Origin of the sequence: Citrobacter sp. Cf136 (genome assembly GCF_030333815.1) — a bacterium.
GTDB classification, from domain to species: domain Bacteria; phylum Pseudomonadota; class Gammaproteobacteria; order Enterobacterales; family Enterobacteriaceae; genus Citrobacter; species Citrobacter freundii.
The window spans coordinates 343,766-401,436 of sequence record NZ_JAOWFE010000032.1 but is presented as its reverse complement, the minus strand read 5'-3'; the positions used below and the strand labels follow the sequence as shown (position 1 = coordinate 401,436).

Annotated in this window: 47 protein-coding genes (2 of these 47 running past the window's edge); 30 read left to right on the top strand and 17 right to left on the bottom strand. The window is 53.0% G+C overall.

Annotated elements, in window-relative coordinates; translation table 11 throughout:
* The 3 genes in view from wzc to OGV98_RS06130 are tightly spaced (at most 5 nt apart) and all read right to left on the bottom strand, a layout consistent with a single transcriptional unit that may run on beyond the window.
* Positions 1–233, bottom strand: the beginning of a protein-coding gene (wzc, locus tag OGV98_RS06140; RefSeq protein ID WP_286551095.1) for a tyrosine-protein kinase Wzc. 1,930 nt of this gene lie to the left of the window's left edge; 233 of the gene's 2,163 nt are visible here — the first part of the coding sequence; its start codon is at positions 231–233; its stop codon lies beyond the left edge, outside the window.
* Positions 230–679: a low molecular weight protein-tyrosine-phosphatase Wzb gene (gene wzb, locus OGV98_RS06135; RefSeq protein ID WP_003036763.1), complete on the bottom strand. Its 450-nt coding sequence runs from the start codon at positions 677–679 to the stop codon at positions 230–232. Before wzb ends, wzc begins: the two co-directional genes overlap by 4 nt.
* A gap of 5 nt (positions 680–684) precedes the next feature.
* Positions 685–1,824 carry a polysaccharide export protein gene (locus OGV98_RS06130; RefSeq protein WP_003036765.1) on the bottom strand — a complete coding sequence of 380 codons (1,140 nt, stop codon included), beginning with the start codon at positions 1,822–1,824 and terminating at the stop codon, positions 685–687.
* A gap of 656 nt (positions 1,825–2,480) precedes the next feature.
* Between OGV98_RS06130 and OGV98_RS06125 the strand changes: the two genes are divergently transcribed.
* Complete coding sequence (locus OGV98_RS06125) at positions 2,481–4,064, top strand: TerC family protein (protein ID WP_003841782.1); 1,584 nt, start codon at positions 2,481–2,483, stop codon at positions 4,062–4,064.
* Between the two features lie 44 nt (positions 4,065–4,108).
* Here the strand turns inward: OGV98_RS06125 and asmA are convergent, their stop codons facing one another.
* The 3 genes from asmA to udk form a co-directional block, all read right to left on the bottom strand.
* The gene (gene asmA / locus OGV98_RS06120; RefSeq protein ID WP_130714521.1) at positions 4,109–5,962 is read right to left on the bottom strand and encodes an outer membrane assembly protein AsmA; all 1,854 of its coding nucleotides are present in this window, start codon (positions 5,960–5,962) and stop codon (positions 4,109–4,111) included.
* Between the two features lie 26 nt (positions 5,963–5,988).
* The gene (dcd, locus tag OGV98_RS06115; protein ID WP_003036774.1) at positions 5,989–6,570 is read right to left on the bottom strand and encodes a dCTP deaminase; all 582 of its coding nucleotides are present in this window, start codon (positions 6,568–6,570) and stop codon (positions 5,989–5,991) included.
* Positions 6,571–6,661: 91 nt separating this feature from the next.
* Entirely contained in the window at positions 6,662–7,303 is a 642-nt protein-coding gene (gene udk / locus OGV98_RS06110; protein ID WP_003036776.1) for a uridine kinase, read from the bottom strand.
* A gap of 315 nt (positions 7,304–7,618) precedes the next feature.
* Here udk and OGV98_RS06105 point away from each other — a divergent pair, with 315 nt between their 5' ends.
* Positions 7,619–10,948 carry a diguanylate cyclase gene (locus OGV98_RS06105; protein ID WP_088903406.1) on the top strand — a complete coding sequence of 1,110 codons (3,330 nt, stop codon included), beginning with the start codon at positions 7,619–7,621 and terminating at the stop codon, positions 10,946–10,948.
* On the opposite strand, the gene alkA is transcribed toward OGV98_RS06105, so the two are convergent.
* Positions 10,916–11,785 (bottom strand): DNA-3-methyladenine glycosylase 2, encoded by an 870-nt coding sequence (alkA, locus tag OGV98_RS06100; RefSeq protein ID WP_003841772.1) that lies wholly within the window; start codon positions 11,783–11,785, stop codon positions 10,916–10,918. The two genes, OGV98_RS06105 and alkA, sit on opposite strands and share 33 nt — an antisense overlap.
* 136 nt (positions 11,786–11,921) lie before the next feature.
* Here alkA and yegD point away from each other — a divergent pair, with 136 nt between their 5' ends.
* Positions 11,922–13,274: a molecular chaperone gene (yegD, locus tag OGV98_RS06095; protein WP_088903292.1), complete on the top strand. Its 1,353-nt coding sequence runs from the start codon at positions 11,922–11,924 to the stop codon at positions 13,272–13,274.
* A gap of 99 nt (positions 13,275–13,373) precedes the next feature.
* On the opposite strand, the gene OGV98_RS06090 is transcribed toward yegD, so the two are convergent.
* Complete coding sequence (locus OGV98_RS06090; protein WP_106672390.1) at positions 13,374–13,433, bottom strand: type I toxin-antitoxin system Ibs family toxin; 60 nt, start codon at positions 13,431–13,433, stop codon at positions 13,374–13,376.
* A 278-nt stretch (positions 13,434–13,711) separates the two neighbouring features.
* Here OGV98_RS06090 and OGV98_RS06085 point away from each other — a divergent pair, with 278 nt between their 5' ends.
* From OGV98_RS06085 to trhP, 8 genes are all read left to right on the top strand, one after another.
* Positions 13,712–14,959 (top strand): MdtA/MuxA family multidrug efflux RND transporter periplasmic adaptor subunit, encoded by a 1,248-nt coding sequence (locus OGV98_RS06085; protein ID WP_003844338.1) that lies wholly within the window; start codon positions 13,712–13,714, stop codon positions 14,957–14,959.
* On the top strand, positions 14,959–18,081 hold the full coding sequence (locus OGV98_RS06080; protein ID WP_202581168.1) for an MdtB/MuxB family multidrug efflux RND transporter permease subunit: 3,123 nt from the start codon (positions 14,959–14,961) through the stop codon (positions 18,079–18,081). Before OGV98_RS06085 ends, OGV98_RS06080 begins: the two co-directional genes overlap by 1 nt.
* The gene (mdtC, locus tag OGV98_RS06075; RefSeq protein ID WP_202581167.1) at positions 18,082–21,162 is read left to right on the top strand and encodes a multidrug efflux RND transporter permease subunit MdtC; all 3,081 of its coding nucleotides are present in this window, start codon (positions 18,082–18,084) and stop codon (positions 21,160–21,162) included.
* Positions 21,159–22,571, top strand: a complete 1,413-nt coding sequence (locus OGV98_RS06070; RefSeq protein ID WP_044711356.1) for an MFS transporter — start codon at positions 21,159–21,161, stop codon at positions 22,569–22,571. Before mdtC ends, OGV98_RS06070 begins: the two co-directional genes overlap by 4 nt.
* Positions 22,571–23,974 (top strand): envelope stress sensor histidine kinase BaeS, encoded by a 1,404-nt coding sequence (baeS, locus tag OGV98_RS06065; protein ID WP_003841761.1) that lies wholly within the window; start codon positions 22,571–22,573, stop codon positions 23,972–23,974. Before OGV98_RS06070 ends, baeS begins: the two co-directional genes overlap by 1 nt.
* Positions 23,971–24,693, top strand: coding sequence for an envelope stress response regulator BaeR (gene baeR, locus OGV98_RS06060; protein ID WP_003036797.1), 723 nt, complete (start codon positions 23,971–23,973; stop codon positions 24,691–24,693). Before baeS ends, baeR begins: the two co-directional genes overlap by 4 nt.
* Positions 24,694–24,828: 135 nt before the next feature.
* Complete coding sequence (locus OGV98_RS06055) at positions 24,829–25,161, top strand: YegP family protein (RefSeq protein WP_003841759.1); 333 nt, start codon at positions 24,829–24,831, stop codon at positions 25,159–25,161.
* 159 nt (positions 25,162–25,320) lie between these two features.
* The gene (gene trhP, locus OGV98_RS06050) at positions 25,321–26,682 is read left to right on the top strand and encodes a prephenate-dependent tRNA uridine(34) hydroxylase TrhP (protein ID WP_003844346.1); all 1,362 of its coding nucleotides are present in this window, start codon (positions 25,321–25,323) and stop codon (positions 26,680–26,682) included.
* A 269-nt stretch (positions 26,683–26,951) separates the two neighbouring features.
* Here the strand turns inward: trhP and clpA are convergent, their stop codons facing one another.
* Positions 26,952–29,228, bottom strand: coding sequence for an ATP-dependent Clp protease ATP-binding subunit ClpA (gene clpA / locus OGV98_RS06045; protein ID WP_003036804.1), 2,277 nt, complete (start codon positions 29,226–29,228; stop codon positions 26,952–26,954).
* 30 nt (positions 29,229–29,258) lie between these two features.
* A complete protein-coding gene (gene clpS / locus OGV98_RS06040; protein WP_003036810.1) occupies positions 29,259–29,579 on the bottom strand; it encodes an ATP-dependent Clp protease adapter ClpS in 321 nt (106 codons plus the stop codon).
* A gap of 323 nt (positions 29,580–29,902) precedes the next feature.
* Here clpS and cspD point away from each other — a divergent pair, with 323 nt between their 5' ends.
* Complete coding sequence (cspD, locus tag OGV98_RS06035; RefSeq protein WP_003036813.1) at positions 29,903–30,127, top strand: cold shock-like protein CspD; 225 nt, start codon at positions 29,903–29,905, stop codon at positions 30,125–30,127.
* Between the two features lie 74 nt (positions 30,128–30,201).
* Here the strand turns inward: cspD and macB are convergent, their stop codons facing one another.
* Positions 30,202–32,148, bottom strand: a complete 1,947-nt coding sequence (gene macB, locus OGV98_RS06030; RefSeq protein WP_003840216.1) for a macrolide ABC transporter ATP-binding protein/permease MacB — start codon at positions 32,146–32,148, stop codon at positions 30,202–30,204.
* Complete coding sequence (macA, locus tag OGV98_RS06025) at positions 32,145–33,260, bottom strand: macrolide transporter subunit MacA (RefSeq protein ID WP_003036818.1); 1,116 nt, start codon at positions 33,258–33,260, stop codon at positions 32,145–32,147. The genes macB and macA overlap by 4 nt, the downstream gene beginning before the upstream one ends.
* A gap of 159 nt (positions 33,261–33,419) precedes the next feature.
* Here macA and OGV98_RS06020 point away from each other — a divergent pair, with 159 nt between their 5' ends.
* Positions 33,420–34,367 carry a VirK/YbjX family protein gene (locus OGV98_RS06020; RefSeq protein ID WP_016150622.1) on the top strand — a complete coding sequence of 316 codons (948 nt, stop codon included), beginning with the start codon at positions 33,420–33,422 and terminating at the stop codon, positions 34,365–34,367.
* Here OGV98_RS06020 and OGV98_RS06015 read toward each other — a convergent pair.
* On the bottom strand, positions 34,364–36,022 hold the full coding sequence (locus tag OGV98_RS06015; RefSeq protein WP_003844351.1) for an ATP-dependent endonuclease: 1,659 nt from the start codon (positions 36,020–36,022) through the stop codon (positions 34,364–34,366). The genes OGV98_RS06020 and OGV98_RS06015 overlap by 4 nt on opposite strands.
* A 371-nt stretch (positions 36,023–36,393) precedes the next feature.
* Here OGV98_RS06015 and aqpZ point away from each other — a divergent pair, with 371 nt between their 5' ends.
* From aqpZ to OGV98_RS05990, 5 genes are all read left to right on the top strand, one after another.
* Entirely contained in the window at positions 36,394–37,089 is a 696-nt protein-coding gene (aqpZ, locus tag OGV98_RS06010; RefSeq protein ID WP_049002083.1) for an aquaporin Z, read from the top strand.
* A gap of 144 nt (positions 37,090–37,233) precedes the next feature.
* Positions 37,234–38,133, top strand: coding sequence for a LysO family transporter (locus OGV98_RS06005; RefSeq protein ID WP_016150624.1), 900 nt, complete (start codon positions 37,234–37,236; stop codon positions 38,131–38,133).
* Between the two features lie 155 nt (positions 38,134–38,288).
* Positions 38,289–39,941 (top strand): hydroxylamine reductase, encoded by a 1,653-nt coding sequence (gene hcp / locus OGV98_RS06000; protein WP_044701892.1) that lies wholly within the window; start codon positions 38,289–38,291, stop codon positions 39,939–39,941.
* A gap of 10 nt (positions 39,942–39,951) precedes the next feature.
* Positions 39,952–40,920, top strand: a complete 969-nt coding sequence (gene hcr / locus OGV98_RS05995) for an NADH oxidoreductase (protein WP_003027256.1) — start codon at positions 39,952–39,954, stop codon at positions 40,918–40,920.
* Positions 40,921–41,121: 201 nt separating this feature from the next.
* The gene (locus OGV98_RS05990; RefSeq protein ID WP_202581166.1) at positions 41,122–42,735 is read left to right on the top strand and encodes an FAD-NAD(P)-binding protein; all 1,614 of its coding nucleotides are present in this window, start codon (positions 41,122–41,124) and stop codon (positions 42,733–42,735) included.
* 76 nt (positions 42,736–42,811) lie between these two features.
* Here the strand turns inward: OGV98_RS05990 and OGV98_RS05985 are convergent, their stop codons facing one another.
* A complete protein-coding gene (locus tag OGV98_RS05985) occupies positions 42,812–43,246 on the bottom strand; it encodes a DoxX family protein (RefSeq protein WP_003840198.1) in 435 nt (144 codons plus the stop codon).
* A gap of 153 nt (positions 43,247–43,399) precedes the next feature.
* Between OGV98_RS05985 and poxB the strand changes: the two genes are divergently transcribed.
* The 4 genes from poxB (at position 43,400) to OGV98_RS05965 (ending at position 48,708) form a co-directional block, all read left to right on the top strand.
* Positions 43,400–45,118 carry a ubiquinone-dependent pyruvate dehydrogenase gene (gene poxB / locus OGV98_RS05980; protein WP_003027264.1) on the top strand — a complete coding sequence of 573 codons (1,719 nt, stop codon included), beginning with the start codon at positions 43,400–43,402 and terminating at the stop codon, positions 45,116–45,118.
* Between the two features lie 36 nt (positions 45,119–45,154).
* On the top strand, positions 45,155–46,156 hold the full coding sequence (ltaE, locus tag OGV98_RS05975; protein WP_210943428.1) for a low-specificity L-threonine aldolase: 1,002 nt from the start codon (positions 45,155–45,157) through the stop codon (positions 46,154–46,156).
* A 10-nt stretch (positions 46,157–46,166) separates the two neighbouring features.
* Positions 46,167–47,597 carry an SDR family oxidoreductase gene (locus OGV98_RS05970; protein ID WP_121540778.1) on the top strand — a complete coding sequence of 477 codons (1,431 nt, stop codon included), beginning with the start codon at positions 46,167–46,169 and terminating at the stop codon, positions 47,595–47,597.
* Between the two features lie 97 nt (positions 47,598–47,694).
* Positions 47,695–48,708 carry a 3-beta-hydroxysteroid dehydrogenase gene (locus tag OGV98_RS05965; protein WP_003840192.1) on the top strand — a complete coding sequence of 338 codons (1,014 nt, stop codon included), beginning with the start codon at positions 47,695–47,697 and terminating at the stop codon, positions 48,706–48,708.
* A gap of 105 nt (positions 48,709–48,813) precedes the next feature.
* On the opposite strand, the gene OGV98_RS05960 is transcribed toward OGV98_RS05965, so the two are convergent.
* The gene (locus OGV98_RS05960) at positions 48,814–49,644 is read right to left on the bottom strand and encodes an N-acetylmuramoyl-L-alanine amidase (RefSeq protein WP_003027275.1); all 831 of its coding nucleotides are present in this window, start codon (positions 49,642–49,644) and stop codon (positions 48,814–48,816) included.
* Positions 49,641–49,964 carry a heavy metal-binding domain-containing protein gene (locus OGV98_RS05955; RefSeq protein ID WP_001160725.1) on the bottom strand — a complete coding sequence of 108 codons (324 nt, stop codon included), beginning with the start codon at positions 49,962–49,964 and terminating at the stop codon, positions 49,641–49,643. The genes OGV98_RS05960 and OGV98_RS05955 overlap by 4 nt, the downstream gene beginning before the upstream one ends.
* A 126-nt stretch (positions 49,965–50,090) precedes the next feature.
* On the opposite strand from OGV98_RS05955, the gene OGV98_RS05950 reads away from it, so the two are divergent.
* The 7 genes from OGV98_RS05950 (at position 50,091) to yegS (ending at position 55,724) form a co-directional block, all read left to right on the top strand.
* Entirely contained in the window at positions 50,091–50,606 is a 516-nt protein-coding gene (locus tag OGV98_RS05950) for a lipoprotein (protein WP_061549056.1), read from the top strand.
* Positions 50,607–50,831: 225 nt separating this feature from the next.
* A complete protein-coding gene (artP, locus tag OGV98_RS05945; RefSeq protein ID WP_003027295.1) occupies positions 50,832–51,560 on the top strand; it encodes an arginine ABC transporter ATP-binding protein ArtP in 729 nt (242 codons plus the stop codon).
* 16 nt (positions 51,561–51,576) lie between these two features.
* Positions 51,577–52,308: an arginine ABC transporter substrate-binding protein ArtI gene (gene artI / locus OGV98_RS05940; RefSeq protein WP_003027298.1), complete on the top strand. Its 732-nt coding sequence runs from the start codon at positions 51,577–51,579 to the stop codon at positions 52,306–52,308.
* Between the two features lie 6 nt (positions 52,309–52,314).
* Positions 52,315–53,031, top strand: coding sequence for an arginine ABC transporter permease ArtQ (artQ, locus tag OGV98_RS05935; protein ID WP_003027301.1), 717 nt, complete (start codon positions 52,315–52,317; stop codon positions 53,029–53,031).
* On the top strand, positions 53,031–53,699 hold the full coding sequence (gene artM / locus OGV98_RS05930; protein ID WP_003840185.1) for an arginine ABC transporter permease ArtM: 669 nt from the start codon (positions 53,031–53,033) through the stop codon (positions 53,697–53,699). The genes artQ and artM overlap by 1 nt, the downstream gene beginning before the upstream one ends.
* A gap of 262 nt (positions 53,700–53,961) precedes the next feature.
* Entirely contained in the window at positions 53,962–54,693 is a 732-nt protein-coding gene (gene artJ / locus OGV98_RS05925) for an arginine ABC transporter substrate-binding protein ArtJ (RefSeq protein WP_149911235.1), read from the top strand.
* A gap of 131 nt (positions 54,694–54,824) precedes the next feature.
* The gene (gene yegS / locus OGV98_RS05920) at positions 54,825–55,724 is read left to right on the top strand and encodes a lipid kinase YegS (protein ID WP_003027310.1); all 900 of its coding nucleotides are present in this window, start codon (positions 54,825–54,827) and stop codon (positions 55,722–55,724) included.
* A 22-nt stretch (positions 55,725–55,746) separates the two neighbouring features.
* On the opposite strand, the gene fbaB is transcribed toward yegS, so the two are convergent.
* Complete coding sequence (gene fbaB, locus OGV98_RS05915; protein WP_003027312.1) at positions 55,747–56,799, bottom strand: class I fructose-bisphosphate aldolase; 1,053 nt, start codon at positions 56,797–56,799, stop codon at positions 55,747–55,749.
* A gap of 252 nt (positions 56,800–57,051) precedes the next feature.
* On the opposite strand from fbaB, the gene OGV98_RS05910 reads away from it, so the two are divergent.
* Positions 57,052–57,671, top strand: the 5' portion of a protein-coding gene (locus OGV98_RS05910) for a nucleoside permease (RefSeq protein WP_003027315.1). It continues 658 nt past the right edge of the window; 620 of the gene's 1,278 nt are visible here — the first part of the coding sequence; its start codon is at positions 57,052–57,054; the stop codon falls past the right edge of the window.

The window sequence follows — 57,671 nt, the reverse complement described above, 5'->3', positions numbered from 1 at the left end:
GAGCCAATATCCTGCACCAGTGAATTCCCAGTATTTTGCTCAATTTGCACCAGCGCGTCCGCACTATAGATGGGGGTGGCGAACAGTGTGTAGACCGCGGCACACAATGCAAAAGCCGCGGTAATGCCAAGTACCCACCAGCGGGCTTCCACCACCGTTGCGACCAGACGACCAATATCGATTTCATCATTGCCCGTTACCGGCGCAGCAGACTGTTTTACTTTTTCTGTCATCGTTTTCCCTGCTCTGCGTTCAGTGCCTGAGCCCATTGGCGGGCAGACCGTTCAAGTAATGTGTACACCGCGTCAAACGCATCACGGCTTTTACGATATGGATCGGGAATTTCGCGCTCGCTGTCCCAGTGACCAAAAAGCATCACTTTGCCGCGCATCTCCGGCACCATTTCACACAGGGCAGAGATATGGCGCTTTTCCATGGCCAGGATCAGGTCATACTCCCGGCACATTCGTCCCGAGATCTGCCGGGCACAATGATTATCCAGTGACAGGTTGTGCGCCTGCGCAACGCTAATGGCGCACGGATCCGCGCCTTTCCCCACCAGCGCCCCAAGACCGGCAGAAGAGACCGTCAACGCCGGGTGAAATTGCCTTAACAAGCGCTCTGCCGTCGGGGAACGGCAAATGTTCCCCACACAGACAACTAAGATTTTGTTAAACATGACGATTACCAGTTGTGAAGGTCGCTGGCCGTGTCCGTCATATAGCGAACACCGCTAATAGTTGGCAGCAACTGATTGATCAAACGGTTCCAGCGAGCAACCGGCGCAGTAGTGACGTACACCACATCGTATGGCTGGAGTCGGAATGATGTTGCCATCACCAGCGACGTCGCATCGGACATATCAAGCTGATAGATATTGGCGATCTTGCCGTTGTTCCCGCCCTCGCCTTTCAATGGTCGAATAACGAAAATACCGCTGGCATTGGAGGTGGTCAGGTCAATACCTTCGGCATTGCCCAGCGCTTCGGTAAGCGTCATGCCACTGAAGTCCATTTTGAGGGTGCTCTGTTTTTTCACTTCCCCCATTACAAAGACTTTCAGATCGTCATTACGCGGGACAAACAGAATGTCGCCAGGATAGAGCAGTCGGTTCTGGCTCAGGTCGCCATTTTGCATCAGTGCTTGCAGTGAAATGCGTTGCTCCTGCCCTTTATGAGTCAGCACAACGTTGCGCCAGTCTGCCGCTTCGGTGAGACCGCCTGCGGCGTTAATGGCATCGAGAACGGTAAGTGGCACGTTGGTGATGGCCTGCTGACCAGATTTGTTCACCTGTCCGGAGACATAGGCCTTCTGCGAGCGGAAAGCGGCGATATTAACGTCCACCTGCGGGTCAGCAATGTACTTCGCTAAGCGCCCGGTAATATCACTACGAATCTCTGCCAACGTTTTCCCTACCACGCTGACTTTGCCGATGTAGGGGTAAAACATCGTGCCATCAGGTTGCACCCAGTTGCCGGTATCGCTTGAGCTACGGTACTGCCCGGCTGGTGTGGTGAGTTCAGGATGGTCCCAGACGGTCACATTCAGGACATCCCCCGGACCGACCCGGTACTGATACCCGGCAATCTCCTGGTCCAGCGACATATTAGGTTGTGCAACATTTGGTCGAGGACGTAATTGTTCTACCAGTCGTGGGGTGAGTGGATAAACATTCACCATGCGATCGATATCAAAATCAGCGTCCTGCTGTTTAATCACATCTTTGCCCATCGTAGACATATTGCTGCCCGGAAGCACGGTACAACCGTTTATCAAGATTACCGATACCAATACTGGTATCAATTTAAGTTTGGATTTCATCATTGATTATTTATCACTTTGGCAGAGTAATTATCACATGCAATCTAAATAGCGACTTCGCCTGTACGTATTTACCTTGCCGTTAATTGAAATGGAATTTAACTGGCATCAGTCCTAAAAAAAATGAATTCATCTGCGGTCTCTTGACAGAATAATTTAGGCTTGTTTCAGGCGACCAGACACGCTACCGCCCCTGGCTTCACTAGCTACCAATGCACTGATTAATTTAAATTTTTATCTTCTCCTTTATTTTCATCACATTTACAGCGGCAACGCATCGGGAATACGTGCCACTGGTTAATGAGGAAATATTTATCTTTTGATTATTACCGCAAGAATTGTTGCAGCTAAGCGAATATCAGGCAAGATAACAAACCACCGACACCAAGCTTTTAAGATTAATATTAAGCGTTGGATTTGTATATTTTTAGGATTTTATTGATATTGACAATATTGATATAAAAACATCCCACCTGCGATATTTCCTAAATATATCTAGATTAATAAAATAATTTCCTGTAGTGACATTAAGGCTATTATCCTGCATCTGTTCTGATATAACCGACAGAGAAATCCCCTCTCGCCATTGCATTTTTCGCCAGTTTTACCCATGATCGAATTGTGACAATTGTCATACAACTATGGGTATAGCATTTACTATGGAATGGATTGCCGATCCGTCAATCTGGGCCGGACTGGTCACGTTAATCGTGATCGAACTTGTTCTTGGCATTGATAATCTTGTTTTTATTGCCATCCTCGCGGAGAAACTACCTCCTGCCCAGCGGGATAAGGCGCGTATTACCGGGCTACTGCTGGCGATGGTTATGCGCCTGCTGCTGCTGGCATCAATATCCTGGCTGGTAACACTGACCACGCCGCTGTTCAGCATTCGCGATCTCAGCTTCAGTGCCCGCGATCTGATCATGCTGTTCGGCGGTTTCTTCCTGCTGTTTAAAGCCACTATGGAGCTCAACGAACGGCTGGAAGGAAAAGACAGCGACAATCCCACCCAGCGTAAAGGCGCTAAGTTCTGGGGTGTGGTCGCGCAGATCGTGGTGCTGGACGCCATATTCTCTCTCGATTCCGTCATTACCGCTGTTGGCATGGTCGATCACCTGGCCGTGATGATGGCTGCGGTGATTATTGCCATCAGCCTGATGGTGCTGGCGAGCAAGTCGCTGACACGCTTTGTCAACAGCCATCCAACTATCGTTATTCTGTGCCTGAGCTTCCTGCTGATGATTGGTTTCAGTCTGGTGGCCGAAGGATTTGGTTTCCATATCCCGAAAGGTTACCTGTACGCGGCCATCGGCTTCTCGGTGATGATCGAAGCATTGAACCAGTTGGCTATCTTTAACCGTCGTCGCTTCCTGTCAGCCAACCATACTCTGCGCCAGCGCACCGCCGAGGCGGTAATGCGGCTGCTGAGCGGGCAAAAAGAAGATGCCGAACTGGATGCCGAAACCGCGGCAATGCTGGCAGACCATCATGAAGGTCAGATTTTCGCGCCTCAGGAGCGGAGGATGATTGAACGTGTGCTGAACCTTAATCAGCGTACCGTCAGCAGTATCATGACCTCGCGTCACGATATTGAACACATCGACCTCAATGCTCCCGAAGCAGAAATCCGCGCCTTACTGGAAAAAAACCAGCATACGCGTCTGGTGGTCACTGGCGAAGACGGGCAGGAAGAACTGCTTGGCGTGGTGCATGTCATCGATTTGCTGCAACAGTCTCTGCGCGGCGAGCCGCTCGATCTGCGCGTCCTGATTCGCCAGCCGCTGGTGTTCCCGGAAACTCTGCCGCTACTTCCGGCGCTTGAGCAGTTCCGAAACGCCCGGACGCACTTCGCGTTTGTAGCCGATGAATTTGGTTCCGTCGAAGGGATTGTGACGCTGAGTGATGTGATGGAAACCATCGCCGGCAATCTGCCAAACGAGGTAGAGGAAATCGACGCCCGCCATGATATTCAGAAAAACGCCGATGGTTCATGGACCGCTAACGGGCATATGCCGCTGGAAGACCTTGTGCAGTACGTCCCTATCCCATTAGATGAAAAACGTGAGTATCACACCATTGCCGGGCTTTTAATGGAATATTTGCAGCGCATCCCAAAAACCGGGGAGGAAGTCCAGGTTGGCGACTATCGGCTAAAAACCCTGCAGGTGGAAAATCATCGCGTGCAAAAAGTCCAGCTGATACCGCTACACAGTGAAGAAGAGATGGATTACGAGGTGTAAGTCACGAGCCGGATGGGGCATTAGCCACCATCCGGCAATATGAATCAGAGCTTATCCAGCAACTTTTTAACATCTTTGCCGTTGCGGGAATCTTTATTGCGATCGGCCCAGTCATTCAGGCGACGTTTTGCTTCATCCTGCAGATGTTTACGCAAAAGCTGATCAACTTGCAGACTGTAGTTCAGTGACTGCCATTGACCATAGACTCTGAGAGGAACCGGGGTGGCCTTCAGGAAATTAATCAACTTACTTTCGCCATCCCAACCGCCCAGAACGCGAATGTTAAACAGCGTGTCGCAATTCTGCTTCACCAGATCTAACGTTCCTTTGCCGGTCAGTGCCAACATAGCGGACTCCCCTACCATGTTATCCAGCGTCACCTCACCGTTATCCAGCGTCATATCGGTTACAAAACGATCCAGACGGGTCACGTTCTCCATATTTTGCTGGGCTTTAGCATCTCCACCGCTACGCTCGACGGCCTGCTGTATCATCTGCTGGAAGTTCATCCCTTCCATTCGCGTATCGTTCATTTCGACATGGGCCTGCCCTTGCCAGCTGTGACGAAACGCCTGGGCGTCAATATCCGAGCCGGAAAAATCTCCCGTCAACGACAGCTTGCCGGTGAGTGCGATGGGGTAATCAAAGGCCTTCAGAATAGTGCCAATTTCAACACCTTCCAGGCGCGGATGAAAGACCGCTCGGGGTTCTCCCTTTCTGGCATCCAGCGTGCCGGGCAATGAGATCAGCCCGCCATCACTTTTTCCCTGCAACTGTGCAATGTTCAGTAAGCCGAACCGGTTGTCTATTTTTGCCGAGACATTCTCAAACGCCATTTTCCGCCACAGCACCTTGTCAGCCTGCAAAGCGATGTCTGCCGAAAAACCCTTGAGTCCCTGATACGAAACAGCATCAACCTGGGAAGCAATAACGGGGCGCGCCAGCGTTGACTGACTCTGACCTTGCTGAACTTCACCTTTTGCTGTCACCGCTGCGTCATGTTGTACGAGCAGGTTATCCAGATTGAGCTGACCAAATTTTAGGTCAACGGCCCATTCCGGTTTTTCCAACAAGGCCACATGCGCTTGCCCGGAGAAAGAAGAGTCATTAGCGGTCAAATTTATCTGGCTAAATGAAAGCTGTTTTTTCTCTTCCAGCCATTGCGCCTGAAGATGTCCCTGACCGTTGATCCCCTGCGGCGGCAGATCGGCCCCCTGCAGTTGCCAGCTTAACTGTTCAATATTCGCAGATAAGTTGTGCGGATAATCGGAGGCATCGACCGTACCGTTAAAGGATAACGCGAGATCGCGCTGATCGCGGTTCACACGCCCGGAGAAATCAAACGTGCCGCGGTGCTGGCTATCTTGTTCCATCTCCAGACGAATATCGCGAACGGTAACCTGTTCATCGTCTTCATGTTGGAACACCAGAACACTGTCGGCAACGCGCAGACGGGCGATATCAAACGACCATCCTTTGTCTTCCGCCAGATCGGGCAACATATTGTCTTTTGGGGCAACGGGTGCATCTTTGCCGCGTACCGCCTCAGTTTGCGGGGTCAATTGAATCACTGCGCCTTTGAGCATCACCTGCTTCACGCTGAGCTGGTGGCTCAACAGCGGCCACAATGCAACGTCGAGACGCATATTATCAGCACGAACCAGGGGTTCGCTGGCGCCTTCAGCCGTTAACATCACTCGCCCTGAGAGGATACTCAGTTGCGGCCATACGTGCCAACGCAGGGGGCCATCCAACTGCAGCTGATACCCGCTACGTACGGCAACCTGCTTGACCATATACGCGCGGAAATCATTCGGATTCACCAACAGTACTAACGCAGAAAAGCCGGCCACCAGCACGACCAGAAGAATCATCAGCGTCGTCAGAAATCGTCTCATGCTATCCCCAATGGACTGATAAACACTCAGTCTTTATCGATCCGGCTGGCAACGGCGCCCTGCTGGTCGCGATACTTCGCATCCTGACGACGGTTGTAGGGTCGCGCTGCCGGACCGGAAAGCGGTTCGAAACTTAACGCGCCAATCGGCATCCCCGGACGCAGAGCCAGCGGTAATTTTCCGGAGTTGTAAAACTCCAGTACGATACAGCCAGACCAGCCCGGATCGATACGGTGAGCGGTGACGTGTACCATCAGTCCCAGACGAGCCAGCGAAGAACGGCCATCTAACCAACCGACGAGATCGGAAGGCAGCGTCACGGATTCGAATGTTACCGCCAGTGCAAGTTCCCCCGGATGCAGGAAAAAGGCTTCGCCGTCCTTAAGGACGATTTCATCACTCATCACGCGATCCAGCGCGGCGCTGACTTCATCTTTCGGTCCGCTTAAATCGATATACGCCGCCGTATGACCGCGGAACGTACGGAATTTGTTGCCAAGGCGCACATCTACCGTGGCGCCATTGATTCGCTCGACAGGAGGGCGTGGATTGATCGACAGGCGACCTTCATCCAACCAGGCTTCAATATCTCGGTCACATAAACGCATGGCACTTTCTCCTTTCGTGCTTCAAACCCTTAATGCCAGGTGCGTTAAGGGTGAACCAGGTTATCACTGAACGGTACACAATTCGCTGAACTTATTCAAAGAACTGACTGATTTTAGCCTTCAGAATATCGATGGCGATGCGGTTTTTACCCCCGCGCGGCACAATGATGTCGGCGTATTGTTTTGAAGGCTCAATAAATTGCAGGAACATTGGGCGGACGGTTTTCTGGTATTGCGCCATCACCGAATCCATTGAACGACCACGTTCGTTCACATCCCGCTTGATACGGCGCATCAGGCAAATATCTAACGGCGTATCAACAAAAATAGAGAAGTTCATCTCGTCACGCAAACGCGCATCCGTCAGCAGCAAAATGCCTTCCAGGATGATGACTTTCTTGGGTTCGATATGAATAGTGTCTTGCGTACGCGTGTGCTCAACATAGCTATATACCGGCAGCTCAATGGCAGAGCCGCGTTTCAGCGTTTGCAGATGTTGAAACAGCAGGCTATGGTCCATCGCGTTCGGATGGTCGTAGTTGGTTTTTACACGTTCTTCCATCGACAGATGGCTTTGATCTTTGTAATAGCTGTCTTCGGGAATAACGCCAATATGTTCGTCACCGACTTGTTCACGCAATTCGCGATAAAGAGTACTGGCAATAAGGCTCTTGCCGGAAGCCGATGCGCCGGCAATGCCGATAATGACGCACTGATGGGACTGATCAGTCATAAATTTAGCGACCTGATTAACCTGGATGTAAGGAAGGGCGGCGCCGAAACGCCAAACGCGGCAATTATAGGGATTTCAGCGGCGCGATGCCACCCCAGGCTGCACCAATGCTGCCCCTGTCGCAAATTAAAATGGTCAGATTTAGAACAGCCGCTATATTTATTCACCTGCCTTAGGAATTAATAGCTTGGGAGTGTTAATTTATGAGCAGCTGGCGTATAAATTGTAAATTGTTTGTACTAGCATAATCCCAGATTAAATGTGATGCGTCTGGCATCTCTGCTGGGCGACAACGGCTATTTGGGTAGAGTGGTAATGAGTAAACAATCCCAACATGTTTTAGTTACCTTACCCCATCCTCTACTGCGCCTGGCCAGTTTAGGTCTGGTGGCTTTCATCTTTACGTTGTTTTCGCTGGAACTGTCACGTTACGGCGCACAGCTTGCACCGCTGTGGTTTCCAACCTCTATCATGATGGTGGCTTTTTACCGTCACGCTGGAAAGATGTGGCCTGGGATCGCGCTGGCTTGCTCATTCGGTAGCATCGGCGCCTCTTTACTCTTCTTCCCCGGACAGTCGCTTAATTTCGCCTATACGGTCATTAACATTATTGAGGCTGTTGTTGGCGCAATGTTATTGCGTAAACTGCTGCCCTGGTACAATCCCTTACAAAATCTTAACGACTGGGCGCGTCTGGCATTTGGCAGCGCGGTTGTTCCGCCACTGCTGGGCGGCGTATTGATGTGGATGTTGTTGCCGAAGGAAACTACGTTAAATACCTTTCTCATTTGGGTACTGTCAGAATCCATTGGCGCACTGGCGTTGGTGCCGTTAGGTTTGCTGTTTAAACCACATTACCTGCTGCGCCATCGCGACCCGCGATTATTGCTTGAGACCCTGATTACGCTTCTGGTGACCTTAACGTTCAGTTGGCTATCCATGATGTACATTCCATGGCCATTTACCTGCGTTATTGTCCTGCTGATGTGGAGCGCTGTCCGTCTGCCGCGTATGGAGGCGTTTTTAATATTTCTCAGCACCGTGATGATGGTTTCGCTGATGCTGGCCGCCGACCCTTCACTGCTTTACACCCCGAAACAGAACATGATGACGGACATCCCCTGGTTGCCGTTTTTGATGATCCTGTTGCCCGCCAACATGATGACCATGGTGATGTACGCGTTTCGAGCCGAACGCAAGAACATTTCAGAAAGCGAGTCGCGCTTTCGCAACGCCATGGAATATTCCGCGATTGGCATGGCACTGGTTGGCACCGAGGGGCAATGGCTACAGGCCAATAAAGCCTTGTGCCAGTTTCTGGGCTATAGCCAGGAGGAGCTACGTTCGCTGACCTTCCAGCAGTTAACCTGGCCGGAAGATCTGAACAACGACCTTGAACAACTCAACATGCTGGCACGCGGAGAGATTAATAGCTATTCCATGGAAAAACGCTATTACACCCGCGCGGGCGACGTCGTCTGGGCGTTGCTGGCCGTTTCGCTGGTGCGTCATAGCGACAACACTCCACTCTACTTTATCGCGCAGGTTGAGGACATTAACGACCTGAAGCATACCGAGTGGATTAACAAACGGTTGATGGAACGCATTACCCTCGCCAATGAAGCCGGGGGTATTGGGATTTGGGAATGGGAACTGCAGCCTGACGTGATCAGTTGGGATAAACGGATGTTCGATCTGTATGAAGTTCCTGCGCATATAAAGCCCAGCTGGCAAGTCTGGTATGAGTGCGTTGTACCCGAAGATCGCGAGTACGCCGAAAATGTGATTCGTGATTCGCTGGCCGCGCGGGTTCCGTTTAAGCTTGAGTTTCGTATCGCAGTAAAAGATGGCATACGCCATATCCGCTCGTTGGCCAACCGGGTGCTGAATAAAGACGGTGAAGTTGAACGCTTACTTGGTATCAATATGGATATGACCGAAGTGAAGCAGCTTAACGAAGCGCTGTATCAGGAAAAAGAGCGCCTGCACATTACGCTGGACTCAATCGGCGAAGCGGTAATTTGTATTGATGTCTATATGAACGTGACCTTTATGAATCCGGTCGCTGAGAAAATGAGCGGCTGGCAGCAGGACAGTGCCATCGGCATTCCGCTATTGACGGTACTACATATTACTTTTGGCGAGAACGGTCCGCTGATGGAAAATATCTACAGTGCTGACATGTCGCGTACGGCAATCGAGCAGGAAGTGGTCCTGCATTGTCGTAACGGCAACAGTTATGACATTCAGTACAGCATCACGCCCCTCAGCACCCTTGACGGCGGCAGCATTGGTTCGGTGTTGGTTATTCAGGACGTCACAGAGTCACGGAAGATGCTCCGCCAGCTTAGCTACAGTGCCTCACATGATGACCTGACGCAGTTGGCAAACCGGGTCAGCTTCGAAAACCATCTAAAACAATTGCTGCATTCAGTACACGACACGCGCCAGTGCCATGTACTGGTTTTTATCGATTTGGATCGTTTTAAAGCGGTGAACGACAGCGCGGGTCATGCCGCCGGCGATGCCCTGCTGCGTGAACTCTCTGCGCTTATGCTCAGCATGTTGCGATCCAGCGATATGCTGGCGCGCCTTGGCGGCGACGAGTTTGGTCTGTTGCTGCCGGATTGTAATATCGAAAGCGCCCGCTTTATCTCAGGACGCATCATCAGTGCTATTAACAATTACCAATTTATGTGGGAAGGCCGTTTGCACCGTATTGGCGCCAGTGCGGGAATTACGCTGATTGATGAGAAAAACCATGTCGCGACTGACGTTATGTCTCAGGCCGATATCGCCTGCTACGCGGCGAAAAACAGCGGCCGTGGGCGAGTCTGTGTCTATGAGCCTCAGCAAAGCCAGGCCCATGCCGCGCGTAGCCAACTGTCATTGGATGAACAAAGACACACTATTACACACAACCCTATGCTGATGATCGCCAGAGGTGTTGCTTCTCCGCGTATACCGGAGACTTTTAGCTTCTGGATTATCTCGCTTCGCTTAGGCACCGCTGAGGGTGAAGTCATTGAAGATCAAGCCTTCCATGCCGGGTTGGTCGATCCCACGTTGAGTCAAGCGCTCGATCGTCGGGTGTTCGGCGAGTTCTTCCAGAGTGCTGCCCCGGCTGTCGCCAACAAGGGCCTCAGTATTGCCCTGCCCCTTTCCGCCGCCGGCCTGCTCAACACAGAGCTGGTAGATGAGCTGCTGGAGCAATTGCAACGCAGCCCGCTACCGCCACGATTGCTGCATCTGACCGTTCCATCAAGCGTCATCAAAACAAACCCAACGCAGGCGGTATCCGCACTGCATCGACTGCGCCAGTACGGTTGTCGAATTGTGTTAAGTCAGGTTGGTCGCGACTTAGAGCTTTTTGACAACCTGAAATATCACATTGTCGATTACCTGTTGCTCGACAGCGAGCTAAGTGCCAGCGCTCCCGGCAACTTGATCGACGAAATGTGGGTGTCCATTATCCAGGGTCATGCTCAGCGCCTGGACATTAAAACCATCGCCGGTCCGGTGCAACTGCCGCTCATCATGGATACGCTTTCAGGCATCGGTATTGATATGATTTATGGCGATATTATTGCCGACGCCCAACCGCTGGATCTGCTACTGAATACCAGCAATTTCGCCATCAACTGACGGTTGCCAACCATCCGTATACCAGATATGCAACAGCGCATAGGAGCGCCAGGGTTTCCAGCGCTCTGCATACCGCCGGATCTGGGCTGGTGTCATGCCGGGAAAACGCTGCTTAATCAGATAATCATCCGGCAGAAAAACGTCCTTCGCCTGCCAGCCGCGCAGCGCAAAGTAGTTGGCGGTCCAGCGCCCTATCCCGGGAAATGTTTGTAGCTGCTTAACGCCTTGTTCGATATCGGCAGGGGCTGTTGTCGCGAGCGTTCCTTCAAGGGTTGCATGAGCAAGGTGAATCAACGCTTCAGCGCGTTTGAGCGGCATTCCTAACGTTTTCAGGTGCAGCGGATCGGCGTTGGCAAGCTCTTCTGGAGAGGGAAAACACACATACTCGGGCGCATCCTCCAGCGTATTGCCATAAGCGTGCGCTACTTTCGCTGTCAGTTTTGCGGCCATCGCCACGCTGACTAACTGCCCTAAAATCGCCCGTACCCCTTGCTCAAAAGCATCGACACATCCCGGCAGGCGCAATCCCGGACGCGCCGCGCCGAGGTTACCCAGCGCGCCGACAATTTGCTGCGGGCAACAGGAAAGATCGAACAAGCGCGTTATTTTTGCCAGGCACTCAGAGGCTACAGGCTGTAACCCTGAGCTCAACGTCACGTGTAGCACGTTGGCGTGCAGATCCGGGACAACGCTCACCAGACCACGATGCTCCCCTACGGACAGACTTCGGACATAACTCAGTTCTTCTACGGTTTCGACACCTTCAACCGCACGGGCGGCAAGAAATCCCAGCATCCAGGGCCAGTCATAAGGCGGTTGCCAGCTCAGCGTGAACATTCGGTTTTCCTTTTAAAGCAAACTTACAGCATAAACGGTATTCAATCAGTACGCCTTGCTTTCATATTCCAGTTGTCGGGGCGTCAACTATTCGTTAAAGTCACGCCCCTTCTTCACTGGCATGGGGATTTTTACGGTGTTTATTGGTTTTGACTACGGTACGGCAAACTGTTCAGTGGCCGTTATGCGTGATGGGCAGCCCCACCTGCTCAAAATGGAAAATAACAGCATGCTGCTACCCTCAATGCTGTGCGCACCAACGCGCGAAGCGGTTAGCGAGTGGCTGTATCGCCATCACGACGTTCCAACCACGGACGATGAAACACAGGCGCTGCTTCGCCGTGCGATGCGCTACAATCGCGAAGAGGACATCGACGTTAACGCCAACAGCGTGCAGTTCGGTCTGACATCGCTGGGTCAGTATATTGAAGACCCGGAAGAGGTGTACTTCGTTAAATCGCCAAAATCATTTTTGGGTGCCAGCGGTCTGAAGCCGCAGCAAGTTGCGCTTTTTGAAGATCTGGTCTGTGCAATGATGCTGCACATTCGCAACCAGGCGCAAAGCCAATTGCCGGAAGCTATCACTCAGGCCGTAATTGGTCGCCCCATCAACTTCCAGGGATTAGGTGGCGATGACGCCAACATCCAGGCGCAGGGGATTCTTGAACGTGCGGCCAAACGTGCCGGTTTTCAGGATGTCGTCTTCCAGTACGAGCCGGTAGCAGCGGGGCTGGATTACGAAGCCACACTGCAGGATGAGAAACGCGTTCTGGTGGTAGATATTGGCGGGGGTACGACCGACTGTTCACTACTGCTGATGGGGCCGCAATGGCATCAGCGCGCCGATCGCGAAAACAGCCTGCTGGGACACAGTGGCTGCCGTGTAGGCGGGAACGATCTGGATATCGCGCTGGCGTTTAAACACCTGATGCCGCTGCTAGGTATGGGCGGTGAGACTGAAAAAGGGATCGCCTTACCGATTCTCCCCTGGTGGAACGCGGTTGCGATCAACGATGTTCCCGCGCAAAGTGATTTCTACAGCAGCGCCAACGGTCGTTTACTGAACGATCTTGTCCGCGACGCGAAAGAAGCCGATAAAGTAGCCTTGCTGCTCAAAGTCTGGCGCGAGCGTCTGAGCTATCGCCTGGTGCGCAGCGCAGAAGAGAGCAAGATCGCGCTTTCCGACCAGACCATTGTAACGGCGGCGATACCGTTTATCAGCGACACGCTGGCAACCGATATTAGTCAACATGGATTGGAGGCCGCGCTCAATCAGCCCCTGGCGCGCATTCTGGAGCAGGTCCAACTGGCGCTGGACAACGCGCAGGAAAAACCGGACGTGATTTATCTGACCGGCGGCAGCGCGCGTTCACCGCTGATTAAAAAAGCCCTCGCCCAGCAGCTTCCTGGGATCCCTATCGCGGGTGGCGATGACTTCGGTTCTGTCACCGCCGGTCTGGCCCGCTGGGCTGACGTTGTTTTCCGCTAAGCCGCTCGCAAGCTGAAAGGTGTGCGTATTGACATCACCGTTGCTGTGGCTTATTTTCAGGAGTGAGGGTTAGGGAAGGTTTCCCCTCCCCCTGGTGTCTTAGTAAGCCGGTAAGCTAATGACTAAGAGTATCACCAGTATGATGACGTACTTCATCATAACCCTTTCCTTATTTTGGCCCCTTCCTCGGGAGGGGCTTTCCCGTTCCAGCGTCCCGCTGAAATCTCTGGCTTACCTCCTTTTGCCTTGACCGCACTCTAACGCACAATGACGCATTCGCTATTTTCGCCGCAAATTGTTGCGTAACGCCTCGCAAAGCCGCGTCAGCATTCAGACGAATCCCGACAGTGTTTCATAATTCCTCCATTTTTCTCCCTTGTTCGCTGGCTAAACTAGTATCATTCCGCGAATCGTTTCAGGATGAGAAACTCATAACAATGAAAGGCAGTAATAAATCCCGCTGGGTGATAGCAATCGTGATCGTCGTGGCCGCCGTCGCCGCCATCTGGTTCTGGCAAAGCCGCAGCGCTTCCCAGGAAACCGCACCGGGAGCTACCAAACCAGCGCAGCACACGCCTGGGTCGGCACGCCGTGGAATGCGCTCCGGACCGTTGGCTCCCGTGCAGGCTGCCACCGCCACCGAGGAAGCCGTTCCACGTTACCTGACAGGGCTGGGTACCATTACTGCCGCCAATACCGCCACGGTACGTAGCCGGGTGGACGGTCAGCTCATTGCCTTACACTTTGAGGAAGGACAACAGGTAAAAGCCGGCGACCTGCTGGCAGAGATAGATCCCAGCCAGTTCAAAGTCGCTCTGGCTCAGGCGCAGGGACAACTGGCAAAAGATAAAGCCACGCTGGCGAATGCCCGTCGCGATCTTGCCCGCTATCAACAGTTGGTTAAAACCAATCTGGTCTCCCGCCAGGAGCTGGATGCCCAGCAGGCGCTGGTCAATGAGACGTTAGGCACAATCAAAGCGGATGAAGCCAGTGTCGCCAGCGCTCAGTTGCAGCTCGACTGGAGTCGGATAACCGCACCTGTCGATGGTCGTGTCGGCCTGAAGCAGGTCGATGTCGGTAACCAAATTTCCAGCGGCGATACCACCGGAATCGTCGTCATTACGCAAACTCATCCCATCGACCTGATATTTACTTTGCCTGAAAACGACATTGCTACCGTGTTGCAGGCACAAAAATCGGGGGGCCAGCTGAAGGTCGAAGCCTGGGACCGAACCAATTCACAAAAACTGAGTGAAGGCGTCCTGCTCAGTCTCGACAATCAGATTGATGCCACTACAGGAACCATCAAAGTTAAAGCCCGTTTTAACAATCAGGATGATGCGTTATTCCCTAACCAGTTCGTCAACGCCCGCATGCTGGTCGACACACAGCAAAATGCCGTTGTGATCCCAACAGCAGCCCTGCAGATGGGCAACGAAGGGCACTTTGTCTGGGTATTGAACAGCGACAACAAAGTCAGCAAGCATCTGGTTAAACCGGGTATTCAGGACAGCCAAAAAGTGGTGATCGCCGCTGGGTTGTCCGCAGGCGATCGGGTCGTGACTGACGGTATTGACCGTCTGACGGAAGGCGCAAAAGTCGAAGTCGTTGAGGCGCACGACGCCTCTGTTTCCGATGAGAAAACAGCGCCACGCGGATACGGCAAAAAAGGAGCCAACTCCTGATGCAGGTGTTACCTCCGGACAACGCTGGCGGACCATCGCGCCTGTTCATTCTGCGCCCCGTCGCCACTACGCTGCTGATGGTCGCGATTTTGCTTGCCGGTATTATCGGTTATCGCTTTCTGCCAATCGCCGCCTTACCTGAAGTGGATTACCCCACGATTCAGGTCGTGACGCTCTACCCTGGCGCCAGCCCGGACGTTATGACCTCGGCGGTAACCGCGCCGCTTGAACGTCAGTTTGGCCAGATGTCTGGCTTAAAACAGATGTCATCACAAAGCTCCGGTGGCGCATCGGTCGTTACGTTACAGTTTCAACTGACGCTCCCGCTGGATGTTGCCGAGCAAGAAGTTCAGGCCGCGATTAACGCCGCCACCAATTTATTACCTAGCGATCTACCTAACCCTCCGGTCTACAGCAAGGTAAACCCGGCAGATCCGCCGATCATGACGCTGGCGGTCACTTCCAGCGCCATGCCGATGACGCAGGTGGAAGATATGGTCGAAACCCGCGTCGCGCAGAAAATCTCTCAGGTATCCGGCGTGGGTCTGGTAACACTTTCCGGTGGGCAACGTCCGGCGGTCCGCGTGAAACTTAACGCTCAGGCCATTGCCGCACTCGGTCTTACCAGCGAAACCATCCGTACGGCCATTACCGGTGCCAACGTCAATTCAGCAAAAGGGAGTCTTGATGGCCCAACGCGCGCCGTTACCCTTTCAGCTAACGACCAAATGCAGTCCGCAGATGAATATCGTCAGCTCATTATTGCCTATAAAAACGGTGCGCCGGTTCGTCTGGGCGATGTTGCTACCGTCGAACAAGGAGCAGAAAACAGCTGGCTAGGTGCATGGGCAAATAAGCAACAAGCTATAGTGATGAATGTGCAGCGCCAGCCTGGGGCGAACATCATCGCCACGGCAGACAGTATCCGCCAGATGCTGCCACAGCTCACCGAAAGCCTGCCCAAATCGGTTAAGGTCAGCGTACTTTCCGATCGCACCACCAATATTCGTGCCTCTGTTGCAGACACCCAGTTCGAGTTGATGCTGGCGATAGCGCTGGTGGTGATGATTATCTACCTGTTTCTGCGCAATGTTCCGGCGACGATTATTCCTGCAGTCGCCGTACCGTTGTCGTTAATCGGCACCTTCGCGGTGATGGTATTTCTTGATTTCTCCATCAACAACCTGACCTTAATGGCGCTAACCATCGCGACAGGCTTTGTTGTGGATGACGCTATCGTGGTTATCGAGAATATTTCACGCTATATCGAAAAAGGCGAAAAACCTCTGACTGCTGCCCTGAAGGGCGCAGGCGAGATTGGTTTTACCATCATCTCTCTGACGTTTTCATTGATTGCGGTATTGATCCCACTGCTATTCATGGGCGATATCGTCGGGCGTTTGTTCCGTGAATTCGCCGTTACGCTGGCGGTGGCGATTCTGATTTCTGCCGTTGTCTCGCTCACTCTTACGCCGATGATGTGCGCGCGTATGCTGAATCAGGCCTCATTGCGTAAGCAGAATCGCTTCTCCCGCGCCTCAGAGCGAATGTTTGATCGCGTCATAGCCGGGTACGGTCATTGGCTGGCAAAAGTACTTAACCACCCGTGGCTCACACTTAGCGTAGCGCTCGGCACGCTGGCATTGAGCGTCATGCTATGGGTTTTCATCCCCAAAGGTTTCTTCCCAATCCAGGACAACGGCATTATCCAGGGTACGCTACAGGCGCCGCAGTCCAGCTCATTCGCCAGCATGGCCGAGCGCCAGCGTCAGGTTTCAGATGTCATCCTTAAAGATCCGGCGGTAGAGAGCCTGACCGCTTTTGTCGGCGTGGATGGTACTAATCCGGCATTGAACAGCGCGCGTTTGCAAATCAACCTTAAACCACTGGATGAACGTGACGATCGGGTGCAGAAAGTGATTGCGCGCTTACAGGACGCGGTTGACAGGGTTCCCGGAGTTGACCTTTATCTTCAGCCTACTCAGGATCTGACGATTGATACTCAGGTGAGCCGGACGCAATATCAATTCACGCTGCAAGCGACATCCCTTGATGCCCTCAGCACCTGGGTTCCACAGCTGATAGCAAAACTAAATCAGCTACCGCAACTGTCCGACGTCAGCAGCGACTGGCAGGACAAAGGGCTGGTAGCGTATGTGAACGTCAATCGCGACAGTGCAAGCCGTTTGGGCATCAGCATGTCAGATGTCGACAACGCCCTGTACAACGCCTTCGGCCAGCGTTTGATTTCGACTATTTACACCCAGGCAAATCAATATCGCGTGGTGTTAGAACATAACACCAACAATACGCCGGGGCTTGCGGCACTGGATACAATACGTCTGACCAGTAGCGACGGTGGCATAGTACCGCTCAGCGCGATCGCCAGTATTGAACAGCGTTTTGCCCCGCTGTCGATTAACCACCTCGATCAGTTCCCGGTCACCACCATCTCGTTCAACGTGCCAGACGAACATTCGCTGGGTGATGCGGTACAGGCGATTCTGGATGCCGAAAAAACGCTTAACCTGCCCGCAAATATTACTACCCAGTTCCAGGGTAGCACGCTCGCCTTCCAGGCCGCGCTGGGAAATACCATCTGGTTGATTGTGGCTGCAGTTGTCGCGATGTATATCGTCCTCGGCGTGCTGTATGAGAGCTTTATTCACCCAATTACTATTCTCTCCACGCTGCCGACGGCAGGCGTCGGGGCACTGCTGGCGTTAATGATTGCCGGCAGCGAACTGGACGTCATCGCGATTATTGGCATTATTTTGCTCATCGGTATCGTCAAGAAAAACGCCATCATGATGATCGACTTTGCCCTTGCCGCGGAGCGCGAACAAGGCATGGCGCCGCGCGATGCTATTTTCCAGGCCTGTCTGCTGCGTTTCCGCCCAATTCTGATGACTACGCTGGCGGCACTGCTCGGCGCGTTGCCGCTGATGTTAAGTACCGGTGTGGGCGCAGAGTTACGCCGTCCGTTAGGCATTGGCATGGTCGGTGGACTGCTTGTGAGTCAGGTATTAACCCTGTTTACCACCCCGGTAATTTATCTGCTGTTTGACCGTCTGTCGCTGTATGTGAAAAGCCGTTTCCCGCGTCAGGAAGAGGAAGCGTAAATGAAATTTTTCGCGCTTTTCATTCATCGGCCGGTGGCGACCATTCTCATTTCGGTGGCTATCACCCTGTGCGGTATTCTGGGCTTTCGTCTGCTGCCGGTCGCTCCGCTGCCGCAGGTGGATTTTCCGGTGATTATGGTCAGCGCATCATTACCCGGTGCCTCCCCTGAAACGATGGCGTCTTCGGTCGCAACTCCGCTGGAGCGCTCGCTGGGCCGCATCGCGGGCGTAAACGAAATGACTTCGAGTAGTTCGCTTGGCAGTACGCGTATTATTCTCGAATTCAAATTCGACCGTGACATCAATGGCGCGGCGCGGGACGTTCAGGCCGCGATTAACGCCGCGCAAAGCCTGCTGCCCAGCGGGATGCCGAGCCGACCAACGTATCGCAAAGCTAACCCTTCCGATGCGCCAATCATGATCCTGACGCTGACGTCGGACACTTACTCGCAGGGTGAACTGTACGATTTCGCATCAACACAACTGGCGCAGACCATCGCGCAAATCGACGGTGTGGGCGACGTGGACGTTGGAGGCAGTTCTCTGCCTGCCGTGCGGGTAGGACTCAACCCGCAGGCGCTGTTTAACCAGGGCGTGTCGCTGGACGACGTGCGTAGCGCGATCGACAATGCCAACGTGCGTAAGCCGCAGGGTGCTATCGAGAATGATACCCATCGCTGGCAGGTACAAACTAACGATGAGCTGAAAACCGCCGCCGAATATCAACCTATTATCATCCACTATAACAACGGCGCAGCGGTGCGACTGGGTGATGTTGCGTCTATAACCGACTCTGTACAGGACGTTCGTAACGCGGGGATGACCAACGCCAAACCGGCCATTCTGCTGATGATCCGCAAGCTGCCGGAAGCCAATATTATTCAGACGGTAGATAGCATTCGCGCCAAATTACCGGAGTTACAAACGCTGGTCCCGGCCGCCATCGATCTGCAAATCGCCCAGGACCGTTCACCGACCATTCGCGCTTCACTAGAGGAAGTCGAACAGACGCTGATTATCTCCGTGGCGCTGGTTATCCTGGTGGTCTTTGTTTTCCTGCGATCCGGGCGTGCGACTCTGATCCCCGCGGTAGCGGTTCCGGTCTCGCTGATCGGTACCTTTGCCGCCATGTATCTGTGCGGATTCAGCCTGAACAACCTGTCGTTGATGGCGTTAACCATTGCCACGGGATTTGTCGTAGATGACGCCATCGTGGTGCTGGAAAATATTGCCCGCCACCTGGAAGCGGGAATGAAGCCACTCCAGGCGGCGTTACAGGGTACGCGCGAAGTGGGATTCACTGTGCTTTCCATGAGCCTGTCGCTGGTGGCGGTATTCCTGCCGCTGCTGTTAATGGGCGGATTGCCTGGACGCCTGCTGCGCGAATTTGCCGTCACGCTGTCGGTTGCCATCGGTATCTCGCTGCTGGTGTCGCTGACATTAACGCCAATGATGTGCGGCTGGATGCTTAAATCCAGTGCCCCGCGTGAACAGTCGCGTAAACGGGGATTTGGTCGCATGCTGGTAGCGCTGCAGCAAAGCTACGGCACTTCACTTAAATGGGTACTGCGCCACACGCGACTGGTGGGCGTGGTATTACTCGGCACCATTGCGCTGAATATCTGGCTTTATATTTCCATCCCCAAAACCTTCTTCCCGGAGCAGGATACGGGCGTATTGATGGGAGGGATCCAGGCTGACCAGAGCATCTCTTTCCAGGCGATGCGCGGTAAACTGCAGGATTTTATGAAGATCATCCGCGACGATCCCGCGGTGAACAATGTCACCGGCTTTACCGGTGGGTCACGGGTTAACAGCGGGATGATGTTTATTACCCTCAAGCCACGCGATGAGCGCCGTGAAACCGCTCAGCAGGTGATCGACCGCCTACGCGTTGCGCTTTCAAAAGAACCAGGTGCGAATCTGTTTCTGATGGCGGTGCAGGACATCCGCGTTGGCGGACGGCAGGCCAACGCCAGCTATCAATACACATTACTGTCCGACGATCTGGCGGCGCTGCGTGAGTGGGAACCGAAGATCCGTAAGGCGCTTGCCGCCCTGCCCCAACTGGCGGACGTCAACTCCGATCAGCAGGACAATGGCGCGGAGATGAATCTGATTTACGATCGCGACACCATGTCTCGTCTTGGGATCGACGTGGCGGCCGCCAACAGCCTGCTGAATAACGCCTTTGGTCAGAGACAAATTTCAACCATCTATCAGCCGATGAACCAGTACAAAGTGGTGATGGAGGTCGATCGACGTTACACCCAGGACATCAGCGCGCTGGACAAAATGTTCGTCATCAACAATGAAGGTAAGGCGATCCCGTTATCGTACTTTGCCAAATGGCAGCCAGCGAATGCGCCACTGTCGGTAAACCATCAGGGATTATCTGCCGCCTCAACCGTGTCGTTTAACCTGCCGACAGGTTCTTCACTGTCAGAAGCGACAGAGGCCATCAACAGAACCATGACCCAGCTAGGCGTCCCCTCCACGGTTCGTGGCAGCTTTGCCGGTACCGCCCTGGTATTTCAGGACACGATGAACTCGCAGGTGATCCTGATTATCGCCGCCATCGCCACCGTCTATATCGTGCTGGGTATGCTGTATGAAAGCTATGTACATCCGCTGACCATTCTCTCCACGCTACCTTCGGCAGGGGTCGGGGCTTTGCTGGCGCTGGAGCTGTTCAATGCCCCATTCAGCCTAATCGCCCTGATAGGGATCATGCTATTAATTGGAATTGTGAAGAAAAACGCCATCATGATGGTCGATTTTGCGCTGGAAGCGCAGAGAAACGGTAAGCTGCAGCCGGAAGAAGCTATTTTCCAGGCCTGCCTGTTGCGCTTTCGCCCAATCATGATGACCACGCTGGCGGCGTTATTTGGCGCACTGCCGTTAGTGTTATCCGCAGGGGATGGCTCTGAGCTGCGCCAGCCGTTGGGGATAACCATTGTCGGTGGGCTGGTCGTGAGCCAGCTCCTGACGCTGTACACCACGCCTGTGGTCTATCTCTTTTTCGACCGTCTGCGTCTGCGTTTTTCGCGTAAAAACAGCAAACCGGTAGCAGAGTTATGACAGAACTTCCCGACAGCACCCGCTGGCAACTTTGGATTGTGGCATTTGGTTTTTTTATGCAGTCGCTGGATACCACCATCGTTAATACCGCGCTTCCCTCGATGGCGGCAAGCCTCGGGGAAAGCCCGTTACACATGCATATGGTCATAGTGTCATATGTTTTAACCGTTGCCGTGATGCTGCCCGCCAGCGGATGGCTGGCGGACAAAGTTGGCGTGCGTAATATCTTCTTCACCGCCATTATCCTGTTTACGCTTGGTTCGCTGTTTTGCGCCTGGTCCAGCACGCTCAACGAGCTGGTGATGGCGCGCGTCTTACAAGGCGTTGGCGGTGCGATGATGGTGCCAGTCGGCAGGCTGACGGTGATGAAAATCGTCCCGCGTGAGCAATATATGGCGGCGATGACGTTTGTCACTTTACCCGGTCAAATCGGCCCGCTGCTGGGCCCAGCGTTAGGCGGAATTCTGGTTGAATACGCCTCCTGGCACTGGATCTTTTTGATTAACATTCCGGTAGGCATTGTCGGCGCGATAGCGACGTTAATGTTGATGCCCAACTACACCATGCAAACCCGACGCTTCGACCTCTCCGGATTCGCGATGCTGGCGGTCGGTATGGCGGTTCTGACGCTGGCGCTCGATGGCAGCAAAGGAACAGGCCTCTCCAGTATCACGCTGGCGGCGTTGGTTATCTGCGGGGTGCTGGCTATTGCGCTGTATCTGAAACACGCCCATCGAAATCCCCGCGCGCTGTTTAGCCTGAATCTGTTTCGCACATCGACCTTCTCGCTAGGTCTGTTCGGCAGTTTTGCCGGTCGCATCGGCAGCGGTATGCTGCCGTTTATGACGCCGGTGTTTTTACAGATTGGCCTCGGTTTTTCACCGTTTCATGCCGGACTGATGATGATCCCGATGGTGCTGGGCAGTATGGGCATGAAGCGCATTGTGGTGCAGGTCGTTAACCGCTTTGGTTATCGTCGCGTACTGATTACCACCACGCTTGGCCTGTCGCTGGTCAGTCTGTTGCTAATGACCACGGCACTGCTGGGCTGGTATTACGCCCTGCCCTTCGTGCTGTTTTTACAGGGAATGGTCAACTCAACGCGCTTTTCATCCATGAATACCCTGACGTTAAAAGATCTGCCTGACGATCTCGCCAGCAGCGGCAACAGCTTGCTGTCGATGATCATGCAGCTGTCGATGAGTATCGGGGTGACCATCGCGGGTCTGCTGTTAGGCATGTTTGGCCAGCAACATATCGCCATCGACAGCGGTAGTACGCATAGCGTCTTTATGTATACCTGGCTGTGCATTGCATTCATTATTGCGCTGCCCGCCATTATTTTTGCCCGCGTGCCGAACGACACGCAAACCAATGCGGTGATTTCACGACGCAAAAGGAGCACCTGATGAAGTTCTGGCGGCCCGGTATCACCGGCAAACTGTTTCTGGCGATTTTCGCCACCTGCATTGTGTTGCTGATCAGCATGCACTGGGCCGTACGCATAAGCTTCGAACGCGGTTTTATCGACTATATTAAGCACGGTAACGAACAGCGGCTGCAAATGCTCAGCGACGCGTTAAGCGAGCAGTACGCGCAGCACGGCAACTGGCGATTCTTACGCAATAACGATCGTTTCGTTTTCCAGATCCTGCGCTCTTTTGAACACGACAACGACGATGATAAACCGGGTCCAGGCATGCCGCCACACGGCTGGCGTACACAGTTTTGGGTTGTCGATCAAAATGCCCACGTACTGGTCGGCCCGCGGGCTCCTGTCCCCCGCGACGGTATGCGCCATCCCATCCGCGTCAACGGTAGCGAAGTGGGTGCTGTGATTGCCTCTCCGGTGGAGCGTTTAACGCGTAATACCGATATCAATTTCGACATGCAGCAAAGACGTTCCAGCTGGCTTATCGTCGCGCTCTCCACGATCCTGGCTGCGCTGGCAACGTTTACGCTGGCGCGCAGCCTGCTGGCCCCGGTTAAACGGTTAGTGGAAGGCACGCACAAACTGGCGGCGGGCGATTTCACCACTCGCGTTACGCCAACCAGTACGGATGAGCTAGGCAAGCTAGCGCAGGACTTCAACCAGCTCGCCAGTACGTTGGAAAAAAACCAGCAGATGCGTCGTGACTTTATGGCCGACATTTCTCACGAACTGCGCACGCCGTTGGCGGTGTTGCGCGGTGAACTGGAGGCCATTCAGGATGGCGTCCGCCAGTTCACGCCCGACTCCGTTGCTTCTTTGCAGGCTGAAGTGGGTACGCTCACCAAACTGGTTGACGACCTTCATCAGCTCTCCATGTCAGATGAAGGTGCGCTGGCCTATCAGAAATCATCGCTGGATCTTATCCCGTTGCTTGAGGTGGCAAGCGGCGCATTTCGTGAACGCTTTGCCAGTCGTGGACTAACGCTTCAACTCTCGCTACCGGACAGCATGACGGTATTTGGCGACAGGGATCGTCTGATGCAGTTGTTCAACAATCTGCTGGAAAACAGCCTGCGCTACACCGATAGCGGCGGCGGGCTGCACATCAGCGCCGAACAACGCGAACGCATGGTGTTATTAACCTTCGCGGATTCCGCTCCCGGCGTAAGTGACGAGCAGTTACAGAAGCTGTTTGAACGATTTTATCGCACCGAAGGCTCGCGTAACCGCGCCAGCGGAGGTTCCGGGCTGGGGCTGGCGATTTGCGTCAATATCGTACAAGCGCATAATGGTCTGATCCGCGCCGCCCATTCGCCTTTTGGTGGGGTTAGCATTACAGTAGAGTTACCGCTGGAACGCGATTTACAGAGAGATGTATGACTGAGTTACCCATTGATGAAAACACACCGCGTATTCTGATCGTGGAAGACGAACCCAAGCTGGGGCAACTGCTCATCGACTACCTGCGGGCAGCGAGCTACGCTCCTACGCTCATCAGCCACGGCGACCTGGTTCTGCCTTACGTGCGCCAAACACCGCCCGATCTGATCTTGTTGGATCTGATGCTGCCCGGTACCGATGGTCTGACCCTGTGTCGGGAAATCCGCCGCTTCTCAGAAGTCCCCATCATGATGGTAACCGCTAAAATCGAAGAGATTGATCGCCTGCTGGGGCTGGAGATCGGTGCAGATGATTATATTTGTAAACCGTACAGCCCGCGCGAAGTCGTCGCGCGTGTTAAAACGATCCTGCGCCGATGCAAACCGCAGCGCGAACTACAACAAATGGATGCAGAAAGCCCGCTTATCGTCGATGAAGGCCGTTTTCAGGCCTCCTGGCGTGGGAAGATGCTCGATTTAACACCCGCTGAATTCCGCTTACTTAAAACGTTGTCACATGAGCCGGGAAAAGTATTCTCCCGAGAACAATTGCTTAACCATCTCTATGACGATTATCGCGTCGTTACCGACCGCACCATCGACAGCCATATTAAGAACCTGCGACGCAAGCTGGAGTCGCTGGATGCTGAGCAGTCGTTTATCCGCGCGGTCTATGGCGTGGGGTATCGCTGGGAAGCCGACGCCTGCCGAATTGCTTAAACACTCCTGCCCTTCAGGGCCCACTGCTCCATGGGGCCCTGGTGACTAGCAACTCTCCAAATATCGCTCATACTCTTTCTGACAACACTGTCGTCAATAACTGTTTGATCTAAAACTTTTAATCAAGGAGTTCATATGGCTGGTTGGTTTGAATTAAGTAAAAGTAGCGATGATCAGTACCGCTTTGTTCTTAAAGCTGGGAACGGGGAAATAATCCTTACCAGCGAGCTTTACACTACCAAAGGCGCTGCGGAAAAAGGGATCGCATCTGTCCAGGCTAACAGCCCTCTGGATGAGCGTTATGAGAAAAAAACAGCGGCTAATGGAAAATTACATTTCAACCTGAAAGCTGCAAACCACCAGATTATTGGTAGCAGTCAACTGTATGCGAATGAACAGTCACGCGAGACCGGTATTACTTCGGTTAAGACCAATGGTGTCAGTCAGACGATAAAAGATAAGACCTGATAATTACTCGCTCAGCCGGGTAACGCAACGCTGTCGCCCGGCGTTTTTCTTTACCTGCCTTCCCTGCAGCGCTACAATGCCCGCCCTTAATATGGGGGCACTCCCCTAACCGCCTCATTGAGTGAGGCGAGTCTGACCTGTCATCAGAACGAGAAAATTATGTTTAAACCGGAACTCCTTTCCCCGGCGGGAACGCTGAAAAACATGCGTTACGCTTTCGCCTATGGCGCAGACGCTGTGTATGCGGGCCAACCGCGTTACTCACTGCGCGTACGCAACAACGAATTCAACCACGAAAACCTGCAGCTCGGTATTAATGAAGCCCATGAATTGGGTAAAAAATTCTATGTGGTGGTTAACATTGCCCCACATAATGCCAAGCTGAAGACCTTCATTCGTGATCTGAAACCGGTGGTGGAAATGGGGCCGGATGCACTGATCATGTCAGACCCTGGTCTGATTATGCTGGTGCGCGAAAACTTCCCTGACATGGACATTCACCTTTCGGTACAGGCTAACGCCGTAAACTGGGCGACGGTGAAATTCTGGAAGCAGATGGGGCTAACCCGCGTGATCCTCTCCCGTGAGCTGTCGCTGGAAGAGATTGAAGAGATCCGCACCCAGGTGCCGGATATGGAGCTTGAGATCTTCGTTCACGGCGCGCTGTGCATGGCTTACTCCGGCCGTTGCCTGCTCTCTGGCTACATCAACAAGCGTGACCCAAACCAGGGTACCTGTACCAATGCCTGCCGCTGGGAATACAACGTGCAGGAAGGGAAAGAAGATGTAGTGGGCAATATCGTGCATAAGTACGAGCCTATCCCGGTACAAAACGTCGAACCCACGCTGGGTATTGGCGCACCAACAGACAAAGTCTTTATGATTGAGGAAGCCCAGCGCCCGGGTGAGTACATGACCGCATTCGAAGACGAGCACGGCACTTACATCATGAACTCGAAGGATTTGCGTGCCATTGCCCACGTTGAGCGCCTGACGCAGATGGGCGTGCATTCCCTGAAGATCGAAGGCCGCACCAAGTCGTACTATTACTGTGCACGTACCGCGCAGGTCTATCGTAAAGCCATTGATGATGCCGCAGCCGGTAAACCGTTCGACCCGCAACTGCTGGAAACGCTGGAAGGCCTGGCGCATCGTGGTTACACCGAAGGGTTCCTGCGCCGCCATACACATGACGACTATCAAAACTACGAATACGGCTTCTCTGTTTCCGAGCGTCAGCAGTTTGTCGGCGAATTCACCGGCGAACGTAAAGGTGAACTGGCGGCCGTGCTGGTAAAAAACAAATTCACCGTCGGCGACAGCCTGGAGCTGATGACCCCACAGGGCAACATCAACTTTACTCTCGAGCAGATGGAAAACGCGAAAGGCGAAGCCATGCCAGTTGCGCCGGGCGATGGTTACACCGTGTGGATGCCTGTACCAGAGGATATCGATCTGAATTATGCATTGTTGATGCGTAATTTTGCCAGCGAGTCCACACGAAACCCGCATGCTAAGTAGTTAATTACGGTTATTTTTCAGCGTTCGGAAGATTCTTAGAAATCGATCACATACCGTTTCGTTCATTAAGGGTATTATCCCCTCCGCTGAAAAACATAACCCATAAATGCTAGCTGTACCAGGAACCACCTCCTTAGCCTGCGTAATCTCCCTTACGCAGGCTTATTTTTTGCCTGCCATTTAAACTCTCCGAATCTCCCCAATTCAAATCTTTACTTTCAGGCGAAAAAAAACCGGGCATTACGCCCGGCTCATTAGGTGATTAAAGATTAATGTGCTGCTTCTGGCTTGTGCTTTTGTGCACTCTGGAAACCATAGGTCAGCTCATTTTTCTCTTTATCCAGCGCAACGGTCACTTGGCCACCATCCACAAGCGAACCGAACAGCAGTTCGTTAGCCAATGGTTTTTTCAGGTTATCCTGGACAACACGCGTCATTGGACGTGCGCCCATTGCGCGGTCATAGCCTTTCTCTGCCAGCCAGTCACGTGCTTCCTGACTCACTTCAAGAGAGACACCTTTCTGATCCAGCTGAACCTGAAGCTCGACGATAAACTTATCAACAACCTGATGAATCACCTCGGTAGAGAGATGATCGAACCAGATAATGTTGTCGAGACGGTTACGGAATTCCGGCGTAAACACTTTTTTGATTTCGCCCATCGCATCAGTACTGTTGTCCTGATGAATCAACCCAATCGATTTACGCTCAGTTTCACGTACACCAGCGTTGGTGGTCATGACCAGCACCACGTTGCGGAAATCCGCTTTACGCCCGTTATTGTCGGTCAGCGTGCCGTTATCCATAACCTGCAGCAACAGGTTAAAGACATCCGGGTGCGCTTTTTCGATTTCATCCAGCAGCAGTACCGCATGCGGATGCTTAATAACAGCATCAGTCAGCAAACCGCCCTGGTCAAAACCGACATATCCTGGAGGCGCACCAATCAGACGGCTGACTGTGTGGCGTTCCATGTACTCGGACATATCAAAACGCAGCAGTTCAATGCCGAGGGCTTTGGAGAGCTGCACCGTGACTTCGGTCTTACCGACGCCAGTTGGTCCGGCAAACAGGAACGAACCGACAGGCTTATGCTCGTGTCCCAGACCGGCACGGCTCATTTTGATCGCTTCAGTCAGCGCCTCAATGGCTTTATCCTGTCCGAATACCAGCATTTTCAGACGGTTGCCCAAATTTTTCAGCGTGTCGCGATCGCTCTGCGATACGCTCTTCTCCGGGATCCGCGCAATGCGGGCCACTACGGACTCAATATCCGCCACGTTGACGGTTTTCTTGCGCTTGCTGACCGGCATCAGACGCGCACGTGCGCCCGCCTCATCAATCACGTCAATCGCTTTATCCGGCAGATGACGATCGTTAATGTATTTCACCGCCAGTTCGACCGCTGCACGCACCGCTTTGGCGGTATAGCGGACGTCATGGTGCGCTTCGTATTTCGGCTTCAGACCATTGATTATCTGCACGGTCTCTTCTACCGATGGTTCAGTGACATCGATTTTCTGGAAACGGCGCGCTAACGCACGGTCCTTTTCAAAGATATTGCTGAATTCCTGATAGGTTGTGGAGCCTATAACACGGATCTTACCGCTGGAGAGCAGCGGCTTGATCAGGTTAGCCGCATCCACCTGGCCGCCCGATGCCGCACCCGCACCGATAATGGTGTGGATCTCATCGATAAACAGAATGCTGTTAGTATCCTGTTCCAGCTGTTTCAGCAGCGCCTTAAAGCGTTTCTCAAAATCACCGCGATATTTAGTGCCTGCCAGCAGCGAGCCGATATCCAGGGAGTAAAGGGTACAATCAGCCATGATTTCAGGCACATCACCCTGGACGATACGCCAGGCGAGGCCTTCGGCAATGGCGGTTTTACCGACACCGGACTCTCCCACCAGCAGCGGATTGTTTTTTCTGCGACGGCACAGTACCTGAATGGCGCGCTCCAGCTCTTTGTCCCGGCCAATGAGCGGATCAATTCCGCCCACTCGGGCAAGCTGGTTAAGGTTAGTCGTGAAGTTCTCCATACGGTCCTCCCCGCCAGCTTGCTCTTCGTTATTTGGCTGATTCCCAGAGTCAGAAGACTGGCTGGGTTCGTCTTTACGCGTGCCATGAGAGATAAAATTCACCACATCAAGACGACTTACTTCATGCTTACGCAGCAGATAAGCCGCCTGAGATTCCTGCTCGCTGAAGATAGCAACCAGCACATTTGCGCCGGTAACTTCATTGCGTCCGGAGGACTGAACATGAAAGACCGCACGTTGCAGTACACGCTGAAAACTCAACGTCGGCTGCGTGTCGCGCTCTTCCTCACTGGCAGGCAATACAGGTGTGGTCTGTTCAATGAAGGCTTCGAGTTCCTGACGGAGCGCCACCAGATCCACAGAACACGCTTCCAGCGCTTCGCGGGCCGACGGGTTACTGAGCAACGCCAGTAACAAGTGCTCGACGGTCATAAACTCATGTCGGTGCTCGCGCGCTCTGGCGAAAGCCATGTTTAAACTGAGTTCCAGTTCTTGATTGAGCATAGGCACCTCCCCCAATGTTTATGCCTGCATTCAGGCTTTTTCCAGCGTACACAGCAACGGATGCTCGTTCTCCCTCGCATATTTGTTCACCATCGCTACTTTGGTTTCAGCCACTTCGGCAGTAAACACGCCGCAAATCGCTTTGCCTTGATAGTGAACTGCAAGCATCAGTTGCGTTGCACGTTCTACATCATAAGAAAAGAATTTTTGTAACACGTCAATAACAAACTCCATCGGAGTGTAATCATCATTGACTAATATCACTTTATACATAGATGGCGGTTTTAGCGCGTCGCGCAATTTGTCTTCCGCCAGCAGATCGAAATCCAGCCAGTCGTTCGTCTTACCCATTGTCAGTCGTCATCTTCAGTTACGGTTTCCGGCAGAAAATCTTGCCGCTGACAAGCAGCCTATGCGCACAATCAATCTACCTCAAGTATTAGATAACTATCATCTATTAGTGCCATCCGCGACATCTGTCACATAACCGACAATAGCGTTAACTGCTTCAAATTTTGATGCATTTTTACCCTATTCTGTCTGCCTGGCGCTTGACGCCCCGCCTGATTTCTCTAAATTGTAGTTTCGAGAGTTGGCGAGGTTTTGAACAGCCCCCACTCCGCCACCGGTTCATTCCATCTTACTTATATAAGATTTACGAAGGATGTCGAAGTATGGAAACGGGTACTGTTAAGTGGTTCAACAACGCCAAAGGGTTTGGTTTCATTTGCCCCGAAGGCGGCGGCGAAGATATTTTCGCCCATTATTCCACCATTCAGATGGATGGTTACAGAACGCTAAAAGCCGGACAGTCTGTCCAGTTTGATGTCCACCAGGGGCCAAAAGGCAATCATGCCAGTGTCATCGTGCCTGTCATTGAAGCAGAAGCTGTCGCATAGCTCTTCTGTCTCATTGTGTACATCCTGCAGTCAAAATGCCAGCCTTTGCGGCTGGCATTTTTATCTCTGTGGCATTATTCCCGCGCCAGAGCATCTACTGGATCCAGACGTGCCGCATTCCGCGCCGGTAGCCAGCCAAACAACACCCCGGTTGCAGTCGAACACAGGAACGCCGTCAACAGCGCGACGGGTGAGAATCCAATTTCCCAGCCCGGCAGGAATAGCTGAAGTGTAAAGGCGATCAGCATCGACAGGCTAATGCCCAACGCGCCGCCAACCAGACACACTAACACCGCTTCAATTAAGAACTGTTGCAGCACATCACTGGCACGCGCGCCTACCGCCATACGAATGCCAATCTCACGCGTTCGTTCGGTTACCGAAACCAGCATAATATTCATCACGCCAATCCCACCAACCACCAGCGAAATCACCGCCACCAGCGTCAGGAAGAGTTGTAATGTACGTGTGGTCTTTTCAGCGGTTTTCAAGACACCGTCCATATTCCAGGTGAAGAAATCCTTCTTACCGTGGCGCAACGTCAACAGTCGGGTCAGTTGCTGTTCGGCCTGGGCACTGTCAAAACCATCCTTTACTCGCACGGTGATCGAGTTCAGCCACGACTGCCCCATAATTCGTCCGGACATGGTGCTGTAGGGCAGCCAGACCCGCAGGATCTTGCTACTGCCGAACATCGACTGTTTCTCTTCTGCAACGCCAATTACCGTGGCCGGCATATTTCCCACCAGCACGACTTCGCCGACAACTTTCGCTTTATTGGGGAACAACTGGCGCCGGGTATTACTGTCGAGCACCACCACCTGAGCGCGCCCCGCCAGTTGCTCGGCGTTAAAGGTGGTCCCTTCGCTAAATGTCATGCCATAGACGTTGAAATAGTCGCCGCTAACGCCGTTAGCACTGGCAGCAACGTCGATATTGCCATAGCGTAACCGCAGGTTCTTCGACACTGCAGGTGTTACCGAACTGACCCAGGGCTGCTTCTGTAGCGCCGTCAAATCGTCATACTTCAATGCCTGTTGATATTGCGGATCGTCGTCGCCGAAATCTTTGCCAGGATAGATATCAATGGTGTTAGTACCAATAGCGCGAATATCTGCCAGTACCAGTTGTTTAGCCGCATCGCCTACCACCACGATCGACACCACAGAAGCAATACCGATGATGATCCCAAGCATGGTGAGTAGCGTTCGCATCTTATTCGCAGCCATTGCCAGCCAGGCCATGGTAAGCGCTTCACGAAATCCGCTGACAAACTGGCTCCAGCCGGATGCCGTTTTCACCGTTGGCTCCGCGATATCGCGTCCACCAGAGGGTTTCTGTGGCGGCGGATTGCGCACAATCTCGCCGTCACGAATTTCAATGACCCGCTCGGCCTGTGCGGCAACCTGCGGGTCGTGCGTGACGATAATTACCGTGTGTCCGCGATCGCGCAGCTGATGCAAAATCGCCATCACCTCTTCGCCGGAATGGCTATCCAGTGCACCGGTGGGTTCGTCGGCAAGAATAACCTGTCCCCCGTTCATCAGTGCACGTGCGATACTGACCCGCTGCTGCTGACCACCGGAAAGTTGAGAAGGTTGATAATCAACCCTGTCGCCCAGCCCCAGCCGCTGGAGTAATTCCTGCGCACGCGCCAGGCGCTGCTTACGCTCGGTGCCAGCGTAGACCGCAGGCACCTCGACATTTTGCGCCGCGGTTAAATGTGACAGCAAATGATAGCGCTGGAAGATAAAGCCGAAATGCTCACGGCGCAGCTGTGCCAGCGCATCGCTATCCAGCGTGGAGACATCCCGTCCGGCAACCCGATACGTACCGCTGGTAGGTTTGTCCAGACAGCCGAGAATGTTCATCAGCGTCGATTTACCCGACCCCGACGCCCCGACAATCGCCACCATTTCCCCAGCCTGAATGCTCAAGGATACGTCCTTCAACACCTCAACCTGGCCTTCACCTGAGGGATAGCTGCGGCGGATATGGCTCAGTTCAAGCAATGCTGTCATTTTGCAGCTCCAGCGTTGCCCTCGCCTGTAATGACTTCATCACCCTCTTCCAGCCCTTTCACGATCTCCACATCGGTGTCATTCCGCGCGCCGATAACCACTTCACGTTCGCGGGTTTCGCCGTTACGCAGTAGCCTGACGTTGTAGCGGTTGTTACCAATAGGATCGCCCAGTGCCGACAGCGGGATCGTCAGAACATTTTTGACATCAGTGAGCTGGATATGGACCTGCGCGGTCATATCCAGACGCAGGATCCCTTTCGGATTGGGAACTTCGAAGCGGGCATAGTAGAAAATCGCATCATTCACTTTCTCTGGCGTCGGTAGAACATCTTTCAGCGTGCCTTCGTAGCGCGTCTGCGGATCGCCCAGTACGGTAAACCAGGCTTTTTGCCCAGGTTGCAGGTGAATTACATCAGCCTCAGAAACTTGCGCTTTTACCAGCATGGTGCTCATATCCGCCAGCGTCAGAATATTAGGTGCCTGCTGAGCGGCAATAACGGTTTGCCCTTGCAGGGTAGTAATTTGCGTTACTTCGCCTGCCATTGGCGCGACAATGCGGGTGTAATCAAGGTTGGTTTTTGCCGTATCGAGAGAAGCCTGATTACGTTTAATTTGCGCGTCAATTGTGCCAATTTGCGCCTGTTTGACCGCCATTTCGGTGGCCGCCGTGTCGAGATCCTGCTGTGAAACGGCCTGGGTTTTTGCCAGCTGTTGCTGACGGGAAAGCGTCACCCGCGCCAGTTTCCACTCAGCTTCTGCCTGTAAACGCTGGGCGCGCAATTCCATTAGCGTCGCTTCAACCTCTTTGATTTGGTTTTGCGCCTGTTCAGGATCGATTACGCCGAGCAACTGATCTTTTTTTACTTTATCGCCAATCGCGACCGACAGCGTTTTTAACTGCCCGCTGACCTGCGCCCCGACGTCAACTTTACGCAGCGCATCCAGTTTACCGGTAGCCAGCACGCTTTGCTGCAGATCGCCCGGACGAACAATTAATGTTTGATACTGAGGTAAAGGCGCATTAAGCGTTCGCCAAAGTGCAATTACCGCCACAATAAGGATGATGGCGAACAGAAAATAGCGTTTTTTGATTTTTCCCTTGAGCTTCATAAATGCCCCAATTCCCCCAATACGTCCACCAGAGTGGAGTGCTAAACATCAACGTTAAATAAATCGCCGTTGAAAAGCGCAAGAATAACAGAGTTATTGATGAATGGTTAAGATCCGCTGTGCTGAAATTAGTACCAGGGTATCAATCGGATTTATATTATGAGTCAACTAACTGAAAGCACTTTTCTTTCCACCAAACCCGTCACCAGCTTTGGTCTTTTTTACAGCCTGAGCAGCGGTCATTTACGTCCCGCACATTGCTGGGATAAGCGGAGCTTTCGTCGTAAGTTTATCTGGCGCTCACTCTTGATACCTCGCCTCACCCAGGAATGGATGACAGAACTGTCCCAATGGCCGGATCTTGAAAACCTGCTATCCCACCAACCCCGATTGCCGGTGCGTTTGCATCGTCCTTACCTTGCCGCAAACTTCACCCGTAAAATGCGTTTAGACGCGGTGCGTTTTCATTATAATGTTATCCGCCATGCATTTTTACCCGCAGAATTTAACGCCTTATTAAGCAATGACGGCTTACAACTGGCGCAAATTGAAGGCAAAGATGGCGATATATTTACCGTAACCATGATGATGTTCCCGGTGCTGGATAAAGAGGGAGAGAGCACTATTCAGGTGCAAAATGGCGACGGCGACGTACTGACTAAAATGACGTTTACGTTCTGCGAATATAATGGCAAAAGTACATTATTTATTGGCGGTGTGCAGGGCAATGCGCAACTTCCTCACGAAGCAATCCAAAAAGCGACCAAGTCTTGTCACGGGATATTCCCAAAACGTATTGTAATGGAAGCCATTTGCCGGTTAGCAGAGCGATTGAATATCGATAATGTTATGGCAGTCAGCAATGAACAGCATATCTTTCGCAGCCAACGCTACCACGATAAAAATAAGGTAATTCATTCCGACTACAACGCATTTTGGGAATCGGTTGGCGGCGAGTGCGACAGACACGGGTACTATCATATTCCGCGCACGCTGGCGCGAAAAAGCGAGGCGGATATTGCCAGCAAAAAACGCGCAGAATACCGCCGCCGCTATCAGCTACTGGACAGCATCCATTCGCAGCTGTCGTCGATGTTTCACCACTAATCCGCCCTGCCGCGTGCCAGCCACAGCACGCGGGAAAACATTTTTCGCAGCAGCGTTGGCACTGCGTCAACGCCGCGCCGCCCTGCTTCCATCGCTACCTCAATGGCTAAATCCGGTTTTGACGAACGATGTATCGCCTTGGAGATAATTTTGCGCATGTTCATGGGCACGTTCTCCGGGATTTGCGCCACCCGGTGAAAGACGTCAGCAAACCCCTGGCGATACATAAAGTGTTCCATATCCAGCGCGGGGAGCATGGTTAAATGATCGCGCTCTTCCTCTCTGTCGTTATTCAACAAACCGCGCACCGTGGCCGCATACTTTTTCCCGGCTTCATCACCATCGACCAGCACATGCCACTCGATACCCATCCGGCGGGCGAATTTAACCAGCGGCTTAAGACCGGACTGGGCGAATTCAATTACCTTAATCCCTTCTGCATCAAAGTGATGTCCGCACTGACGGGCCAGTTCGTTAATAACCCAGGTTTCCGTTTCGCCTTCTACCAGCAACCAGCAGCGGGCAAACAACGATGACGCACGATTAAAACGAATATGAAATGCGATTCGCCGACCATCTTCTGCACTGATCCCACCCGGCCCCAGCCGCCAGGCGGCAACGCGGGATGATTCACGTACCAGACGAACAACATGTTCCACGGGCGTAAGGGACAACAGTTCACCGGAGTTGGTTGTCGCCACTCGCTGCAGAGGCAGTAAATTCAACAAGTGCCAGGCCACCGAAAGCATGATGGGATGTAAACGCGTTTCCGGATCTTCCACCAGCAATAAAGGTCGGGCGTCTTTATCCAGCCTCAGCGTGCCTTTGGCCTGCAACAGGGTCGAAAACAGGCCCAACAGAATAACCCGGTGCGTACGTCCGCCGGGTTTATCAATCATGCGGTTAATAATGTCCAGATAGCGCCAGCTCCGTTGTTCGTTATTGGAGCGACGGCGCATCAGACGGTAGCGGGACTGGCCAGCCCCTTGCTCGGAAAAATAGTGCTCCAACAACTGCACCATGGCCGATAACCCCTGGCGGATCTGTCCGTCGGTCAGGTTTTGCGGTCGGGTAGCCAGCTCACGCGCCAGAAAATCCAGTTGGCGGGCGGTGACTTCGACGTCCGCCGAATCCGGCACGGTACCGTTGCGGATCCGGCGCATAAATCGCGCGTCGCGCAGACGCAGTACCGGCATCAGGCGCACAAGATGCCGCGCCTGATCGTTAATGTCATCGAGAGGTAATGGATGGCCGTCGCCGTCAAGAAAACTGCGCAAGGTCAGAACGCTACCGTCATCCGCACACTCGCCTTCCAGACGATAAAAAATGCGGTGATAGCCATCCTGGCACGGCGTCCAGCTGGCTTCCAGAGGGCGATAGCGACGTACCCGGTAACGACCCGGCTGGGATTCACGAAACGTCAGGATAATGTGCAGGTGGTGTTCCCGGCCCTGTATATCGCCCGGCGGGAACCAGAAATCCTCGCGGACAAAATGATACAAGTCTGGCTCCGGCGACAGCAGCAGGGTTAAGGCATCCAGCAGACTGGATTTACCCCACGCGTTCTCCCCAATCAGCACGTTGCTCTGCTCCAGCATCAACGACAGACGGTTAATACCACGAAATCCAACAATCTCAACGCGTTCGAGAATCATATAGCCTCCGGAAATGCTAACTTTTTCCTTCAAGTTATCAGGAGTATAACGGCAAGCGGGTTCTCAGGACACCCGATATCAATCTGGCGTGAATCGCAAAAGCAAAAAAAATAGGAATATTCTTCTGATGTTTTCTCCTGAATATAATTTCAGAACTTAATCATCGTCCTTTCGCTAATTGGACTATGCTTCATTCACCCAAGATTCAAAAAGGAATCGCAACATATTGCCTTAAATCAAATTTTTTCATCAATTTAACTGGCGAAGGGATGATATTTTTTTCTAAAATACCCGCTCTTTCATCATCGTCCCTTTTAGCGATGAATTACCGGGCAAGGAATACGAACCCGGAACTTTTAATTGAGGTGGTTATGTTCAGGAAATTAGCAGCTGAATTCTTCGGTACGTTTTGGCTCGTTTTTGGTGGGTGCGGTAGTGCAGTGCTGGCGGCCGCATTCCCGGAATTGGGAATTGGATTTGCCGGTGTCGCGCTGGCATTCGGCCTGACCGTATTAACCATGGCATTCGCCGTGGGTCATATTTCAGGTGGGCATTTTAACCCGGCGGTAACCTTCGGTTTATGGGCTGGCGGTCGTTTCCCGGCAAAAGATGTTATTGGTTACGTTATTGCTCAGGTTGTAGGCGGTATTGTTGCAGCAGCGGCACTGTATCTTATTGCCAGCGGTAAAACGGGTTTTGATGCAACGGCCAGTGGTTTTGCATCAAACGGCTTTGGTGAACATTCACCAGGCGGTTATTCCATGCTTTCTGCCGTCGTCATTGAAATTATTCTGACCGCAGGCTTCTTATTAGTGATCCACGGCGCGACCGATAAACATGCTCCGGCAGGTTTTGCACCTATCGCAATTGGTCTGGCATTAACTTTGATCCACTTGATCAGTATTCCAGTCACCAACACCTCCGTAAACCCGGCACGTAGTACCGCAGTAGCCATTTTCCAGGGCGGCTGGGCATTGCAACAATTGTGGTTCTTCTGGGTTATGCCGATTATCGGTGGGGTACTCGGCGGCCTTATTTACCGCACTCTGCTGGAAAAACGCGATTAATCGCTAACAAAAAAGGCCTGGCGCAAGTCAGGTCTTTTTTATCCTCTCTATATTTCCTTTTATTTGCAACTTTACTCCCCTCTTTGCTTTGAGTAGTGTGTGCTAGCGCATTTCGTCTTACTTCTCAGCAAGGATCTGGTTTTCATGTTTTCAGGGCTGTTAATCATTCTGGTTCCCCTTATTGTGGGCTACCTTATTCCGCTCCGGCACAGGACTGCATTACAACTTATCAATCGCCTGTTGAGCTGGATCGTCTACCTTATTCTCTTTTTTATGGGTATTAGCCTGGCGTTTCTGGATAATCTCGCCAGCAACCTGTTAGCTATTCTTCATTATTCTGCGGTCAGCGTGACGGTCATTATACTGTGTAATATTGCGGCGCTGTTCTGGCTGGAGCGTTCGCTGCCCTGGAGACACAACCACAAGCAAGAAAAACTCCCCTCGCGAATTGCAATGGCGCTTGAGTCGCTCCAGCTTTGCGGCGTCGTCGTCATCGGTTTCCTGCTCGGCCTCACTGGGCTTCCCATTCTGCAGCATGCCACCGAAGCCAGCGAATATACGTTAATCTTTTTACTGTTCCTGGTGGGGATCCAACTGCGCAACAGCGGTATGACCTTAAAGCAAATTGTGCTGAACCGTCGGGGGATGATCGTAGCCGTCGTCGTCGTCGCCAGTTCGATGCTGGCGGGGGTTATCAATGCATTGATCCTCGGTCTGCCACTGAAAACCGCGCTGGCGATGGCATCAGGTTTTGGCTGGTATTCCCTGTCCGGTATTCTGTTGACCGAATCGTTCGGACCCGTAATTGGTAGTGCCGCCTTCTTTAACGACCTGGCCCGTGAACTGATCGCCATTATGTTGATTCCAGGAATGGTGGGCCGCAGCCGCTCTACCGCGCTGGGATTATGCGGCGCGACATCAATGGATTTCACCCTGCCCGTTTTACAACGCAGCGGCGGCCTGGAAATGGTCCCGGCAGCCATCGTCCACGGCTTTATTTTGAGTCTGTTAGTGCCTCTGCTGATGGCGTTTTTCTCCGCCTGACGCTCGGGCAAATACCTCTCTGGCGGTAGTCAGCTACCGCCAAAATTGCGCTAAATCAATCTCCCTGCAAGTAGTAGCAGAAATCCCTTTTATCCCTACGCGCACAGGCATAATCTTAAACATGTATATTAAATATAACTTTAAAAGGTGTGACCATGTTTTGTGTGCAATGTGAACAAACCATCCGTACTCCGGCAGGAAACGGCTGCTCTTACGCGCAGGGTATGTGCGGTAAAACGGCTGAAACCTCCGATTTGCAGGATCTGCTGATTGCTTCCCTACAAGGTCTGTCTGCATGGGCTGTTAAAGCACGTGAATACGGCATCATCGACCATGAGGTTGATAACTTTGCGCCGCGTGCGTTCTTCTCCACGCTGACTAACGTAAACTTCGATTCCCCGCGTATTGTTGGCTATGCCCGTGAAGCTATCGCCATGCGCGACGCCCTGAAAGCACAATGCCTGGCTAAAGACGCTAACGCCACCGTCGATAACCCGATGGCCGATCTGCAACTGGTCAGCGACGATCTGGGCGACCTGCAACGTCAGGCCGCTGAATTCACCCCGAATAAAGACAAAGCGACCATCGGCGATAATATCCTCGGCCTGCGTCTGCTGTGTCTGTACGGCCTGAAAGGTGCGGCAGCTTACATGGAGCACGCCCACGTTCTTGGTCAGTACGACAACGATATCTATGCTCAGTACCACAAAATCATGGCGTGGCTGGGTACCTGGCCTTCCGATATGAACGCTCTGCTGGAGTGTTCAATGGAAATCGGCCAGATGAACTTCAAAGTGATGAGCATTCTGGACGCCGGTGAAACCACTAAATACGGTCACCCGACCCCGACTCAGGTCAACGTAAAAGCAACCGAAGGTAAGTGCATCCTGATCTCCGGTCACGACCTGAAAGATCTCTACAACCTGCTTGAGCAGACTGAAGGCACCGGTGTTAACGTTTATACCCACGGCGAAATGCTGCCAGCACACGGCTATCCGGAACTGCGTAAGTTCAAACACCTAATCGGTAACTACGGCAGCGGCTGGCAGAACCAGCAGGTTGAATTCGCCCGCTTCCCTGGCCCAATCGTGATGACCTCTAACTGCATCATCGACCCAACCGTTGGCGCCTACGACGACCGTATCTGGACCCGTAGCATCGTCGGCTGGCCGGGCGTGAGCCACCTTGAAGGTGACGATTTCGGTCCGGTTATCGCACAGGCGCAGCAGATGGCTGGCTTCCCGTACAGTGAAATTCCGCACCTGATCACCGTAGGTTTCGGTCGTCAGACCCTGCTGGGCGCTGCTGATACCCTGATCGACCTGGTGAGCCGTGAAAAACTGCGTCACATCTTCCTGGTTGGCGGTTGTGACGGCGCACGTGGTGAACGTAACTACTTCACCGACTTCGCCACCAGCGTGCCGGATGACTGCCTGATCTTGACCCTTGCTTGCGGTAAATACCGTTTCAACAAACTGGAATTCGGCGATATCGAAGGTCTGCCGCGTCTGGTCGATGCCGGTCAGTGTAACGATGCTTACTCTGCCATTATCCTGGCGGTAACCCTGGCTGAGAAACTGGGCTGTGGCGTGAACGATCTGCCGCTGTCTCTGGTGCTCTCCTGGTTCGAACAGAAAGCGATTGTTATTCTGCTGACCCTGCTGTCTCTGGGCGTGAAAAACATCGTAACTGGCCCGACTGCGCCTGGTTTCTTCACACCGGATCTGCTGGCAGTTCTCAACGAGAAATTTGGTCTGCGTTCCGTGACCACCGTTGAAGAAGACATGAAGCAACTGCTGAGCGCGTAAGGAGTAAAGAATGACAATGCCAACTCATCAGTGCCCATGGCGGATGCAGGTTCACCACATCCATCAGGAAACGCCGGATGTATGGACAATTTCGTTGCTGTGCCACGATTATTATCCTTACCGCGCCGGGCAGTATGCACTGGTCAGCGTACGTAATTCAGCGGATACGCTGCGTGCTTACACCATTTCCTCAACGCCGGGCGTTAGCGAGTACATTACGTTGACCATCCGCCGGATTGACGATGGTGCAGGTTCACAGTGGCTAACCCGCGACGTGAAGCGCGGCGACTATATCTGGCTGTCCGATGCCATGGGTGAGTTCACCTGTGAAGATAAAGCGGAAGACAAGTTCCTGATGCTGGCCGCAGGCTGTGGTGTTACGCCAATCATGTCAATGCGTCGCTGGTTGGCAAAGTACCGCCCGCAAGCGGATGTACAGGTAATCTTTAACGTTCGCTCGCCGCAAGATGTCATTTTTGCCGACGAGTGGCGTGAATATCCGGTGACATTAGTTGCTGAAAACAATGCCACCGAAGGTTTTGTTTCTGGCCGACTGACTACCGAACTGCTGAAAAGCGTACCGGATCTGACCTCGCGTACCGTGATGACCTGTGGCCCGGCACCGTATATGGATCTGGTCGAGAAAGAAGTCAAAGCACTGGGTGTGACGCGCTTCTTTAAAGAGCAGTTCTTCACACCTGTTGCCGAAGCCGCCACCAGTGGTCTGAAGTTTACTAAGCTACAGCCGGCGAAAGAGTTCTATGCGCCGGTGGGCAGTACGCTGCTGGAAGCGCTGGAAAGCAACAAGGTTCCGGTTGTCGCCGCATGCCGTGCAGGCGTTTGCGGCTGCTGCAAAACCAAAGTGGTTGACGGTAACTACACGGTCAGCAGCACCATGACGCTGACCGACGCAGAAATCGCTGAAGGTTATGTGCTGGCCTGTTCCTGCCATCCGCAGGGTGATTTAGTGCTGGCGTAATTGGCCGGTATCTGATGTGCAAAAGGCTGCCTGGCTGTACCGGGTGGCCTTTTTTTATGCTCTCAGGCGCTGCAAAATTCTGATATTTTCACTCTCCCCGGCAAAATACCTCCTTCCCTCCGTAAATTATCGACCACACTTACACTTCGCAGATTAAGCATAATCCCCGACTACCACGTCGAACTTTCTACAAGGATCCCCATGAAAAAAGTGGCCATTGTCGGCGTCGGTCCCACCGGCATTTATACGTTTCATGCCCTAGTTGAGCGCGGTGAACCGCTGGAAATAGAGCTTTATGAGCAAGCTGAACAGGCGGGCGTTGGCATGCCTTATAACAGCGACAACAACGCAGACTTCATGCTGGCAAATATAGCCAGCATAGAGATCCCACCGATTTATATCAGTTATCTGACGTGGCTACAGAATCAAAGTGATGACTATCTGGCGCAGTTTCGGATTGAACGTAATTCTTTGCATGAACGGCAATTTTTGCCCCGCGTGATCCTCGGTGACTATTATCGCGATCGTTTATTCGCTATCGTCGAGAAAGCGCGAGGCTCAGGCTTCGCGATTAGCATAAACGAATCAAGCGAAGTCACCGACCTGTGCGCAAACCCGAATGGGGTCTCTCTGTGGATCAATCATGCTTCACAGCCTGTCGAGGTGGACTTCGCCGCTATTGCCACTGGTCATCTGTGGCCTGAAACGGATGTACAGACACGGAGGTTTTTTCCCAGCCCGTGGACAGGTCTAATGGACGTCCAGATTAGCGCTTGCCGGGTAGGAATTCTCGGCACCTCGCTCAGCGCGATTGACGCAGCGATGGCCGTGGCCTGCCAACACGGTGCCTTCACCACCGGGGCTGATAACGCACTCCAGTTTATCTGTAAATCCGACAGCCAAAGCCTGAAGCTGACCCTAATGTCGCGCAGCGGTGTGCTGCCTGAAGCGGATTTTTACTGCCCTCTGCCCTATGAATCGTTGAACATCGCAACGCCTGAAGCAATTGAAGACGTCATTGTCCATGGGCAAAAAGGATTACTGGACCGCATTTTCCGGATTATTGTACAACAACTGCAAGATGCAGCTCCGCAATGGAGCCAAGAGATAGCACTTGAGACACTCAACGCCGACACATTCCCCGAGGCCTACTTTGCCGACAGGCTTGAGCACGATCCTTTTGAATGGGCGAAGCGCAACCTGATTGAAGTTGAACGCAACAAACAGGAACAGCGTACCGTCGCATGGCGCTATACCCTGCTGCGGCTACACGAGGTAATCGAAGAGATCGTCCCACATCTTGATCCGCCTGATGAAAAGCGATTTAAGCAAGGACTGGCGCGCGTGTTTATCGATAATTATGCGGCAATCCCGTCTGAATCAGTCCGCCGACTGCTGGCTCTGCACGACGCAGGGATGATTGAGATCCTCACACTTGGTGCGGATTATGAGCGTACGAATGAGCAGGAAATGACGGTAATTTACCACCACGGTCGACGCAGCAAATTCGATGTGTTTATTGACGCCCGAGGGCAACGGGCATTGCAGAGCAAAGATATCCCTTTCCCAACGCTACGCGATCAACTGCTGGCCTGTGGCGATGAGATCCCGGATATCGGCGAAGATTACACGCTGCAAGCGCCGGAAAACGCCCGCAATCGCATCGCTTTTGGCGGGCTGCCGTGGTTGATGCACGATCGTCCGTTTATTCAGGGACTGGTTGTCAGTGCTGAAATAGGCGCCGCGATGGCAAGGGCATTGACGCAGCGAGCGCTGAGACGTCGGCACAAACTATGGAACAGTGATGACATATAGATTAGCGACAGATTGAACGACGAGGCGGGCAAACCGTTAGCGCACCCCCGCCTCGGTATTGACTCTCAAATGGTAACTATCGCCAGGCTGAATTTCCTGCAACGGAGTAACGCCCCGCCCCCAAAAACGCCACGGCCAGCGCACCGATGAAGAAATACACCAGACTTTCAATCGCCCATGCACCGGTTTTATCCAGTGTCCAGGTTTCGCCCATCCCGACCATCAGCCATGCCACAACCATCGTAAACGCCAGCCCCAACGCCGCCGGACGCGTCAGGATGCCTAGAATAATCAGACACGGCGCTACAACCTCTCCCAGCAGAACGCCGTACGCAATAAAGCCCGGGAAACCTTTCGCTATCAACATACCGCTGATGCCATCAATACCAGCAAACAGTTTATGCAGCCCATGAAACAGCATCAGCCCACCGACGGCAAGGCGTAACAAAAACTTGCCAAAATCTTCGTGAGTCAGTACTCGGTTAACTGAATTTAATAGTTTTATAACCATTTGAATTTATTCCTTGTTTCACCATGTCCAATAACAAACTACGCTTAATACAGGTTAAATGAAACCTGCCGGAAATAAGGGGGAAATGAGAAGCATAACGATTATCTTCATCTAAACTTGTAACCGGTATCACATTAGAGGAGAAGGAAAACCATGAAACAAACGGTTGCCGCTTTTATTGCTAAAACACTCGAACAGGCTGGCGTAAAACGCATTTGGGGTGTAACGGGTGACTCGCTAAATGGTCTGAGTGATAGTCTGAATCGTATGGGAACAATTGACTGGATGCCAACCCGTCATGAAGAGGTTGCTGCCTTCGCCGCGGGCGCTGAAGCGCAGTTGACGGGCGAACTGGCCGTCTGCGCAGGTTCGTGTGGGCCAGGCAACCTGCACCTAATTAACGGCCTGTTTGATTGCCACCGCAACCACGTTCCGGTGCTGGCAATCGCCGCGCATATTCCATCCAGTGAAATAGGCAGCGGTTATTTTCAGGAGACCCACCCGCAAGAGTTGTTCCGTGAATGTAGCCACTATTGCGAGCTGGTCTCCAGCCCTGAGCAGATCCCCCAGGTGCTGGCTATAGCTATGCGTAAAGCGGTGCTCAACCGTGGCGTCTCCGTGGTGGTATTACCCGGCGACGTGGCGCTGAAGCCCGCCCCTGAAAGCGCCACCACGCACTGGTATCATGCGCCGCTCCCGGTAGTCACCCCGGAAGAGGAAGAGCTGAGAAAACTGGCGCAACTGCTGCGCTACTCCAGCAACATCGCCCTGATGTGCGGCAGCGGCTGCGCCGGTGCGCATAAAGAGCTGGTTGAGTTTGCGGCTAAAATCAAAGCCCCGATCGTGCACGCTCTGCGCGGGAAAGAGCATGTTGAGTACGATAACCCCTATGACGTGGGTATGACCGGGCTGATTGGCTTTTCATCCGGCTTCCATACCATGATGAATGCCGACACGCTGATCCTGCTCGGTACCCAGTTCCCCTATCGCCCGTTCTACCCCACCGACGCCAAAATTATTCAGATTGATATCAATCCGGCGAGTATTGGCGCGCACAGTAAAGTTGATATGGCGCTGGTAGGCGATATTAAATCCACGTTACGTGCCCTACTACCTCTGGTGGAAGAGAAAACCGAGCGGCAGTTCCTGGACAAAGCACTGGAGCACTACCGCGAGGCGCGCAAAGGGCTGGATGATTTAGCCAAGCCCAGCGATAAAGCCATTCACCCGCAATATCTGGCGCAACAGATCAGCCACTTTGCCGCTGACGATGCCATCTTTACCTGCGACGTTGGCACGCCAACGGTGTGGGCAGCACGCTACCTGAAAATGAACGGCAAACGTCGCCTGCTCGGATCGTTTAACCACGGGTCGATGGCTAATGCCATGCCGCAGGCACTCGGCGCACAAGCGACCGAACCAGGACGTCAGGTTGTGGCAATGTGCGGTGACGGCGGCTTTAGCATGCTGATGGGCGATTTTCTGTCGGTGGTACAAATGAAGTTACCGGTGAAGATTATTGTCTTCAACAACAGCGTGCTGGGATTTGTGGCGATGGAGATGAAAGCTGGTGGTTATCTGACTGACGGCACCGAACTGCACGACACGAATTTCGCGCGGATTGCCGAGGCCTGTGGCATCACGGGCATTCGCGTGGAGAAATCTTCAGAGGTTGATGAGGCGCTGCAAAGGGCGATGTCAATTGACGGTCCGGTGCTGGTCGATGTGGTGGTGGCGAAAGAAGAGCTGGCGATCCCGCCGCAGATCAAGCTCGAACAAGCCAAAGGTTTTAGCCTGTATATGCTGCGCGCAATCATCAGCGGACGCGGTGATGAAGTGATCGAACTGGCGAAAACTAACTGGCTCAGGTAAAACAGAGGGCATTACCTCACTTAAAAAGGAATGCCCGTGATTGATTTACGCAGTGATACTGTCACCCGACCCAGTCGCGCCATGCTCGAAGAGATGATGGCCGCCCCGGTCGGGGACGACGTCTACGGTGATGATCCTACCGTTAATGCCCTCCAGCAATACGCGGCCGAGCTTTCTGGCAAAGAAGCCGCCATTTTCTTACCTACCGGCACTCAGGCGAACCTGGTTGCACTGCTCAGCCATTGTCAGCGCGGCGAAGAGTATATCGCCGGTCAGGGCGCACATAACTATCTCTACGAAGCGGGTGGCGCAGCGGTGCTCGGCAGCATTCAACCGCAACCCATCGATGCCGCGCCGGATGGATCCCTGCCGCTGGACAAAGTGGCAGCAAAAATCAAAGCAGACGATATCCATTTTGCCCGCACCCGTCTGCTCAGTCTGGAAAACACGCATAACGGCAAAGTGCTGCCGCGCGAGTATCTGAAAGAGGCCTGGGAATTCACCCGGGAGCGCAATCTTGCCCTGCACGTCGACGGCGCGCGTATTTTTAACGCCGTCGTCGCCTATGGCTGTGAGCTTAAAGATGTCACGCAATACTGCGACTCGTTCACCATTTGTCTTTCCAAAGGTCTGGGAACGCCGGTAGGCTCGCTGCTGGTCGGCAGCCACCAGTACATCAAGCGTGCCATTCGCTGGCGCAAAATGACCGGCGGCGGAATGCGCCAGGCGGGTATTTTGGCGGCGGCCGGACTGTATGCGCTGAAAAATAACGTGGCGCGTTTGCAGGAAGACCATGACAACGCCGCCTGGATGGCGGAGCAACTGCGCGAAGCAGGGGCGGACGTCATGCGCCACGACACCAACATGCTGTTTGTTCGCGTTGGCGAAGAGCACGCGGCCGCGCTCGGTGAATATATGAAAGCGCAGGGTGTGCTGATTAACGCCTCCCCGATTGTGCGCCTGGTGATGCATCTGGACGTATCACGTGAACAACTTGCTGAAGTCGTCGCCCACTGGCGCACTTTTTTAACCCAATAAGGAGATGGGCGTGCCGCAACGGATTTTGGTTCTTGGCGCCAGTGGCTACATTGGACAGCATTTGGTACAGGCGCTCAGTCAGCAAGGGCATCAGGTGTTGGCTGCGGCACGTCGCATTGAACGACTGGAAAAGCAGCAACTGGCCAACGTCAGTTGCCATAAAGTCGATTTGAATTGGCCAGATAACCTCCCCCCGCTACTGGCGGGTGTTGATACGGTTTATTACCTGGTCCATGGCATGGGTGAAGGCGGTGATTTTATCGCCCACGAACGTCAGGTGGCGATGAACGTCCGCGATGCACTGCGTAATACACCGGTCAAACAGCTTATTTTCCTGAGCTCATTACAGGCTCCCCGGCATGAACAATCCGATCATCTGCGTGCGCGACAGATAACCGCAGATACTCTGCGTGAATCAGGCGTGCCAATGACGGAATTGCGTGCGGGCATTATCGTGGGGGCAGGTTCCGCTGCCTTTGAAGTGATGCGCGACATGGTCTACAACCTGCCAGTACTCACCCCTCCGCGCTGGGTGCGCTCACGTACCACACCCATCGCGCTGGAGAATTTGATGTACTACCTGGTAGCGTTGTTGGATCATCCCACGCAACATCACCGCGTACTCGAAGCAGCCGGCCCGCAGGTGTTGAGCTATCAGGAACAGTTCGAGCATTTTATGGCGGTCAGCGGTAAACATCGCCTGCTCATCCCCATCCCCTTCCCTACCCGCTGGATTTCGGTCTGGTTTTTAAACGTCATTACGTCAGTGCCGCCAACCACGGCCAAGGCGCTGATCCAGGGCTTAAAACACGACCTGCTGGCCGATGACACCGAACTACGTGCGCTGATCCCGCAAAAGCTGATTGCCTTTGATGACGCGGTGCGCAGTACGTTGAAGGAAGAAGAAAAGCTGGTCAACTCCAGCGACTGGGGTTACGACGCGCAGGCGTTTGCCCGCTGGCGTCCAGAATATGGCTATTTCGCCAAACAAGCTGGCTTTAGCGTTGAAACCGCCGCCAGCAAAAAAGCACTGTGGCAGGTAGTGAATCGACTCGGCGGCAAAGAAGGCTATTTCTTTGGCAATATTCTATGGAAGACGCGCGCGGCCTTGGACCTGCTGGTCGGCCATAAGCTGGCAAAAGGTCGTCCCGAACACCCACTATTGCAAGTTGGCGACACCGTTGATAGCTGGAAAGTCATCATCGTTGAGCCGGAGAAACAGCTGACGCTGCTGTTTGGGATGAAAGCGCCGGGATTGGGTCGCCTGAGCTTCACACTGGAAGATAAAGGCGATCATCGACGCATTGATGTACGCGCCTGGTGGCATCCGCACGGTATGCCTGGCCTCTTCTACTGGCTGTTGATGATCCCCGCGCACCTGTTCATTTTCAGGGGGATGGCGAAGCGTATAGCCAAACTTGCAGAACAAATCACAGACTAATGATAAAAAGAGCCTGTATTCTTTCATGTTTCCCATTGCATACAGGCGTATTTCACGGAAGAATGCGCACGACGTTTTTTAAACACAGTGGATTGATATGAAGGTACTGGTTACCGGAGCCACCAGCGGCTTGGGCCGAAACGCGGTTGAGTTTTTATGCAGCAAAGGCGTCAGCGTCAGAGCCACCGGTCGCAACGAAGCGATGGGCAAGCTGCTGGAGAAAATGGGCGCAGAATTTGTGCATGCGGATTTGACCGAGCTGGTTTCTTCGCAAGCAAAAGTGATGCTTGCCGGCATCGACACGCTGTGGCACTGCTCCAGTTTTACCTCACCGTGGGGAACTCAGGAAGCCTTCGATCTGGCCAACGTTCGCGCAACTCGCCGTCTGGGCGAGTGGGCCGTGGCCTGGGGCGTTCGCAACTTCATTCATATCTCCTCGCCGTCGCTCTATTTTGATTATCACCACCATCGCGATATCAAAGAGGACTTTCGTCCGCACCGCTTCGCCAATGAATTTGCCCGCAGCAAAGCAGCTGGCGAAGACGTGATCGCGTTGCTGGCGCAGGCCAACCCGCAGACGCGTTTTACGGTATTGCGTCCGCAAAGCCTGTTCGGACCACACGATAAGGTCTTTATCCCGCGCCTGGCCCATATGATGTACCACTATGGCAGCATCCTGTTGCCGCACGGCGGAAGTGCGCTGGTAGATATGACCTACTACGAAAATGCAGTGCACGCGATGTGGCTGGCAAGTCAGCAAGCCTGCGATAAGCTGCCGTCAGGTCGCGCGTACAACATTACCAACGGCGAGCATCGCACTCTGCGCAGCATTGTGCAGAAACTCATCGACGAGCTGAATATTGATTGTCGGATCCGCTCCGTTCCCTACCCGATGCTGGACATGATTGCCCGCAGCATGGAGCGCTTAGGCAATAAATCGGCAAAAGAGCCAAAGCTGACGCATTACGGCGTCTCGAAGCTAAATTTTGATTTTACGCTGGATACTACCCGCGCTCAGGAAGAGTTGGGTTATCAGCCCATTGTGACGCTGGATGCAGGGATTGAACGTACCGCGGCCTGGCTGCGCGACCACGGTAAGCTGCCGCGTTAACCATTGCCGGATGGCGGCGCAAGCGCCTTATCCGGCCTACAAAATCCAGCCTAAATTAGCCGTAGGCCTGATAAGCGAAGCACCATCGGGCATTGGTGTTCTGCGTTAACCCTGCCCGTATTTTTCCAGTAACGCTTCGGCAATCGCCTGAGTTTCCGCATCCGCCACGCCGTTCCACAGCGTCGGGCGGAAGTGCATCTGGAAGGCCATAATCACCCGCTGCTGTTCGCGCGGCGTCATATCAGATTTTATCTCATAGCCGTAACGCGACAGCAGATCGAGTAAAGATTCGGTTGCTACCGGCGTATGAGGTGCTCGCCCGGCAAGATAAAACGCTACGCGCTGAGTGTCCGGCCACGCGCCAATTCCCTGTTCGGCCAGCACTTTCCATGGGAAAAGCGGTCCAGGATCGTCCTTACGTTGCGGCGCGATGTCCGCATGGGCTACCACGTTCTGCGGTTTTATGTCGTAGCGGGCGATAATATCTTTCGCCAATGGGATCAGCGCCTGAATCTGCGCGGGCTCAAACGGCGCAAAATATTTTATCCCTGCCGATTTTTGCCAGCCGCGGTTTTCCAGCTCAATGCCAATTGAGGTATCGTTAATACGCGTAGCGCCACGCCAGAAGCTAATCCCCGCATGCCAGGCCAGATCTTTTTCCGGCACCAGTTGCCAGATACGCGGTTTGCCGTGGTAGAGCGGCGGCACAGCCGGGATCAAATAGTGCGAGCTGACGTTTTTATCGGTCAGCGTAGCCAGAGAAGAGTCAAAATCATCGGCCGTGTAATGGATAACCAGCACTTTAATGCGTGGATAAGCAGCCTGTGCCTGACGGCGGGTATCTAACTGATACCCGTCTTTGTCGACAATCCCTTTTTCGCCAGCACATCCCACCAGCAACAGCGTAAATGCCAGCAGACACAACAGACGCTTCATCGGCGAGTTTTCACCGCGGTACCGCTGACGCTCACCATCAGCATACTGCCGTCTTTGCCCACGGTTTCGTAATCAATATCAATACCGACCACCGCATCAGCACCCAGCGCTTTGGCCTGTTCGCCCAGCTCCTGGAAAGCAATTTCACGCGCTTTACGCAGCTCTTTTTCATACGCGCCGGAGCGACCGCCGACAATATCGCGAATGCCGGCGAAAAAATCGCGGAAAATATTCGCGCCTAAAATGGCTTCGCCAGTCACAACACCGCAGTATTCCACGATGCTCTGCCCTTCCAGCGTAGGGGTAGTCGAAAACTGCATGGTTAATCTCCTTTTTGCGCTAAGAGCACGATCTCAAAAGCATTATCGAACCGATCCACTATCATTGAAAGGATATATTCTATCAACGTAGAACACTAATAGTAGAAAGCTAATAAGGAAATCATTATGCGCTACTCGAAACTCTCTCTGCTGGTTCCATGTGCACTACTTCTCAGCGCCTGTACGACCGTGACGCCGGTCTATAAAGATAACGGCACGCGTAGCGGTTCATGCGTAGAAGGCGGGCCAGACAGCGTGGCTCAACAATTCTATGATTACCGTATTCAGCATCGAAACAATGATCTTACCCCACTTCGTCCATACCTTAGCGACAACCTGGCTAAACTGCTGAACGATGCCAGCCGCGATAACGCACACCGCGACCTGTTTAACAGCGATCCGTTCTCCAGCCGCGCCACACTTCCGGACAGTGCCAGCGTCGCCAGCGCATCGACTATTCCGAATAGTGATGCACGCAACATTCCGCTACGCGTAGAGCTGAAACAGGGTGACCAGAGTTGGCGTGATGAAGTGCTGATGATCCGCGAAGGCCAGTGCTGGGTCGTTGATGATGTACGCTATCTGGGCGGCAGCGTACACGCGCCAGCCGGGACGTTGCGCCAGTCTGTCGAAAACCGTTAATCGCGCCATTTACTCGCCCAAATCATAACCCCCATTAATTGTCTGGCATTCTGCATAGAATGCCGACAATTATTCTTGCCCACTGGTGGCCCCGCTATTTTGTGCTATGTTTAGAGAAGAATGCGGTTTGCATTTAACTTTTAACGCATAAATATTGCATAACTATTCTGTCAAAGGTAGTATCTGCGGCTTCAATAGCTATCAGACTGCCAGTATCGAGTGTCAATGAGTATTCAATTAAACGGCATTAACTGCTTCTACGGCGCACATCAGGCGCTGTTCGATATCACGCTGGATTGCCCTCAGGGTGAAACACTGGTGTTACTTGGCCCAAGTGGAGCCGGGAAAAGCTCGCTACTGCGCGTACTCAACCTGCTTGAGATGCCGCGCTCGGGCACGCTCTCTATTGCGGGTAACCGTTTCGACTTCACGAAAACCCCGTCAGATAAAGCCATTCGGGATCTGCGTCAAAACGTGGGCATGGTCTTCCAGCAATATAATCTTTGGCCGCATCTCACGGTGGTGCAGAACCTGATTGAAGCGCCCTGCCGCGTACTAGGTCTGACAAAAGAGCAAGCGATGGCGCGTGCCGAGAAACTGCTGGAACGACTGCGTCTGAAGCCGTACAGCGATCGCTATCCACTGCATCTGTCCGGCGGCCAGCAGCAGCGTGTGGCCATTGCCCGCGCGTTGATGATGGAACCACAGGTGCTGCTGTTTGATGAGCCTACCGCAGCACTTGACCCGGAAATCACCGCCCAAATCGTCAGCATCATTCGTGAGCTGGCGGAAACCAATATTACTCAGGTGATCGTCACCCACGAAGTGGAAGTTGCTCGTAAAACGGCCAGTCGCGTGGTGTACATGGAAAACGGTCATATCGTCGAGTTTGGGGATGCGAGCTGCTTTGCCAACCCGCAAACCGAAGCGTTTAAAAACTATCTTTCTCACTAAGATTCGGGACAATACAATGAAAAAAGTTCTGATTGCCGCGCTAATCGCAGGTTTTAGCCTTTCCGCTACCGCAGCCCAAACCATTCGTTTCGCCACCGAAGCGTCTTATCCTCCATTTGAATCGATCGATGCTAACAACAAGATCGTAGGGTTTGACGTTGATCTGGCGAATGCGCTGTGTAAAGAGATTGACGCTACCTGTACCTTCACCAATCAGGCCTTCGACAGCCTGATCCCGAGCCTGAAATTCCGTCGTTTTGACGCGGTGATGGCCGGTATGGACATCACGCCTGAGCGTGAAAAACAGGTTCTGTTCACCACCCCTTACTACGACAACTCTGCGCTGTTTGTTGGCCAACAGGGTAAATACACCAGCATTGATCAGCTGAAAGGCAAAAAAGTCGGCGTTCAAAACGGAACGACGCACCAGAAATTCATCATGGATAAACATCCGGAAGTGACTACCGTGCCGTATGACAGCTATCAGAATGCCAAACTCGATCTGCAAAACGGTCGTATTGACGGCGTCTTTGGTGATACCGCAGTAGTGACAGAGTGGCTGAAAGACAATCCAAAACTGGCCGCGGTTGGCGACAAAGTCACGGATAAAGATTACTTCGGTACCGGTCTGGGCATCGCTGTGCGCCAGGGCAATACCGAGCTGCAGCAGAAATTTAACGCTGCGCTGGAAAAAGTGAAGAAAGATGGGACTTACGAGACCATCTACAACAAATGGTTCCAGAAGTAATATTTGATGAATGAATTTTTTCCTTTAGCAAGCGCCGCCGGGATGACCGTCGGCCTTGCCGTTTGTGCGCTGATCATTGGCCTTGCGCTCGCCATGTTTTTTGCCGTCTGGGAGTCAGTAAAATGGCGCCCGGTGGCATGGGCGGGCTCGGCCCTGGTCACCATCCTGCGCGGTCTGCCAGAAATTCTGGTGGTTCTGTTTATCTATTTCGGCTCCTCACAACTGCTGCTGACGCTGGCCGATGGCTTTACGATCAATCTCGGGTTTGTACAAATCCCGGTTCAGATGCAGATCGAAAACTTCGACGTCAGCCCGTTCCTGTGCGGTGTCATTGCACTGTCATTGCTGTATGCCGCTTACGCGTCGCAAACGCTGCGTGGCGCGCTGAAGGCCGTGCCACTCGGGCAATGGGAGTCAGGTCAGGCGTTAGGTTTGTCTAAAGCCGCGATCTTCTTTCGTCTGGTGATGCCGCAGATGTGGCGTCATGCCTTACCGGGACTGGGTAACCAGTGGCTGGTATTGCTGAAAGATACCGCGCTGGTCAGCCTTATCAGCGTGAACGATCTGATGCTGCAAACGAAGAGCATCGCTACCCGTACCCAGGAGCCGTTTACCTGGTACATTGTGGCGGCCGCTATTTACCTGGTGATTACGCTGGTGAGTCAGTACATTCTCAAACGCATTGACCTGCGCGCGACACGTTTTGAGCGGAGACCGGGCTGATGCTTGAGTATTTACCTGAATTGTTGAAAGGGCTGCATACCAGCCTGACGCTGACGGTCGCCTCCATCGTAGTTGCTCTGGTGCTGGCGCTGATTTTCACCGTCATCCTGACGCTGAAAACGCCGGTGCTGGTGTGGCTGGTTCGCGCTTATATCACGCTGTTTACCGGTACACCGCTGCTGGTGCAAATCTTCCTGATCTACTACGGACCAGGACAGTTTCCGGCATTGCAAGAATATCCGGTACTGTGGCATCTGCTCTCTGAACCCTGGTTATGCGCCTTAATTGCGCTGTCGTTAAACAGTGCGGCCTACACTACGCAACTGTTCTACGGCGCTATCCGTGCAATCCCGGAAGGCCAGTGGCAGTCCTGCGGTGCATTGGGGATGAGCAAAAAGGATACGCTGGCGATTCTGTTGCCGTACGCCTTTAAACGCGCCCTCTCCTCATATTCCAACGAAGTGGTGCTGGTATTTAAAAGTACCTCACTGGCTTACACCATCACCCTGATGGAAGTCATGGGTTATAGCCAGCTGCTGTACGGTCGTACTTATGACGTTATGGTATTCGGTGCTGCGGGTGTGATTTACCTGATCGTCAACGGCTTGCTGACACTGATGATGCGCTTAATCGAACGTAAAGCGCTGGCGTTTGAACACCGGAATTAAGCATATGCCTGATGGCGCTACGCTTATCAGGCCTACGGTTCATGCACCTTTTGTAGGCCGGATAAGGTGCTAGCACCACCATCCGGCAAATATGCATAAATTAAAATAATAAAGACGGACAACAACCTAAATTGTCCGTCTTTTTTTATGCCATTAAAAATATTTAATCATTTTTATTGCATATAAATTCATTAAATGGCATTGTTAATCCACGCCGCAGACACGGTAAATAATCATAAGATTGACAGACGGGAGTTCCACCATGAAAAAGTTAGTACTGGTCGCATTACTTGCTACTTTCGCCGCTGGCGCCTCAGCTGCTGATAAAATTAGTTTCGGTGTATCAGCCACGTATCCGCCATTTGAATCACTGGACGCCAGCAATAAGATTGTCGGTTTTGACATCGACCTGGCAACGGCGCTGTGCAAACAAATGCAGGCAGAATGTACTTTCACCAATCACGCTTTCGATAGCCTGATCCCCGCGCTGAAATTCAAGAAATATGATGCGGTTATTTCCGGAATGGATATCACACCTGAGCGTAGCAAGCAGGTTGCGTTTACTCAGCCTTACTATGCCAACTCCGCGCTGGTGATTGCGAAAAAAGACACCTATAAAACCTTTGCCGACCTGAAAGGTAAGCGCATCGGTATGGAAAACGGCACCACCCATCAGAAATACCTGCAGGATAAACATCCTGAGGTGAAAACCGTGGCCTACGATAGCTATCAGAATGCGATTATCGACCTGAAAAATGGCCGTATTGATGGCGTATTTGGCGATACTGCTGTGGTTAACGAGTGGCTGAAAACCAACCCGCAGTTAGGCGTAGCCACTGACAAAGTAACCGACCCGCAATACTTCGGTACTGGCCTTGGCATCGCGGTTCGCCCGGATAACAAAGCCCTGCTGGAAAAACTGAACAGCGCGCTGGCGGCAATCAAAGCTGACGGCACGTACAAGAAAATCAGCGATCAGTGGTTCCCGCAGTAACGTCTGCCCAATCTGAAAAGCCGCGCTTTGCGGCTTTTTTTATCTCTTCGCCTGCGCTTTCAGTCAGTTCTTACGCCATAAACACTTTCCTGGCATACACTTGTTTAAACGAAAAAAAGTGAGGCAAACGGATGATAGCGTTCCCTGCCAGTTTACTGATCCTCAATGGAAAAAGTGCTGATAATCTCCCCCTGCGTGATGCCATTGCGAAGCTTCGCGATGAAGGCGTGGAAATCCATGTTCGCGTGACCTGGGAAAAAGGCGATGCCCAACGCTACGTTGATGAAGCTCGTCAGCTAGGCGTTGAAACGGTGATTGCCGGCGGCGGCGACGGCACCATCAACGAAGTTTCGACGGCGCTGATCCAGTCGCAGGGCGACAATATTCCGGCGCTGGGTATTTTACCGTTGGGAACGGCAAATGATTTTGCCACCAGCGTGGGGATACCCGACGACCTCGATAAGGCATTAAAGCTGGCTATCGCCGCAAATGCGACAGCGATCGATATGGTGCAGGTCAATGATAAAACCTGTTTTATCAACATGGCGACCGGCGGCTTCGGCACACGTATCACTACCGAAACGCCGGAAAAACTCAAAGCTGCGTTGGGTGGCGTATCATACTTTATCCACGGATTAATGCGCATGGATACGCTCAAACCCGACGTCTGCGATATTCGTGGGGAAGATTTTCACTGGCAAGGTAAGGCGCTGGTGATTGGTATCGGTAATGGTCGTCAGGCTGGAGGCGGGCAACAGCTTTGCCCAACGGCGCTGATCAACGATGGTCTGTTGCAACTGCGCATTTTTACCGGCGAAGAACTGTTGCCAGGGCTGCTTTCGGCGTTAACGCAATCCGAAGACAACCCTAACATCATCGAGGGCGCATCATCGTGGTTTGATATCCGCGCCCCACACGAAATTACCTTTAATCTTGACGGCGAACCGCTCAGCGGACAGGAGTTTCATATTGAAATCCTGCCTGAGGCGTTACGTTGCAGACTGCCGCCGGGTTGTCCACTGTTGCGCTAACACAACGACACCCCGGCTGTAATCAGGCGATGGTAACTTTGCTGTCCAGATAAACATCCTGCACGGCGTTAATCAGCTTAACGCCGTCGGCCATGGTTTTCTTGAATGCTTTGCGTCCAAGAATCAGCCCCATGCCGCCTGCTCGTTTGTTAATCACCGCCGTACGTACCGCATCACTGAGATCGGTTTCGCCGCCAGCCGCGCCGCCGGAGTTAATTAACCCGGCGCGCCCCATATAACAGTTCGCCAGTTGATAACGTACCAGGTCAATTGGATTCTCGCTGGTCAACTTGGTGTAGACGCGATCGTCGGTGTAGCCAAAATTAACCGCTTTATACCCACCGTTATTTTCCGCCATTTTCTGCTTAACGATATCCGCCCCGATAGTAGCCGCCAAATGGTTAGCCTGTCCGGTAAGATCGGCAGAAACATGGTAATCCACGCCATCTTTTTTAAACGCGGAGTTACGCAGATACGCCCACAACACGGTAACCATACCCAGCTCATGGGCGCGCTCAAACGCGGCCGAAATCTCCTCAATCTGGCGACGGGACTCTTCTGAACCGAAATAGATGGTTGCCCCTACCGCAACCGCGCCCATATTGAACGCCTGCTCTACGCTGGCATACAGCGTCTGGTCGAACGTATTCGGATAGCTCAGCGTTTCGTTGTGGTTAATTTTAACGAGGAACGGAATGCGGTGCGCGTAGCGACGGGAGACAGAAGCCAGCACGCCATAGGTCGATGCCACGCAGTTACACCCTGCTTCGATAGCCAGCTCCACAATATTCTTCGGATCAAAGTACAGCGGGTTAGCCGCAAACGATGCGCCAGCGGAGTGCTCCACCCCCTGGTCCACCGGCAGAATCGACAGATACCCTGTCCCGGCCAGTCGCCCGGTGTTATACAGCGTCTGCATGTTACGCAGCACGGCAGGCGGCCGGTTGTTATCCACCATCACACGGTCGACGTAATCATGTCCAGGCAGGTAAAGTTGATCAGAAGGAATGGTCATACAACGATGCTGTAAAAGGTTGTCGGCGTCTTTGCCAAGCAACTGCGCAATATCAGTCATAGCTATGCTCCCGTAATTTCCGATTTGAAACCGGAATGTGGATTGTCCTGACCCGCCTTTTTGCGGGCAGCATTAAGCCTGGTACCGACTGCGTATTTTTTCCATCTTTAGCGCACTTTTCAGCAACTTCTGCTGGCTCGATTCAGGAAGAAATAATGTTAAGGCGGTCAAATTTAGACCACAAAGGTATTTTAAAGGTATTACCTAATGGTACTATCAATGCGTACCTTACCTGTCATGAAGGATTTAAAGATGAAAACTACGGTTAAGCTGTCGTTCATGATGTTTGTAGAGTGGTTTATCTGGGGCGCCTGGTTTGTACCGCTGTGGCTGTGGCTGAGTAAAAGCGGCTTTAGCGCCGGGGAGATCGGCTGGTCCTACGCTTGTACCGCGATCGCCGCGATCCTGTCGCCCATTCTGGTCGGTTCAATCACTGACCGCTTTTTCTCCGCGCAAAAAGTGCTGGCGGTGTTGATGTTCGTCGGCGCTATTCTGATGTACTTCGCCGCCCAGCAAACCACCTTCAGCGGATTCTTCCCGCTGTTACTGGCCTATTCGTTGACCTATATGCCGACGATTGCGCTGACTAACAGTATTGCTTTTGCCAACGTACCGGACGTTGAGCGTGATTTCCCGCGCATCCGAGTGATGGGAACCATCGGCTGGATTGCCTCTGGTTTGGCCTGCGGTTTCTTACCGCAAATGCTTGGCTATAGCGACATTTCACCCACCAATATTCCCCTGCTGATCACTGCCGGAAGCTCTGCACTGTTGGGCGTCTTTGCGTTCTTCTTACCGGATACGCCACCAAAAAGTACCGGCAAAATGGATTTCAAAGTCATGCTGGGTCTGGATGCGCTGATCCTGCTGCG

Excerpts from the sequence above, each read along its gene's own strand:
- wzb (WP_003036763.1), bottom strand. The coding sequence starts at position 679 with ATGTTTAACAAAATCTTAGTTGTCTGTGTGGGGAACATTTGCCGTTCC.
- OGV98_RS06130 (WP_003036765.1), bottom strand. The coding sequence starts at position 1,824 with ATGATGAAATCCAAACTTAAATTGATACCAGTATTGGTATCGGTAATC.
- OGV98_RS06125 (WP_003841782.1), top strand. The coding sequence starts at position 2,481 with ATGGAATGGATTGCCGATCCGTCAATCTGGGCCGGACTGGTCACGTTA.
- asmA (WP_130714521.1), bottom strand. The coding sequence starts at position 5,962 with ATGAGACGATTTCTGACGACGCTGATGATTCTTCTGGTCGTGCTGGTG.
- dcd (WP_003036774.1), bottom strand. The coding sequence starts at position 6,570 with ATGCGTTTATGTGACCGAGATATTGAAGCCTGGTTGGATGAAGGTCGC.
- udk (WP_003036776.1), bottom strand. The coding sequence starts at position 7,303 with ATGACTGATCAGTCCCATCAGTGCGTCATTATCGGCATTGCCGGCGCA.
- OGV98_RS06105 (WP_088903406.1), top strand. The coding sequence starts at position 7,619 with ATGAGTAAACAATCCCAACATGTTTTAGTTACCTTACCCCATCCTCTA.
- alkA (WP_003841772.1), bottom strand. The coding sequence starts at position 11,785 with ATGTTCACGCTGAGCTGGCAACCGCCTTATGACTGGCCCTGGATGCTG.
- OGV98_RS06085 (WP_003844338.1), top strand. The coding sequence starts at position 13,712 with ATGAAAGGCAGTAATAAATCCCGCTGGGTGATAGCAATCGTGATCGTC.
- OGV98_RS06080 (WP_202581168.1), top strand. The coding sequence starts at position 14,959 with ATGCAGGTGTTACCTCCGGACAACGCTGGCGGACCATCGCGCCTGTTC.
- mdtC (WP_202581167.1), top strand. The coding sequence starts at position 18,082 with ATGAAATTTTTCGCGCTTTTCATTCATCGGCCGGTGGCGACCATTCTC.
- OGV98_RS06070 (WP_044711356.1), top strand. The coding sequence starts at position 21,159 with ATGACAGAACTTCCCGACAGCACCCGCTGGCAACTTTGGATTGTGGCA.
- baeS (WP_003841761.1), top strand. The coding sequence starts at position 22,571 with ATGAAGTTCTGGCGGCCCGGTATCACCGGCAAACTGTTTCTGGCGATT.
- baeR (WP_003036797.1), top strand. The coding sequence starts at position 23,971 with ATGACTGAGTTACCCATTGATGAAAACACACCGCGTATTCTGATCGTG.
- OGV98_RS06055 (WP_003841759.1), top strand. The coding sequence starts at position 24,829 with ATGGCTGGTTGGTTTGAATTAAGTAAAAGTAGCGATGATCAGTACCGC.
- trhP (WP_003844346.1), top strand. The coding sequence starts at position 25,321 with ATGTTTAAACCGGAACTCCTTTCCCCGGCGGGAACGCTGAAAAACATG.
- clpA (WP_003036804.1), bottom strand. The coding sequence starts at position 29,228 with ATGCTCAATCAAGAACTGGAACTCAGTTTAAACATGGCTTTCGCCAGA.
- clpS (WP_003036810.1), bottom strand. The coding sequence starts at position 29,579 with ATGGGTAAGACGAACGACTGGCTGGATTTCGATCTGCTGGCGGAAGAC.
- cspD (WP_003036813.1), top strand. The coding sequence starts at position 29,903 with ATGGAAACGGGTACTGTTAAGTGGTTCAACAACGCCAAAGGGTTTGGT.
- macB (WP_003840216.1), bottom strand. The coding sequence starts at position 32,148 with ATGACAGCATTGCTTGAACTGAGCCATATCCGCCGCAGCTATCCCTCA.
- macA (WP_003036818.1), bottom strand. The coding sequence starts at position 33,260 with ATGAAGCTCAAGGGAAAAATCAAAAAACGCTATTTTCTGTTCGCCATC.
- OGV98_RS06020 (WP_016150622.1), top strand. The coding sequence starts at position 33,420 with ATGAGTCAACTAACTGAAAGCACTTTTCTTTCCACCAAACCCGTCACC.
- OGV98_RS06015 (WP_003844351.1), bottom strand. The coding sequence starts at position 36,022 with ATGATTCTCGAACGCGTTGAGATTGTTGGATTTCGTGGTATTAACCGT.
- aqpZ (WP_049002083.1), top strand. The coding sequence starts at position 36,394 with ATGTTCAGGAAATTAGCAGCTGAATTCTTCGGTACGTTTTGGCTCGTT.
- OGV98_RS06005 (WP_016150624.1), top strand. The coding sequence starts at position 37,234 with ATGTTTTCAGGGCTGTTAATCATTCTGGTTCCCCTTATTGTGGGCTAC.
- hcp (WP_044701892.1), top strand. The coding sequence starts at position 38,289 with ATGTTTTGTGTGCAATGTGAACAAACCATCCGTACTCCGGCAGGAAAC.
- hcr (WP_003027256.1), top strand. The coding sequence starts at position 39,952 with ATGACAATGCCAACTCATCAGTGCCCATGGCGGATGCAGGTTCACCAC.
- OGV98_RS05990 (WP_202581166.1), top strand. The coding sequence starts at position 41,122 with ATGAAAAAAGTGGCCATTGTCGGCGTCGGTCCCACCGGCATTTATACG.
- OGV98_RS05985 (WP_003840198.1), bottom strand. The coding sequence starts at position 43,246 with ATGGTTATAAAACTATTAAATTCAGTTAACCGAGTACTGACTCACGAA.
- poxB (WP_003027264.1), top strand. The coding sequence starts at position 43,400 with ATGAAACAAACGGTTGCCGCTTTTATTGCTAAAACACTCGAACAGGCT.
- OGV98_RS05965 (WP_003840192.1), top strand. The coding sequence starts at position 47,695 with ATGAAGGTACTGGTTACCGGAGCCACCAGCGGCTTGGGCCGAAACGCG.
- OGV98_RS05960 (WP_003027275.1), bottom strand. The coding sequence starts at position 49,644 with ATGAAGCGTCTGTTGTGTCTGCTGGCATTTACGCTGTTGCTGGTGGGA.
- OGV98_RS05955 (WP_001160725.1), bottom strand. The coding sequence starts at position 49,964 with ATGCAGTTTTCGACTACCCCTACGCTGGAAGGGCAGAGCATCGTGGAA.
- OGV98_RS05950 (WP_061549056.1), top strand. The coding sequence starts at position 50,091 with ATGCGCTACTCGAAACTCTCTCTGCTGGTTCCATGTGCACTACTTCTC.
- artP (WP_003027295.1), top strand. The coding sequence starts at position 50,832 with ATGAGTATTCAATTAAACGGCATTAACTGCTTCTACGGCGCACATCAG.
- artI (WP_003027298.1), top strand. The coding sequence starts at position 51,577 with ATGAAAAAAGTTCTGATTGCCGCGCTAATCGCAGGTTTTAGCCTTTCC.
- artQ (WP_003027301.1), top strand. The coding sequence starts at position 52,315 with ATGAATGAATTTTTTCCTTTAGCAAGCGCCGCCGGGATGACCGTCGGC.
- artM (WP_003840185.1), top strand. The coding sequence starts at position 53,031 with ATGCTTGAGTATTTACCTGAATTGTTGAAAGGGCTGCATACCAGCCTG.
- artJ (WP_149911235.1), top strand. The coding sequence starts at position 53,962 with ATGAAAAAGTTAGTACTGGTCGCATTACTTGCTACTTTCGCCGCTGGC.
- yegS (WP_003027310.1), top strand. The coding sequence starts at position 54,825 with ATGATAGCGTTCCCTGCCAGTTTACTGATCCTCAATGGAAAAAGTGCT.
- fbaB (WP_003027312.1), bottom strand. The coding sequence starts at position 56,799 with ATGACTGATATTGCGCAGTTGCTTGGCAAAGACGCCGACAACCTTTTA.